The following is a 57,671-nucleotide window of genomic DNA, read 5'->3' on the forward strand; positions in this document are numbered from 1 at the left end:
TTCAGCGGCAGCCGAATGTCCTGTCCTTGCGCCGCTTGTTCGTAAGCTGACGCGATATCCTCAAAAAGGATGCGCCATGAAACTCCGTCGACGACCCAATGATGAATCGCGATCAACAAATGATCCCCGTCCGGGCACTGGAACAAGCCCAGTTTCAGGAGCGGACCGGCGGCCAGCGAGAAGCTGGCCTGCAGCTTGCCGGCCTCCGTCTCAACCCGCTGGCTCCATGTTTCTTCGCCACGGAAGTCAAATACGTCCAGACAATAGCTTTCGCCGTCTTCCACACTACGGTTCCAAGCGGCATAGCCGTCTTCCGTCTGCGTTACAATTATCCGCAGCGCGTCGTGATGCTTGGCAATGCGCTGCATCGTCAGGCGCAGCGCTCCAATGTCGAACCGGTCTTCCCGGTGCAGCATGACCGCGTGGTTGAAATGATGCAGATCCACGGGATCATGCTGCACGAACCAGCGCTGGATCGGCGTAAGTGGCACGGGACCATACACCTCTTCTTGTTCCGCGCGGCGAGTGACCGCCGTCATCTGGGAGCTAAGCTCGGCGACGACCGGATAGCGGAACAGATCTTTCATCTCGACCTTATATCCGGCTTGCAGCAGCCGTGAAGCGACTTGAATCGCTTTGATCGAATCGCCGCCAAGCTCGAAGAAATGATCGAAGATGCCAATCTTCTCTACGCCCAACACCGACTGCCAAACAGACACGAGCGCTTTTTCCTCGCCTGTGCGCGGGGCGACGTATTCCGTCCCCGCACTCATGCCTGCTTCCGGCGCCGGCAGTGCTTTGCGGTCCACTTTGCCGTTAGGCGTCAGCGGCATCTGCGCAAGCTGCACGAAGTACGACGGGATCATGTACCCTGGCAGTTTTTGCGCCAGAGGGTTTCGGAGTTCATCGGCCTCTAGATCACGTGTCGCTTTGATGTAGGCACACAGCGTTTTCCGGCCGGTTTCGTCCTCGCGGGCGATGATCACCGCTTCCTGAACGTCCGTTACACGAAGAAGCTGTGCTTCGATTTCTCCAAGCTCAATCCGGTAACCGCGGATTTTCACCTGATCGTCCATGCGACCTGCATACTCTATTGTTCCATCCGGCAGCCAGCGGGCCAAATCGCCTGTTCGGTACAACCGCTCGCCCGCCGCAAACGGATGCTCCACAAACTTCGCCGCTGTTAACTCCGGATTGTTCAAGTATTCGCGCGCTAGTCCGCTGCCGCCGGTATACAACTCTCCAATCACGCCAATAGGCAATATCTCTTGGGCTCTGCCCAGCACGTATACTTGCGTGTTGCTGATCGGACGGCCAATCGGAATCGACGCGCGCTCCACATCCGACATTCGGATTTCATGGCAGCACGTAAACGTCGTGTTTTCCGTCGGACCGTAACCGTTGATCAGCCGTATTTCGCTGAATCGCTCCAACACTTTTTTCGCATGCGGCCTTGAAACAACGTCACCGCCAACCAGCAGTTGCTTCACCCCGTACAAACCTTCTAACTGCTCCTCCACCATCACATGGAACAAGCCAGCCGTTAGCCACAAAATACTGACGTGATGCTGCTGAATCGCCTGCACCCAGTCCGTTAGCGACAATTTTCCGGGCGGCAAAATCGCCAGCGCCGCACCATTCAGCAAACTGCCCCATATCTCAAACGTCGCAGCATCAAAGGAAATCGTTGATCCCTGCAAAAATACGTCTTGTTCGCTAATGTCCACATAATTTGATGACGAAACAAGTCTGACAACCCCGCGATGCGTCACGCATACCCCTTTAGGCGTTCCTGTTGAGCCCGAGGTGTAGATGATGTACGCCAGATCATCGGCCATTGCTGCCACTGCCAAGTTCGCACTATTCGCGAAGTATTCTTCTGCAACGGACAACGGCTCCTCTTCCAGTTCCACCTTGACTCCCGCAAAAGAAGCCTTCTCCTTTAAATGCTTCTGAATCAGCAGCACCTGCGCCCCGGAATCCTCTAACATATAGGAGATGCGTTCCTGAGGATACTCGGGATCGATCGGCACATATGCTCCGCCGGCTTTTAGTATCGCCAGTATGCCTACGATCATCTCCAGCGAGCGTTCGGCCATGATGCCTACCAATTGCTCACGCTGCACCCCTCGCGCCTGCAATCTTCTCGCCAAGCGGTTAGCCCGCTCGTTCAACTCTCGGTACGTCAGCAGCCTATCTTCAAATACCACAGCTACCGCATCCGGGGTCCGTGCAGCCTGCCGTTCGAACAGCGCATGCACCGATGCTTCCGCCGGCAGCTCAACCGCCGTATCGTTGAATGTCACCAGCAGCTCTTCCCGCTCGTCGTCTGTCAGCATCTCGATGCTTCCCAGCATCGCCTGCGGATGACGGACCGCTTGGCGCAGCAGTTCGGTGAAGTGACCCGCCCAGCGCTCGATCGTCGTCCGTTCGAACAGTTTCGACGCATATTCCATTGTGCATCGCATCCCCTGCTCGTGCTCGCTGACCGACAGCGTCAAGTCGAATTTCGCTGCTCCGCTCTCCATCGGATACGGCGTCCATTGCAGGCCCGCCAGCTCTAAATCAGCCTGCTCGGTGTTTTGCAGCACCAGCATGGCATCGAACAACGGATTGCGGCTCATATCCCGCTGCTTCACCACCTGCTCCACCAGTTCCTCGAACGGGTAGTCCCCATGCTCCAAGGCCCCGAGCGCCGTCTGCTTCACTTCCTGCAAGTAAGCAGAGAACGGCTTTTCTCCGGACGGGTTCATCCGCAGCGCCAGCGTGTTCACAAACATCCCCAGCATCCCTTGCAGGTCCGCATGGGAACGCCCGGCGATCGATGTACCGACGATCAGTTCTTCTTGACCGCTTAACCGCCCCAGCAGGGCGCTGTACGCGGCCAGCAGCACCATGTATACGGTCGCGCCGTTTTCCCGGGCCATCTCTCTGACCGCTTCGGCCAGCACACTGTCCAGCTCGAAATCGACCCGATCCCCCTCGAAGCTGCGCACCGCCGGTCGCGGAGCATCCGTCGGCAGGCTCAGCACCGGCAGCTCGCCTGCAAACTGGCTCAGCCAGTAGCTTTCCATCTTCCGGTAGGCCGCACTTTGTCGGTACCCCTGCTGCCAGAGCGCATAATCTTTGTACTGCAGCCGCAGCGGTTCCAATTCTTCTCCCGCATACAGCTTCGTCAATTCCTGCACCAAAATGTTCATGGAGGTACCGTCGGACACGATATGATGCATGTCGAACAGCAGCACGTGATCCGCTTCGTCCAGCCGCACCACCGTCGTCCGCAGCAGCGGCGCAACGCCAAGGTCAAACGGACGGAGGAAGCTGCGAATGGACGCCTGCACATCGGCTCCTCTAGCCTCCTCGTACGCGACGGTGAAGCCGGGAGCCTCTATGATGCGCTGCATCGGCTCCCCGTCTATCGCCGCAAACGCTGTGCGCAGCGATTCATGACGGGCGATGAGCCCCTGTAAGGCGGCTTCCAGCCGCTGGCGATCCAGCGTTCCCGTCAGGCGCAGCGCCGCAGGCATGTTGTAGCTCAGTTCGGCGCCCTCCAACTGCTGCAGCACATACAGCCGTTTTTGCGCGGACGACAACGGATACGCCGCCTGCAGCGGAGCGGGCACAAGCGCTTCAAAGGTGCCGCCCTTCGTCGCCTCCAGTGCAGCCGCCAAGCCTTCTATCGTTGGTGAGAGGAATAATTGCCGCAGCGGCACCTCCGACTCCAGCGTCTGATGAATGCGCGATACAAGTGTCATCGCCCGGAGCGAATGGCCCCCGATGTCAAAGAAGTTATCGCGGATGCCGACGCGCTCCAGTCCCAGCACCTCTTGCCATAGCTGCGCCAGCTTCGCTTCCGTCGCCGTGCGCGGCGCTGCATACTCCGTTCCCGTTCGCAGCGACTCTTCTGGCGCTGGCAGCGCTTTGCGGTCGATTTTGCCGTTATTCGTCAGCGGCAGTTCTTCCAACTGCACGACATACGCCGGAATCATATAGTCCGGCAAGTTCAATCGCAAAGCTTCGCGCAGTTCGGCGAATGTAAATTCGCGTTCGCCTGCCACATACGCGCACAGCTCATGGCTGCCTCGCTCATCTGGCAGCGCGACTACAGCCGCCTCTCGAATTCCTTCCAACGCTAACAGTCTAGTTTCGATCTCGCCCGGTTCAATCCGGTAGCCGCGGATCTTCACCTGGTGGTCGATACGGCCCAAATACTCCAAGTTGCCGTCGGCCAACCAGCGGGCTTGATCCCCGGTTCGATACATCCGCTTTCCTTCCAGCCATGGGTTGGCCAGGAACTTCTCCTGCGTCCAGCCCGGCTGATGCAAGTACCCTCTGCCGACACAAGCGCCGCCAACATACAGTTCTCCCGCTACGCCGATCGGCTGCAACTGTCCAAACGCGTCCAAAATGTACACAGACGAATTGCTGATTGGCTTGCCGATCGGCGGCAGCGCCGTCATCGGCTCTTGCGGCCTGATCGTGTACGTGGTCGCTACATGTGTCTCCGAAGGGCCGTAATGATTGTGAAGCATAACGCCCTGCTCCTGCAAGTAGCGCTGCAGCTCCGGACCGACAATCAGCGCCTCTCCGGCCGTAATCAGATGCTGCACGCACGTTGGCCAACTCGCTTCGTAGGCCGGATCGTTCCAAACGAATTTGACGAACGACGACGGCAGCAGCAAGGTTGGAATGCCTCGTTCCTCTACATAACGGAATAACGCAGTCGGATTTTGACGCATGTCCTCCTCGACGACATGCAGGGTTCCGCCCGCCAGCAAGGTAGAAAAGATTTCTTGATAGCTCACATCAAAGCTGTACGACGCATACTGCAGCACCTGCTTGTCAAATGGAATGGACGTACACTCGTATTGGTGCATGATCAAGTTCACGAGGTTGCCATGCTCCAACATGACGCCTTTCGGCTTCCCGGTCGTACCTGACGTATAGATAACGTAGAGCAATCGGCTGCTTTCGTTATCCGGCTCGTAGGAGCTATCCGGGCTATTAGAGTTATTAGAGCTATCACGGCTCCACGCACTTTGCTCGCTTGCCGCAAGAAGCTCTTCGATGATGAACGTCTTACCGCCGTATCCAAGACCTTCTCTCGTTGAAGCGGAAGGGGCATCCGACAGCAGGCATGCCACTTTCGAATCGTCCAGCATGTACGCGATGCGTTCCGCCGGATAGGAAGGGTCGACCGGAAGGAAAGCCGCGCCTGCTTTCAAAATGCCCAGCAAACCAATCATCATGTGGGCGGAACGTCCCGTCATCAGCCCGACAATACGGCCGCTGCCAATCTGTTTCAGGCGCAAGGTAGCAGTCAGGCGATCCGACAACCGATCCAGTTCTTCGTACGTAAGCCTTGTATCGGCACATACGACCGCAACAGCTTCCGGTGTTGCCTTCGCCTGCTTGCGGAACAACTGATGCACCGAGGCATCCGGCATTTTCTGTACAGGTCCGTCCATCCAGCCTTGGAGCGTCATTCGGTCCTGTTCGTTTAGCAAGCTCGCTTTGCCAAGGGTGACATCCGGGTCAGCGGCCGTATGCCGCAGCAGCGTGATGAAATGATCTTTCCACCGTGAGATCGTATCCGCCTCGAAGAGCGCTGTCGCGTACTCCAGACTGCCGTGCAGTTCCTCTCCCCCCTCGTGGATAAATAACGACAAGTCGAATTTCGATGTCGGGTTTTCCAACTCGTAGGGTACGATGTCGACATCGGCCATCTGCAGTTCAGACCGGTTCATATTTTGCAACACAAACATCGCATCGAAAATCGGATTGCGGCTCACATCCCGCTGCCGTACGACATGCTCCACCAGTTCTTCAAACGGGTACTCCGCATGCTCAAACGCCGTTAAAGCCAGTTGTTTCATTTCTTCCAAATAGCTTCGGAATGTTTTGTCAGCAGAAGGCATCGAGCGGATGGCTAAGGTGTTGACGAACATGCCGAGCATGCCGGACAGGTCGGCATGCGGCCGGCCAGCAATCGGCGTTCCCACAATAATTTCGTCCTGACCTGCCAGTTTGCCCAAGAACATACTGTAAGCGGCGAGCAGCACCATGAATAACGTGGTCCCCGTGTCTTGCGCCAGCTGCTTGATGCTGGCAGTCAATTCCGCATCGATCGTGAAATCCAGTCGGCTGCCCGCAAAGCTTTGGATCGACGGACGGGCGAAATCGGATGGCAGCTGTAGAACCGGAAGCTCGCCGCCAAGCTGCTGCAGCCAGTACTCTTTTTGTTGAACATACGTATTCGAATGACGGTTTGCCGCCAGCCAGACGGCATAATCCTTATAATGAAGCGATACGGGCTCGAGACGATCGCCGGCATACAGCCGTGTCACCTCTTCAATCAAAATGCCCATGGAAGTTCCGTCGGAAATAATATGATGCATGTCAAACAGGAGCAGATGCTGCGTATCGGTCAGCTTGGTCAACTGAACGCGCAGCAGTGGTGCCTGGCTCAGATCGAAAGGACGAATAAACTCCCTAATGAGGTCTTCCGCTCTCCTGTCCCCCGCTTCCCGATAAAGCAAATCGAACGCAACCTCAGCGCTAATTCGTTGAACAGGCTCGCCGTCCACCACATCAAACCCGGTTCGCAGCACCTCGTGGCGAGCGATAAGTTCCCGGCAAGCCTGTTCCAATCGGGCAAAGTCCACACGTCCATTGAATAACAAGGCTGCAGGCATGCTATAGCTTAGTTCTGCACCTTCAAACTGCTGCAAAATGTACATCCGTTTCTGCGCCGAGGACACCGGGTAGTCATTCCTTGCTTCGGCCTGCGGAATGACGGCATATTCCAGCCGCTCCAGCTTAGAGATCGCCTGCGCCATCTCTTCGACTGTCGGATAAAAGAACACATTTCTTAGGGGCAGGCTCACGCTCATTTCCTTGTTTACTCTGCTTATAAGCGTCATTGCTCGGAGCGAATGACCCCCGATGTCAAAGAAGTTATCATGAATGCCGACACGTTCTAGCCCCAGCACCTCTTGCCATAGCTGCGCCAGCTTCGCTTCCGTCGTCGTGCGCGGCGCTGCATACTCCGTTCCCGTACTCAGCGCCCCTTCCGGCGCTGGCAGTGCCTTGCGGTTCAGCTTCCCGTTTGGCGTGAGCGGCATCTTCTCCAAGCGAATGAAGTGCGTGGGGATCATATAAGACGGAAGGCCCGCCGACAACTTGCTCCGCATCGCCTGCGCCGTGAGCTCACCGCTGCCCGTTACATAGGCGCACAGTTCCTGCGTTTCCCCGGCAGCAACGGTCACGACCGCTTCCTTGACGCCTTCAACTCGCAGCAGATGCGCTTCGATCTCGCCCGGTTCGATCCGGTACCCGCGGATCTTCACCTGATGATCGATCCGGCCCAAATGCTCCAATCGGCCATCCGGCAGCCAGCGGGCCAAATCGCCCGTCCGGTAGATCCGCTCCCCGGGGAGGTACGGATGATTGACAAACTTCTCCCTGGTCAGCTCTTCGCGCGCCCAGTATCCGCGGGCGACCCCGGCGCCTCCGAGGCACAGTTCGCCTACGGCTCCGATCGGCTGCAGCTGCAGCGCTGCGTTCAGCACGTACGCCTGCGTGTTCGCCAGCGGACGACCGATGCTGACTTTTTCTCCTTCGCTATCTTCTAGATGTTCAAACGTAGACCACACCGTCGTTTCCGTCGGGCCGTACATATTGTACAGCGACGCATTCGTTTGCTCCCGAAGCTGCTTCAGCAGCGCCGCGGGCAGCGGCTCGCCGCCGATCAACAGGGCTGGTATACGGCGCAGCTGCGCCGCGCTGTGCTCCTGCTCCAGCATCATTGACAGTCTCGAAGGCGTCGTCTGCATTAGCTGTACCGGATGCTCCGCCAGCAAATCGCCCAGCAGCGCAGGGTCCTGAAGCTCCGCTTCGCTCGCGAGAACGATCTGCATCCCGCAGCTGAGCGGTACCCAGCTCTCGGTCACGAAAATGTCGAAGGACACCGTGGTGACCGAGAGGATCGACGCAGATGGCGCAAACGGCAGCGAGCGCACCATCCCCGCGATAAAGTTCACGACGTTCCGGTGCTCCACCACCACGCCTTTCGGCTTGCCGGTGGTGCCCGACGTGTAGATCACATACGCGCTGTTCATCGGCGTTGTCGGTACATTCGACTGTACATCCGTTGATCCCGTGGATACCGGCGAATAGGCTTCCAATTCTTCCGCGGAGGCGAACCTCACCATGGCGGAACAATTTTCCTGCCCTTCGGCTTCCGTGGCGGCTAAGCGTTCCTTCTTCTCTTCGAAAACCGCAGCAGCTATTTCCGTAACAGCGGAACGTTCCTCATCCAAGCACAGGACATGCCGCAGCGGTGTTTCTTTCCAGTCCGTCACCGTTTCCGTCTGCGCCCCTTCGCTCAGCAGGATACGGATACCGGCATCCTGAATCATTCCCTCGATGCGCGCTGCCGGCAGCGCCGGATCTAGCGGCACATAGGCAGCGCCGGCTTTCAGCACGCCCAGCAGACCGGCAATTAGTTGCGGAGAACGGCTGAGCAGCACGCCGACGCGTTCTTCGCTTCTCACCCCGTGCGCATGCAGCCAGCCGGCGATGCGGTTGGCTCGCGCTTCCAGCTCGCCGTACGTCCATACTGCCTCTCCGCTTACGATCGCCGGTTGCTCCGGCATCCGCGCAGCCTGCTGTTCGAATAGCGCATGCACCGTTGCTTCCGCCGGCAGCTCAACCGCCGTATCGTTGAATGTCACCAGCAACTCTTCCCGCTCGTCGGCCGTCAGCACCTCGATGCTTCCCAGCATCGCCTGCGGATGACGAACCGCTTGGCGCAGCAGCTCGGTGAAGTGACCCGCCCAGCGCTCGATCGTCGTCCGTTCGAACAGTTTTGACGCATATTCCAATGTGCATCGCATCCCCTGCTCGTGCTCGCTGACCGACAGCGTCAAGTCGAATTTCGCTGCTCCGCTCTCTATCGGATACGGCGTCCATTGCAGGCCCGCCAGCTCCAATTCGGCCTGCTCGGTGTTTTGCAGCACCAGCATGGCATCGAACAAAGGATTGCGGCTCATATCCCGCTGCTTCACCACCTGCTCCACCAGTTCCTCGAACGGGTAGTCCCCATGCTCCAAGGCCCCGAGCGCCGTCTGCTTCACTTCCTGCAAGTAAGCAGAGAACGGCTTTTCTCCGGACGGGTTCATCCGCAGCGCCAGCGTGTTCACAAACATCCCCAGCATCCCTTGCAGGTCCGCATGGGAACGCCCGGCGATCGATGTACCGACGATCAGTTCTTCTTGACCGCTTAACCGCCCCAGCAGGGCGCTGTACGCGGCCAGCAGCACCATGTATACGGTCGCGCCGTTTTCCCGGGCCATCTCTCTGACCGCTTCGGCCAGCACACTGTCCAGCTCGAAATCGACCCGATCCCCCTCGAAGCTGCGCACCGCCGGTCGCGGAGCATCCGTCGGCAGGCTCAGCACCGGCAGCTCGCCTGCAAACTGGCTCAGCCAGTAGCTTTCCATCTTCCGGTAAGCCGCACTTTGCCGGTAACCTTGCTGCCAGAGCGCATAATCTTTATACTGCAAACGCAGCGGTGCCAGTTCTTCTCCGGCATACAGCTTCGTTAATTCCTGCACCAAAATGTTCATCGAGGTGCCGTCAGAAATGATATGGTGCATATCGAACAGCAGCACGTGATCCGTTTCGTCCAGCCGCACCACCGTCGTACGCAGCAGCGGCGCAACGCCAAGGTCAAACGGACGGAGGAAGCGGCGAATGAACGCCTGCGCCTCGGCTCCTCTTGCCTCCTCATACGCGATGGTAAAGTCCGGGGCCTCTATGATGCGCTGCATCGGCTCCCCGTCTATCGCCGCAAACGCTGTGCGCAGCGATTCATGACGCACGATGAGCCCCTGTAAGGCGGCTTCCAGCCGCTGGCGATCCAGCGTTCCCGTCAGGCGCAGCGCCGCAGGCATGTTGTAGCTCAGTTCGGCGCCCTCCAACTGCTGCAGCACATACAGCCGTTTTTGCGCGGACGACAACGGATACGCCGCCTGCAGCGGAGCGGGCACAAGCCCTTCAAAGGTGCTGCCCTTCGTCGCCTCCAGTGCAGCCGCCAAGCTTTCAATCGTTGGCGAGAGGAACAATTGCCGCAGCGGCACCTCCGCCTCCAGCGTCTGATGAATGCGCGATACGAGCGTCATCGCCCGGAGCGAATGGCCCCCGATGTCAAAGAAGTTATCGCGGATGCCGACGCGTTCCAGTCCCAGCACCTCTTGCCATAGCTGCGCCAGCTTCGCTTCCGTCGCTGTGCGCGGCGCTGCATACTCCGTTCCCGTTCGCAGCGACTCTTCTGGCGCCGGCAGCGCTTTGCGGTCGATTTTTCCGTTATTCGTCAGCGGCAGTTCTTCCAACTGCACGACATACGCCGGAATCATATAGTCTGGCAAGTTCAATCGCAAGGCTTCGCGCAGTTCGGCGAATGTAAATTCGCGTTCGCCTGCCACATACGCGCACAGCTCATGGCTGCCTCGCTCATCGGGCAGCGCGACTACGGCCGCCTCTCGAATTCCTTCCAACGCTAACAGTCTAGTTTCGATCTCGCCCGGTTCGATCCGGTATCCTCTTATTTTCACCTGATGATCGATACGGCCCAAATACTCGAGGTTGCCGTCGGCCAACCAGCGGGCCCGATCCCCGGTCCGATACATCCGCGTTCCTTCCAGCCATGGGTTGGCCAGGAACTTCTCCTGCGTCCAGCCCGGCTGATGCAAGTACCCTCTGCCGACACAAGCGCCGCCAATATACAGTTCTCCCGCTACGCCGATCGGCTGCAACTGTCCAAACGCGTCCAAAATGTACACAGACGAATTGCTGATCGGCTTGCCGATCGGCGGCAGCGCCGTCATCGGCTCTTGCGGCCTGATTGTGTACGTGGTCGCTACATGTGTCTCCGAAGGGCCGTAATGATTGTGAAGTGTAACGCCCTGCTCCTGCAAGTAGCGCTGCAGCTCCGGACCGACAATCAGCGCCTCTCCGGCCGTAATCAGATGCTGCACGCACGTTGGCCAACTCGCTTCGTAGGCCGGATCGTTCCAAACGAATTTGACGAACGACGACGGCAGCAGCAAGGTTGGAATGGCTCGTTCCTCCACATAGCGGAAGAGCGCAGTCGGATTTTGACGCATGTCCTCCTCGACGACATGCAGCGTTCCACCCGCCAGCAAGGTAGAAAAGATTTCCTGATAGCTCACATCAAAGCTGTACGACGCATACTGCAGCACCTGCTTGTCAAATGGAATGGATGTACGCTCGTATTGATGCATGATCAGGTTCACGAGGTTGCCATGCTCCAACATGACGCCTTTCGGCTTCCCGGTCGTACCTGACGTATAGATAACGTAGAGCAATCGGCTGCTTTCATTATCCGGCTCGTAGGAACTATCCGGGCTATCAGAGTTATTAGAGTTATTAGAGTTATTAGAGCTATTAGATCTATCAGAGTTATTAGAGCTATTAGAGCTATCACGGCTCCACGCACTTTGCTCGCTTGCCGCAAGAAGCTCTTCGATGATGAGCGTCTTACCGCCGTATCCAAGACCTTCTCTCGTTGAAGCGGAAGGGGCATCCGCCAGCAGGCAAGCCACTTTTGAGTCTTCCAGCATGTACGCGATGCGCTCCGTCGGATAGGAAGGGTCGACCGGAAGGAAAGCCGCGCCTGCTTTCAAAATGCCCAGCAAACCAATCATCATGTGGGCGGAACGTCCCGCCATCAGCCCGACAATACGGCCGCTGCCGATCTGTTCCAGGCGCAAGGCACCAGCCAGGCGATCCGACAACCGATCCAGTTCTTCGTACGTAAGCCTTGTATCGGCACATACGACCGCAACAGCTTCCGGTGTTGCCTTCGCCTGCTTGCGGAACAACTGATGCACCGAGGCATCCGGCGTATTCTGTACAGGTCCGTCCATCCAGCCTTGGAGCGTCATTCGGTCCTGTTCGTTTAGCAAGCTCGCTTTGCCAAGGGTGACATCCGGGTCAGCGGCCGTATGCCGCAGCAGCGTGATGAAATGATCTTTCCACCGTGAGATCGTATCCGCCTCGAAGAGCGCTGTCGCGTACTCCAGACTGCCGTGCAGCTCCTCTCCCGCCTCGTGGATAAATAGCGACAAGTCGAATTTCGATGTCGGGTTTTCCAACTCGTACGGTGTGATCTCGACATCGGCCATCTGCAGTTCGGATCGGTTCATATTTTGCAGCGCGAACATCGCATCGAAAATCGGATTGCGGCTCACATCCCGCTGCCGTACGACGTGCTCCACCAGTTCTTCAAACGGGTACTCCGCATGCTCAAACGCCGTTAAAGCCAGTTGTTTCATTTCTTCCAAATAGCTTCGGAATGTTTTGTCAGCAGAAGGCATCGAGCGGATGGCTAAGGTGTTGACGAACATGCCGAGCATGCCGGACAGGTCGGCATGCGGCCGGCCGGCAATCGGCGTTCCCACAATAATTTCGTCCTGACCTGCCAGTTTGCCTAGGAACATGCTGTAAGCTGCGAGCAGCACCATGAATAACGTAGTCCCCGTGTCTTGCGCCAGCTGCTTGATGCTGGCAGTCAATTCCGCATCGATCGTGAAATCCAGTTGGCTGCCCGCGAAGCTTTGGATCGACGGACGGGCGAAATCGACCGGCAGTTGAAGAACCGGAAGCTCGCCGCCAAGCTGCTGCAACCAGTACTCTTTTTGTTGAACATACGTATTCGAATGACGGTTTGCCGCCAGCCAGACGGCATAATCCTTATAATGAAGCGATACGGGCTCGAGACGATCGCCGGCATACAGCCGTGTCACCTCTTCTATCAAGATGCTCATGGAAGTTCCGTCGGAAATAATATGATGCATGTCAAACAGGAGCAGATGCTGCGTGTCGGTTAGCTTGGTCAACTGAACGCGCAGCAGCTGTGCCTGACTCAGATCGAAAGGACGAATAAACTCCCGTATGAGATCTTCCACTCTCCTATCCCCGGCTTCCCGATAAGGCAAATCGAACGCGACCTCAGCGTTAATTCGTTGAACAGGCTCGCCGTCTACCCTTTCAAACCCAGTTCGCAGCACCTCGTGGCGAGCGAGCAGCTCTCTGAAAGCCTGTTCCAATCGGGCAAAGTCCACGCGTCCATGGAATAACAGAGCCGCAGGCATGTTATAGCTTAGTTCCGCGCCTTCAAGCTGCTGCAGCACGAACAGCCTTCTTTGTGCGGATGACAGCGGATAATAATCGCATGGCTCGGCCGGCTGCAATCCCTTAAACAGATCCTTCGATTGCCGTTCGACAAGCGTAGCCAACGCTTCAATAGTTGCAAAGCGGAATATGTCACGAATCGAGATTTGTACATGCAACGCTTGATGGATGCGCGATGCCAACGTCATCGCCTTTAGCGAGTGGCCTCCCAATTCAAAGAAGCTGCTGCTTACTCCTACTTGCGAAATTTGCAGCACGTCTTCCCAAATTGCGGCTAGCTGAGCCTCCGTCCGTGTACGAGGGGCCATGTATGGTGCAACGGCTGCCGGTTCATAGGCAGGTACAGGCAATGCCGATCGATCCAGTTTTCCGTTTTTAGTAAGCGGCAGCTCCGCAAGGCGGATGTAATGCTCAGGTACCATATAAGCAGGCAGCGCCAGGCTCATTTCATGTCTTAATGCGGACAGATCTAACGCACTATCGCTGACATAATAAGCGCAGAGCACTGCATGTCCAGGCTTATCTTTTCGAATGACGACGGACGCTTGTCGAATATCGGCATTCAGCAGCAGACGGGCTTCAATTTCACCCGGTTCAATCCGGTATCCTCGAATTTTGACCTGCTGATCGATCCGTCCCATATATTCAAGATTGCCATCAGGCAGCCAGCGGGCCAGATCCCCCGTTGCATACATCGTTTTGCCTTCGTTAAAAGGATCGGGTTTGAATTTCTCTCGCGTAAGCTCAGGCTGATTCCAGTAGCCTTTGGCTACTCCAGCGCCGCCGAGATGCAATTCCCCAGGAACGCCAATAGGAAGCACCTGTCCTCCGTCGCCCAGCACATAGGCTGTCGTTCCGCCAATTGGACGGCCGATTGGGATACTTGTCATGCCATCCGTTTCGCTAACCGTGAACACGGTTGAAAACGTCGTATTCTCCGTAGGCCCGTATCCGTTCCATATCTTGATGGAAGGGCATGCTTGCTGAACGGCCCGAACATGCTTTGGCAGCAGCACTTCTCCCCCCATGATCAAATGCTGAATTCCAGTAAAAAGTTCACCATCCGCATCGGCCAAATGGTGGAAAAGAGATGTCGTCAAAAACATAACCGTAATGCCGTTGGTTGCGATAAACTGTCCCAAGCGGCTTGCGTTCAGCAGTACTTCTTTCTCCACAGGGTATAGTTGACCGCCATGAAGAATAGCGCCGAACATTTCAAAAGTCGCCGCATCGAAGCTGACCGAACCTGTCTGTGCGAAGCGATGTCCTTCATGAAACGGTACATATCCGCCGCCTGTCACCAGGTTGACCACATTGCCGTGTGTGACCAGCACGCCTTTCGGCCTTCCCGTTGTGCCGGAGGTATACATGATATAAGCGGGATCATCGGCGCCGACCGTACGCGATTGCACTTCTGCCACCGGATCCTCATGTAAAAGCCAATCGGCGTTGAGTTTGATGACTGCCCCCTCATACGATTCCGGCGGGCGCAAATTGCCGGCAACCAGCAAAAATTCCGCTCCGCAATCGTCCAGAATATACAGATGACGGTCCTCTGGAGCTTCAGGATCCAGCGGCACATAGGCGCCACCCGCCTTCAAAACTCCCATGACAGCTACAATAAATTCAATGGATCGATCAGCTAAAATCCCGACAGCCGCATGAAGCGGCAGTCCTTCTCTAAGAAGCTTGCCGGCCAGAATGCCTGACTGATGCTGTAGCGCTTCATAGGTAAGGTTACGTTCACCGCATACAACCGCCAATCGTTCCGGGTAATTGCGGACGACCTCTGCAAAACGATCCGTGATCGAGACATTCGGCATCGGGGAAACAGGTAATCCGCTATAAGTCATAAGCTGTTCAATCTGTTCTTCTTGATTAAGCATTCTTGCTTCAGCAAGCAGCGTATCCGGGTCCGTAATCACATCATGCAGCATGACTGTGAAGTAACGGCACCAACGCTCTACCGTTTCGCGAGCAAATAAAGCCGTAGAAAACTCCATAGAGCAGCGATAGCCATCCGGGTGTTCGTTAACCTGAAGCGTAAGATCAAACTTTGCCGTTGTATCTGCAAACGAATACGTGTCTACACTCAATTCAGGAAGCACAATCGGTAACGAATCGGTATTTTGCAGCACAAATACGGCATCGAATAACGGATTGCGGCCCATATCCCGCTCTCTGACAATTTGATCGACCAAATCTTCCAGCGGGTAATCCCCATGCTCTAAGGCATCCATCGTCGTTTGTTTGATTTCTTGTATAAAATGCAAAAATTTCTTTTGTCCCGAAGGAAACGTACGCAATGGCAATGTATTTACAAACATCCCCATCATGGACGACAAATCTGCATGGGAACGCCCGGCCACCGGGGAGCCGATGATAATCTCGTTTTGGCTGCACAATCGCGATAAAAACATGCTGTATGCCGCCAGCAATACCATGTACACGGTCGCCCCTTCATTCAGCGCCAACCTTTGCACGGACTCCGACAATGCCTTGTCAAGATGAAAATCAACACGTTCTCCGGCAAAACTGCGCAGCATCGGGCGGGAGTAATCGGTCGGGATATACAGCACAGGCAGCTCGCCACCCAGATGCTGCAGCCAGTAATCCTCATTCTTCTGATAAGCTGCACTATGAGCGTATTGCTGCTGCCATACGGCATAATCTTTGTATTGCAATCGAAGGGGGTCAAGTTGATGGCTGGCGTACAGTTTCGCAAATTCTTCTACAAAAATACTGATGGATACGCCATCGGAGATAATATGGTGCATATCAAGCAGCAAGTAATGCAGCTGTTCTCCCGCACTTAAAACCTCGACACGCAGCAAAGGCGCTTGCTCCAGATCGAATGGACGTACAAACTCCGCTATCCTTGCGTCAAGCTGCTGTTCCTCCGCTGCTCGGTAAACGACGGACGCTTGCACATGCTCGTGCACTTTCTGCATAGGCTGATTGTCGATGAATGTAAAAGATGTTCGCAGAACGTCATGACGCAGAATGATCTGTTGCAGGGCCGACTCGAATCGCGTGGGGTCCAGACTGCCTTCCATCCGGAGAACCGCCGGCATGTTGTAACTGACGTCTATGCCTTCCAACTGCTGCAGCACGTACATCCTTTTTTGGGCCGATGTCAGCGGATAATAATCCATCGGCGCCGCCGGCTCCAGCGTATCGATTGCTTTGACCGATCTGGAAGCGAGCGCCTCCGTCAATGCTTCAACAGTGGAATATTGGAACAGATCCCGGAGCGTCACGTCAGCCTGAAGCTCTTTTTGCATGCGGGAAACGAGTACCGTCGCTTTTAACGAATGGCCGCCTCGTTCAAAGAAATCATCCCTCACTCCGATCGGGCGAACGTCAAGCACTTCTTGCCACAATTCGGCCATTTGTTGTTCCGCATCGGATCTTGGTGCCAAATAACTTCCGCTTTCGGCTAGGTTGCTGCCCTCAGGATACGGCAGGGCACGGCGATCCAATTTTCCGTTGACCGTCAGAGGCATTTGCAGCATGGGAACAAAATAAGACGGGATCATGTAAGAAGGTAACGCAAAGCCAAGCCGTTGTCTCAGTTCCTTCGCCGTGTATTCCCGATCCGCGACAAAATAGGCGCACAGACTTGCACTTCCCTCCGATCCATTAATTACAGTCACAACTGCCTCGCTTATCCCAGGAAGCGTTAGCAGATGTGCTTCAATATCTCCGAGTTCGATCCGATTCCCGCGGATTTTCACCTGATGATCAATGCGTCCCAAGTACTCCAAAGTTCCATCCGGCAGCCACCGGGCCCAATCGCCAGTACGGTACATACGCTCTCCAGGTACGAAAGGATCGGAAACAAACTTCGCTGCCGTCAATTCCGGCTGGTTCGCATACCCTCTTGCCAAACCAAGACCGGCAATACAAAGCTCTCCCGGTACGCCGAATGGAGACAGCCTTCCCTGTGCGTTGACAATATAGACACGAGTATTGGGAATAGGGCGTCCGATGGAAACAGCAGTCTCTTCCGTTAATTCCACAGCCGTCGTTACGACCGTATTTTCGGTTGGGCCGTATTCGTTCATCAATTGCATTTCAGGATTCATTGCTTTCAAACGGCGAATTAAAGGCATGCCTACGGCCTCGCCTGCTACTACCGCACTGCGCACCGAACGCCAATCCTCGCGGCTCATGTTTTCCAGCATGGCGGAGTAAAAGCTCGGCGGGCTCTGCAAATGGGTGATTTGATGATGGATGATAGCTTCGCGAATGGCTGCAGCATCCTTGCTGTTCTGATCGCTCAGCATAACAACGGCAGCTCCTGAGACGATAGGCGCAAAAAAGTGAGTCACAAACGAATCGAATATAAAAGGATTCAGCATCAACGCCCTGTCGCTCGGGCCAAACTGGTAGTGGCGCTTTTTCCACTGTATGGTGTTCGCAAAGCTCCCGTGTTCGATAATAACGCCTTTGGATCTTCCTGTAGTGCCCGAAGTGTAGATGACGTAGGCCGAGTGCTTCGGATCAATCGAGCGTCCCTGCTCTTTCACGGGAACTTCTTCTTCTTGCAGCGGATTGTCTTCAAAATATAGAACGGAAACATCCTGACGAAGCTCGGCAATGAGCGGCTTATACTTGTTGAACGTAAGCAGCGCTTGCGGGCGGCTGTCCTCCAGCATAAATCGAATCCGATCCGCGGGAAATTCCGGATCAATCGGAAGGTAGGCTCCTCCTGCTTTCAAGACCCCAATTATACCTGCCGCCATTTCTAACGAACGGTGAGTCATGACGGCGGCGATCATATCCGTCCCTACGCCGCGCCTGCGGAGTTCGGCACCCAGTTGCTCCGCCCATTCGTTTAGTTGCCGGTAGCTCAGCTCCCCCTCTTCCCCAATAATCGCCGGGAGGTCGGGAGTTAGCGCCGCTTGCTGCTCGAACAATGTCAGTACAGATAATGCAGGATCATACGTTTCTTCTCTACCGGCGAACCGCTCAAGCAAATGTTTTTTATCTTGGGCGGTAACCAAGTCGTAAGCGCCAAGTTTGACGTCCTGGAAATGAACGGCCTGAAGGAGAAGCTCTTGGAAGCAGCCACTCCAGCGTACAATCGTATGTTGCGTAAACAAAGAAGAATCGTATTCCCAACTCAATAAGAAGCTGTCCTCTCGCTCGGTTACAGTGAGCGTCAAGTCAAACTTGGCTGCCGTGTAATCCAACGGATACGGAGTCAGATTGACATTTTCCAGTTTCAGCTCTTCATTTTCCCAATGCTGCAGAACGAGCATTGCGTCGAATAGTGGATTGCGGCTTAGATCGCGCTCCTGAACCATTCGCTGGACCAGTTCCTCAAACGGATATTTCTCATGCTCGAACGCAGATAACGCCGTCTGCTTCACTTCACGGAGATAGTCGGCAAACGTTTTTTCTCCTTCTGGGTACATGCGGAGCGCCAAGGTGTTTACAAACATCCCTAACATGCCTGACAAACCTGCAAGCTGGCGTCCCGCCACCGGCGTGCCGACAACGATCTCGTCTTGTCCGGCTATACGCGACAGAAATGCGCTGTATGCGGCTAGCAGTACCATGTACACGGTGGCGTCGCTCTTGCGAGCCAACTCGCGCACAGCCGTTACAAGCTCGCCGCGCAGCTCGGCGTCCACCCGGCCGCCTATAAAGCTGCGCACAGCAGGCCGCGGATTGTCGGTCGGCAGCCGGAGCGCCGGCACCTCCTCCGCAAACTGAGCCAGCCAATAGGCTTCCTCCTTGGCGTAATCCTCCGTATGACTATAGGCTTGCTGCCATACAGCATAGTCTTTATATTGCAGCTTTAGCGGCTCCAGCGTTTCACCGTCATAGGCCGCAGCCAGCTCTTCCGTCAAGATTTGCACAGAAATGCCGTCCGAGATGATATGATGCATGTCAAATAAGAGCAGATGCCGTTGATTCCCGAGATGTACGACTTTGGCCCGCAGCAGTGGTGCCGCGCCCAGGTCGAACGGTCGGATAAACGCCCGAATAGGCGCGTCTGCTTCCCCGTCCTCTGCCTCCTCTTCCGCGATAAAGAAATCAACTTGCTGCTGCACGCGTTGAATAGGTTCTCCATCTACAATAGCAAATGAAGTACGCAAAGCTTCGTGCCGAGCCAAAAGCGCATGGAACGCGGCTTCCAATCGTACCTTGTCCAGCGTTCCTTCCATTAGAAAGGCAGCCGGCATATTGTAGCTTAGCCCTGTTACATCCAATTGCTGCAACATAAATAACCGCTTCTGTGCGGACGATAGTGGGTAATAAAGCTGCTCAGGGGCGGATTCAAGCGACTCGTAATTACGTTTCGCCGCCGACCCAACCACCTCGGTTAATTCTTTTAGCACTGACGCCTGAAAGATGTCCCGCAAACCCAGTTCGATCTTGAACTCCTCATGAATGCGTGTCAACAGTGTCATCGCTTTCAGCGAATGGCCTCCAAGTTCAAAGAAATTATCTAGGAGTCCGATCTGCTCGTGATCCAGCACTTCTTGCCAAAGCTTTGCCATCCGTTGCTCAGCATCCGTTACCGGGAGCAGGTATGGTTTGGAGGAAATCCTTTCATCCAGCGCAGGCAAGGCTCTTCGGTCCACCTTCCCGTTTGTCGTCAAAGGAAGCTGATCCAGCTTCATAAAAGCGACAGGAATCATATAGTCCGGCAGCATCGAGGACAAGAATCCTCGCAGCTCATCTGTCTCAAGCTCCCTCTCGCCCGTGTAATAAGCGCAAAGCACCTGCTGACTTTGACGATCTGGCATGACGGCGACAACCGCCTCACGGATGGATGCGATTTGTGTCATGCATGATTCAATCTCGCCTGGCTCTACCCGATAGCCCCTTATACTGAGTTGGTCATCAAGACGCCCAAGAAATTGCAAGTTACCGTCCGGAAGCCAGTAAGCGCGATCTCCGGTGCGATACATGCGTCCATCCTTCACGAACGGATCTTGAGCGAATCGCTCTGCCGTCAATTCCGGCCTGTTCAGGTAACCCCGAGCTACCCCGGCTCCTCCGATGCACAACTCCCCCGGCACGCCAACGGGTTGCAATGTCCCGCCCTGACCAAGCACATACAGGTTGGCGTGCGGGAGCGGTCTGCCAATCGGCACGCTTCCTTCTTGAGGCTGTATACTGCCATTCATTGCCTCATAATAGGAAGCATCAATGCAAGCTTCCGTCACTCCATAACTGTTGAGAATACGCATGATAGAGCCGCAACGACCGTATACCCTCTGATAATCTTTCGCCGCAAAGCGGTCTGAGCCCATAATTAACAAACGTAAGTGTCCCGTACTTAAACCATTTTCGTAGATATAATCCATGAGCGGCACAAGCAATGCCGGCGTCGATTCCAGCAGTGTAATGCCTTGTTCGACGATGACCGCATGGAGACGAGGCAGGCTGAGACGAGTTTCGTTCGAACATATAACGAGCTGTCCTCCGCTCAGCCATGCTCTGGCCAAATCGCCGGCAAATACGTCAAAAGAAAAGCTGGCCATTTGCAGCAGTCGTACATCCATATCTCCGAGCCTGTATTCATGATGCCATGACCATGCGGTTGAAATCCAACTGCGATGCTCGATCATAACTCCCTTGGGCCTTCCCGTTGTTCCGGAGGTGTAGATAACATACGCAAGTCGCTCAGGTGAACAGCCGTGAAGTAAATTGGTCGAATCGTCGTCGTAGCTTGACGCAAGCCTCAAATCTACAACTCGGCAACCGTCAGGCACGGTCATCAAGTCATCGTCGGCAGTAAGCAGTACTTTGGCTTCGCTATCCCTTACCATATAAGCCAGGCGCTCGGCAGGCAATGAGTTGTCCAACGGAACAAAAGCGCCGCCTGCCTTTAATACGGCAAGAACGGCAGTTACGATAAGCGGAGAACGTTCCCCCAGAATGGCGACAGGTTCTCCGCTGCCTATGCCCTGGCTTCGAAGCGTCCGAGCGAGCCTGTTCGCTTGCTCATTTAATTGTCCATAGGTCAGCGATAATCCGCCCGGTTCCGCAACAGCGATTTGATCCGGCATATTTTCTGCATGGGTCTCAAAGATTTCGTGCATAGAACGGTCAAGTCGTTGCTCGATCCGTTGTCCGAAGCTGTAAGTGTGGAGTATATTCTTCTGTTCTTCAGGAGGCAGAATGTCCAATTTCCCTACCGACTGCAAGGGGTTCGACATCGCTTCCCGGATTACATGCAGCAATCTTTGGAACAGACAATCGATGTCTTGGCGCGCAAACAAATCTGTCAAATAATCGATTTGAATGGCCATTTCTCCGGTTCCTACATGTTCGCGGATGTGCACCGTCAATTCGTTATCCTGGTGCCCATTACCCAGAGGCAGTGTCTCGTATTGGAAAGGCGCATCGTCAGGCAGCGTGCCCCATTCCATGGGGTGATAATTGAAGAACACAGGCAGCAATGCCTCTGTAAAACCGAAACGGTTGCGAAGGTCCGGGACAATCCGGTTAAACGGGTACTTTTGATGCCGAATCAGCTCGCTTTGCTTGTTCTTTACTTGTTTAAGAAAGTCCGCGAACGACCAGGAAGCGTCAATGCGCATGCGAAAAGGCGTCGTACTGACGAGCATCGCAACCATCGACTTCTGTTCTCGAGATGTCCGGTTGGCGTACATCGTTCCAAGCAAAACTTCTTCTTCTCCGCAAATCCGCGACATATACAGGCAAAGGGCAGATACGAACAAGTTAAATGGAGAGACATGATGTGATTCGCAGAACATACGGATGTCGTTGCATGCAGATGCCGGAATTTCATATTGGGCATAATTCGCCAAGCTGCCGGCCGTCTGTATAGCGTTTTCGGAAGTGCCAAGCCGTGTGATGAAAGGCCGCGTAAGGAACTCGCCCTCCCAAAATGCCTTATCTTTCTGAAACCGGGAAGATTGTAAATACTCCTCCTCATTACGGAGCAGATCCGTGCAAGCAGGCGCCGCTTCTTGAGGCAGCTCTCTATTGCAAAGCAAAGCATGATAGCCCTCAACGAATTCATTACCCAACAAGTTGAGCGAATAGCCGTCGGCAATAATATGATGGATGCTCAAGAACAGTCTGGCTTCCGATTCACCAGTCCGAAACAGCGTAAATTTAAATAAATGAGAGTCAAAAAGGGGAAATGGTTGACATGACAGAAACTCAACTTCTTCTTTCCATGCCTCTGGTTCTCTATCGCATAAATTCACAATATCGATGTCAATTGGTGTAAAAGGAACAATATAACTTAGTGGCTCCTCACCTTCTCTCTGCTGCAATCGCATACGGAGAGCGTCGTGACGGAGAGCGAGGCTTTGCAGCACCTCTACGATTTTATCCTCTTGTATCGTGCCCTTGATAGTAAGCAAACTGTTAAGCGTGGCAACTGTCGTATGCGAATTCAAAAGTTCCATGTACCAAATTCGACGCTGCGCTTCTGTAAGCTCGTAATAAACTATTTCATTTTGTTGCAGATTGGCTTCGCTCATTGACATAAATACCCATCCTTCTCTTTGGAATCCTTGGAATGCTGGTATTGGCAGATGCTTTCCGCTGCGGGTAATTGTAACAAAGTAGCTTTCAATGTAGCTTTAAACTTCCTATAATTTCACCTTAATCTTGCTAATGAATTGAATAATTCTATGTCTGTCAGTTTTAATGAGAATTGTACGGTTCTGGTTGTAAGAAAGAATTTGTTTGAGGTTTTATAAATACAGAGGAGTATCCTTATTTGGGTATCGATCATGATTTCGTATGTTTTTATTGTTTAAGCGATACTAGTCTTCTTGGGCTCTCGTTTTCCTTAAAATTCTGATGTACTAAATTGTAGTCAGTAGTTGCTAATATTTTGCACTTTTCGACAGCAGAACTGGTGAATACATTCTCCTTTCCCACCTTTCTCTTTATTTATAACAATAGAGTGACCGTAACCGTCAGCCCCTCGGGGTGAACGGCTTCTCAGCTCTTTCGCGTAAGGACGAAGATCCAAGACGCTAAAAAAGATAGGCTATCAATCTTTTGTATACATTTTTTGCAGATCTTCAAAGAAAAGTAGACTTTCTTGGAAAACACACAAGGTGAATCCCTCCATTCTTGGGTATTTTTGGTTTGCTATCAAAAAAACTTCGCCAAGTTGGGGTGAAGTCCCTTTTTTATGACTGAAAATTCTTGCGTATTAAGGGCTCAGATTCATGCAAAATACTCAAATATAAAAGAGCCGCAAGAAAGTCGACCTTTCTTACAGCTCAAAAAAATAAAGCAAATCCAACCCTACGCAGAGTCAGATAAGGATATATTTTGAGTGAAAAGAATAAGGTAACTTTCTTGCCATTAAAGAATAAAACAGAACAAATAGAACTTGTTTTATTCTTTAAACACGTAAGCAAGAAATTTTACATTACCCTCTTCAACTCCTATCGAAAGTGTTAGCGCAATATTAACATACCAGATATTTCATTGCAATATCCCAATTGTTAAATAATAACTTTTTTCTGACTTGAATCGGGTTGGAGGCTACCCATTATTTTATTTGAGTAGACCATCCACACCACCATACGTACCGCTCGGTATTCAGCAGTTCCTAAGTTCACACAGTGACTTGACGCTCTACTTTTAGGTATGGAAAGAAGATTTTTCGCAGGCATTACCCAACCAATTGCTAAAGCTCTAATTAAACTTATTTTTTCATATCCATTATCTCTTGTATTTGTTTTCTATTAATTTTTATCCTCATACCCAACTACTACATTATCTATAGTATCTGTTATGTAGATCTGATTGGGATGTAAATCTATTTTTCTACTTACTTTTCCTAATCTATTGTCAGGATGATTTACTTAGGCTTTGTCATATTCTTCAGAAACCTTGGCATAAATTTTCTCATCCAAAGGTAGAAAATTACTACAAATACTCGCTATAAATCTCGTTCACCAATTAATGAAGTATAAAAGTCTAGATTCTACTGAATACCAAGTTGTTTTGCTTGGCAGGACCTGATATTCTCTAATATCTTGAAGCAAATAAGAAGTAACCAAGACGTCATAAGGCTCCCATTTATATCTGCATGCATCAGGACTGCTTTCTTTCTCTATACCTGACTGACACACAGTCCCATATGGGCAAGCACAAATATAAATATCAATACACTCCACTACATCAATATATATTGATGCGGTGGAGTGTATATCTGCTTATTTTATCGTTTTCTTTAATCCAATTTCATCATCATTTATTTACAAATGATCAACTTTCATGATTCATCACACACACTATACCAATCACATCTGCCCATTTATTCTTTACGAACAACGGCTGTATCCACAGTTCACACAGGTCTTGCATCCCTCCATACTAACAAGCGAAGCTGTACCGCAGGAAGGACATAAGTCTCTGGATTGTCCGCTCATCGGCTTGGATATATTTTTCCGAGCTTGTACGGAATCTTCTGCCGAAATTGTACTTGACGTCTGCCCACCCACATCCTGCTGGTCAGAATTGTTTTGCTGTTCATTACCTATTGCAGCTTGTTGACCGTTGTTGTGTGACTGATGTTCGTTGTTACTCGACTGTTGGCTATCATCATTTTTATAATGGTAAGACTGTTGGCCGTCATCCTTATTGTTATTGTTTCTAGACGGATTATTGTTATGGGCGTCCGATTGCTGGTTGTTATTTTTGCTTGGCTGCTGATCGCCTTTGCTTTCTTTACCAGTGTTCTGGTTCTGTTGTTCCTTGTGATCCGCTTGCTCCTGCATATGCGTCTCCAGTGCCTTCGCGACCGCATCCGCAATGGATTCTACTCGGTTGGCCCCGAAGCCGATAGCGCCTGATCCGCCGATACCCTTCAAATGTTTGATAAGCAGTTCCACCTTGTTCCCATGATCCCCATATCGCAGGAACAGGGAGCATACGCGACCCAATGCTTCTGCCATGGCAAATACATCTGAACCCGCTTTGCCAACATTCAAGAAAATCTCTGCCGGAATGTCATTCAGATCATTTATCGTAATGTATGCCATCCCAAATGGCGTATTAATCTTGTATGTGGCGCCACGCAATATTTGTGGTCGACGCTTATACACATTATTTGAGCTTGTTTCAGATTCCTCTGTACCTTCTTGGTTCGAAGCAGACGATACTGAGGCACTGTTATTTCCTTCCTGCTCATTGTTCTTCTTCTGCTGATTTTTATCTTCCTGACCCGAAGCGGCATCCGATGAAGCTTGATCATCTGAATCGGAGTCCCGACGATGAAGCTGCTGTTTATTTGCAGTTCCTTCGTTCTGCGTTGTCTCATCATTAGAGGAGGACTGACATTTTAACGTGCCGCCGTTCCCTAATTGATGACTTTCCTGATTGCTCGCATTGGAATCACCCTGCCCATACTGTTTCTGCTGCGAATCCGAATGGGAATCAGCTTGCCCCGACTCTGAATGACTACCCTCTTGCTGATTCTTCCCTTTATCCGTCGAAAGTACCTGCACGTCTCGGCTTCCATCTCGATAAATGGTTACCCCTTTGCAGCCGAGATCGAAGGCAAGCTCATATAATTGCTTCGTCTGCTCGATCGTGAAGTCATTCGGACAATTCGCGGTTTTGGATATCGAACTATCTACCCAACGCTGGATCGCTGCCTGTGTGCGGATATGATCCTCTGCGGAGAGATCCATTGCTGTCACGAAGTAATCTGGCAATTCCTCGTTCGGATGTGCGTCCTTCCATTGTTGGGCAATCGGTACGAACTGCTCATCATACCCAAGCCGGCTCTGACGATAATACTTGAAGGCAAAGTATGGCTCAATTCCGGTTGATGTGCCTACCATCGTACCTGTGCTGCCAGTTGGAGCTTGTGTTATGACGGTGACATTGCGGATTCCTTTCGCCCGAATCGCTGATCCAACTTCAGGATATACGCTGGTCATCTGCTGCATAAACCCACTCTGTAAATAAGGATCTGCTTGGAAAGCAGGGAATGATCCTTTCTCTGCCGCGATCTCTGCAGAGGCTAAATACGCCTCACGAGCAATGAAGCCAAACAGTTTGTCAAGGAACTCAAGCGATTCCGAGCTTCCATATCGGATTCCTAGCTTGATCATCAATTCTGCCAAGCCCATTGATCCAAGTCCGATACGACGTTCCTTTTGCTGATTGTTTTTATTTTCTTCAAAATGATAAGGTGTTTTGTCAATGACGTTATCGAGAAAACGAACCGCATAACGCGTTACCTTCGACAGTTCCTCCCAAGCAACGTCCCGCTTCTCTGCATCATAAAACTTGGACAGATTGAGCGCAGACAAATTACAGACGCCCCACGCTGGCAATCCCTGCTCCCCACAAGGATTCGTACATATAATCGGGTTAAAATACCAGCTGTTCGACATCTGATTATAATGCTCCATGAAGACAACGCCCGGCTCCGCCGACTTCCACGCCGACTCTATAATCGTATGCCAAATGTCGCGAGCCTTCACGGTTTGATATGGAATCACAGCCTTACCTGCCCGCTTCCATTTTACCAAATCCCCATCCCACTGCTCATCATAGTCCGGATCACTCGTATCCGGGAATACTAACTGCCAGTCCAAATCCTCCTTTACAGCCTTCATAAATCCATTACTTACACAGACGGACAAATTCGCATTTGTCACCTGCCCTGCAGTCTGCTTTACCGTAATAAAATCCATAATGTCCGGGTGCCAGTCATACATCATTAACATCAATGCACCGCGGCGGCTTCCGCCCTGCTCAATAAGCCCTGTAGTATAGCTGAACAGCCCACCCCATGAGACGGCTCCGCTGGAAGTCCCATTGACCCCTCGTACGATCGCTCGTCTCGGACGCAAAGAGGACAAATTGATACCAACTCCGCCCCCACGCGCCATAATCTCCGTCATTTCTGACAGCGTCTGCATAATCCCGCCGCGACTGTCCTTCGGTGATGGGATGACATAGCAGTTGAATAAGGTCAACTCTTCACTCGCCCCTGCTCCTGCAGCAATCCGTCCGCCAGGCACTAGCTTCCAGTCATCAAGGACATAGCGGAATTTATCTGTCCATTCGATTTGCTTTTCTGAAGTCGATTCCACAGAAGCAACGGCGGATGCAAGGCGATCCCACATTTCTTCTGGCGTCTTTTCCACAGCAAGGGTCAACTTTTCAATCGAGGTTTGCACGGCTTCACCCCTGCGCAATGCGACAGATACGTTTTGTCCGTCACGCGCAATTACCTCTCCTACTTCCTTTGTCGGAAACTTCGGATCATCCTTGGTTAGTACCAATACAACATCCCCAACCTTGGTATGGTTCGTATCCACCTCTTTTTTGGCATAACGATCCAAAAATATTTTCTCACTTAATCCTTCCAACCGCTTATTCGATATCTTATTCAAAGAGAACAACCTCCTGCTTACAATCAAATGATGACGCATCCGGGCTTATACTCAAGCTTCCTTCAACGAAACAAACACAATATGTAGTATTCATAATAGATTATAATATACTATATATAGAATTGATGTGATAAATGCCTCATCTAATCCTCATTGTTCCCGGCTCATGTGCAGTTATGAAATGAGGAGAAAGCGTCCATACTACTCGGTAATGATATGATTTGCTTTAGTTAGGGAGGGAGACAACATGTGTGCGTATCAGCCGCCAAAGGAAGAGCCTCGCAAGCCGAACGACACTTTGACAACAGTAGCATGCCCCGGAAACGGAGCTTCTATGGGTACAGCAGGCAGTGATGGTGCAGTGCACCTGTCTTCACCGAAAACTAGTGTTACAGCAATTGGTCGTATACCCGTTACGATTGATCATGGATGGACAGATGAGCTTCTTGGCCGAATAAACAAAAATAGCCCTTGGGATGACTGGACCATGTTCCGACTTGCATATGAGGCCAAACAAGCACAGCGGATTCACGCATTCGACGAGCTGCAATGCCTAAGTCATATATCGAATGTCGATCCATTACCACACCAGCTAGAAACAGCCCGCAAAGTGCTGCACGATATGCGTGGAAGAGCGATATTGGCCGACGAGGTTGGTCTTGGAAAGACAATCGAAGCTGGTCTTGTTCTCAAGGAATATATGATTCGAGGACTTGTGAAGCGAGCACTCATTCTAGTGCCCGCCTCTCTTGTGCTGCAATGGGTTCGTGAGCTGAACCACAAGTTCGGCATTCCTGCGATCGCACAAAAGAAAGGATTTCAGTGGCACAGCGATATTGTAGTCGCCTCCATGGATACCGCTAAACGCGACCCTCATAAGGAAGTTCTTATGGAGCAGGAATATGACATGCTTATCGTTGACGAAGCCCATAAACTGAAAAATCGCAAAACAACCAACTACCAATTCATTCAGCATTTGCGCAAAAAATATTGTCTGTTGCTCACAGCAACACCTGTGCAAAATGATATGAACGAGCTGTACAACCTAATTAATCTATTGAAGCCCGGTCAGCTTGGCGGTCAAGGTGAATTCAGCACGAACTTCGTCGCTGACAAGCGTGTGCCGAAAAATGAAGGCATGCTGCAAGAAGCGCTGTCTAAGGTAATGGTGCGCAATCGCAGGGGAGAAGGCAATGTGCATTTTACGAAGCGCATTGTCAAAAACGTCCCGCTTACCCTATCACCAGAAGAACAAGCACTCTATGATGGCGTCACACGATTTGTAAAGGAGCAATATAAAACAAACAGCGGCGATGCAGGCAGCATGTTCTCGCTGATTACCTTACAGCGTGAAGTATGCTCCAGCCGGGATGCTGTATTTTTAACATTGGTGAACTTATCGAAAAAACTCGCTGAGGATTCTCCGATTCGTAATTACATTTGGGATCTTGTTGATCTCATTAAGGGGATTCAGGCGAATACCAAGGCTGAGACTGCGATGAACATTATTCGTGACGTCAATGAAAAGGTTATTGTATTTACAGAATACAGAGCCACTCAGGAATATTTGCTGCAATACTTCCGTAATGCAGGGCTAGTAGCAGTTCCATACAGCGGTGGAATGAATCGGGGCAAAAAGGATTGGATGATGGATCTGTTCCGTGGACGCGCCCAGGTAATGATCGCAACAGAGGCTGGAGGCGAAGGAATCAACCTTCAATTCTGTCATCACATGATTAATTTCGATTTGCCATGGAATCCGATGCGTGTAGAGCAGCGAATTGGTCGTGTGCATCGGCTAGGACAAAACAATGATGTGAAAATATATAATTTATCCACAACAGGTACGATTGAGGAATATATTTTGAACCTTCTGCATGAAAAAATCAATATGTTCGAGATGGTTATCGGCAGTCTGGACATGATTCTGGAGCGCTTTGAGAAGCAGGATTCGTTCGAGAAAAGCCTATCTCGAATTTTGCTGGAAGCGGATTCGGAGGAACATATACGCAGTGAAGTAGAGCGGCTCGGCAATTCATTGAATGCCATTCGCGAGGAAATCAATATGGAAGAAGATACACAGGGCGCTGCGCTGCACCAGCTCCTGCAAGGAATGAGTGCTGAAGTAGAAGGCTAACGACAAGGAAAGGAGGCTGCAAAATGAATACGGAGCAAATTCGCAAATATGTGCTCGATTATTTGGAGGCAACAGAATGCCACATCATGGAGCTCTCTCCTGCAAGTGTAACGGTAAAGCTCTCAGAGCGAGCAGATCGCAAGCTGACGAATCGCCCCTATTATTGGGGCTTCGTTGATCGTACTGGGGCGGAACCCGAAACGATGCGCTTCACCTTCGTATTCGATCCATCTGCAATGCCTCCTGATCCGCCTCGCGGCCCATATGCGCCACCGCCAGCAGGAGTTGCACCCGCCGCAGGAGTTGCACCCGCCCCGCCAGCGGCAACAGTAAATGCTCCACAGATGGGGTCAGATGCCAATCCAAATGCCGGCGATTCTATTCTGGGCCGCTACTTCGGCGTAGCCCCTGCCTTTACAGGCGGTGGGGGAGGAATTGGACGAATTCCGCGCGAAGATGTCACCTTTGGCAGTCGGCGTTTGTCCAGCATTATGCAAGCAGCTCATGAAGAGGGTCGCTTCATTAGCTTATTCGCAGATCATGCAGGCAATCAAACCGCTGTTCGCTCACCACGGGGCACTAAACGTTCAACCGCTTATGAACCGTGGCTTCTGATGAACCTTAATGTGGAATTCGCCTGTGATTTGAAGCGAGAAGAGATTCACTCTTACGGCATTTCACTAGTATCCGGCCGCATTCGTAGCGATTTCATGGAGCAGTTACTCTCCATATCCTTGTCTCCTAAGCTTCCGTCTAACGTGCATGTCGCACCATGGTCTTTATCGATTGAGCAAGCTCGTGAGGCTGTTGAACAGCAGCTCATCAAACTCATTTCGACCTATGACCATACATGGGCGGTGGAAGCAGCCGAACGCTTGAATGAGGAACTGGTGCGATTGCAATCCTACTATGAGCCACAGCTTCAGCAATCCGGCGCTCAATCCGAAATAGATTCCGGCACATCTGCAAATAAAAAGCGGCAAGAAACGATACAGGCTGCTTCAAACCCAGAATCTGAAGATAGCAGCCAGCGCTCGAAGCAAGAGGTAATCAAGCAGCAGTATGACATGAGATGTCAAGAGATACGCTGGCAGTTCGAACCACGAATTACCGTACATTTGCTAAATGCAGGCTTGATTCATCTTCCTTCGACAATGGCATAAGCCATTCAATCATGAACGACAAGGAACCGCCACATTACGGCAAAAATAGAACGAACGATGGACAAGCTCCTAAACAATGGAACGACACCATTTTTAAAGCTTGTCCCTTACAATAAAGGATATCAACCAACAGCAAGCGATACAGACAGCGTGAAACAACGGAAATTAGAGGTGAATCAGATGAATAATGAACCTTGGTGGACGAAAATGGCTTATATCGCCGCTTCCGCTGCACTGACTTCTATTGTAGCCGGTAGTGTTACCATCGGCATCTTGCTTGCATCCAGTTCTACGAAGCCGCTTCTAGGCAGTGCTACAGAGACCATCGTGAGTGAAGCTCACGCTCCGCATTTACATAAAAATGCCTCCACAGAAATAGTAGAAGCTCAGTTGATCTCACCTGCAGCAAAAATGAACATTTCCCTACAAACGGTGTCATTTACTGCCCTACCGACCGAGAACCAGAGTAAGCAGATCGATGATTCCGTTTGTTACTATCTGAACCAGCTTGCAAAGGAAGCACCCTTCCAGCAATGGGCACATGCAGAAACGGAACGCTTCCCTCTTGGCCCTGGCATGCATGGATGGTTTATTCGAGTCATGGACAAGCAGAAGCAGATCGGCTATATGATTTTACAATCCGATGAAGAAGGATGGATTCGTCTGGCTGAATACGGGCTCGGGGAGCAGCAGCCCTTCGATGAGTCAACCTTAAAGCAGGCACTAAGCTCTAAACAGCAGTTGAATACGAATACGAATGGGCTTACGAAAAGCCCTCGTGTGACTAGCATTTATCCGTATCAGTTAGCGCCCCTGCTTACGGTATGGAGGGTAGAATGGGACAATCATTCAGTGGATTGGCTTGATGCACAAAGCGGGGAGTGGTTGCCTCTTCCCAAAAACTACGCACCGGCCCCCTCAGTGAAGGATATCAGCAACATCTCTTCATTACAAAGCCAAGCACCTGTTAATAAGTCAGATCGTTTGGGAAGCGGCGATGAACTTTATTCGTTTAGGCTTCTTTCATCGAACAGCTCCTCATCGCAAACCTATCGCGAAACAGCTTCTTCGAGCAATTATATCGCACCATTCAATCCGTATGAGAATCTGAAATGGATCATAAAATCTGCACCGGTTCAGACAGATCTCCCCCTCAATTATGAGGAGCAGAACTGGGTTTACGTACAGCGGATGAACAGCGGTCTTGTAAACCTGCCCTTTTCCTATATCGGGATTCAAAAATGGCTTCCGGCAGTTGCACAGGACGATAGTCCGAACTCATCAAGCAGCAATCACCCCCGCCCAGACAATGTATATGTAATCGTTGGCTCTCAGGACATGAAATCAATGCGCTGGCTCCCTTCTTCAGCTGCATTGCAGGCAGGTTCATTTATTCCGCAATCTTAAAGAAGAAACAGGATACGCTCATTCTTGAGCAGCAAATTAGGCACGTCTTCCAAAGACGTGCCTAATTGCTTGTTAAGGCTGAGAAGGAGTACTGGAGCCGGATGAAGGAGAGCTTGAAGATGATTTAACATGCTTGCGCAGCAAACGGAGCAATTTTAACTCACCTGCTTTTTTGAGCAAAGGTTTACTTGCATTTCCCCATTTACCGGCCCACATTTTAACCCCGAACGGCACCATTCCGAACCATTTTGTTTGCCACGGTTCTTTCACGCGATTTTTTCGCTCCAATTGACGCTCTCGACGCGCTTCGACTGGTGTATCCATATATGTAACAACGCGCTGCGTGATGTATTTAATCAAATCTTCTCCCTTAGCTGCCATAACGGTTCACATTCCTCTCGTCGTTGTATCTAGGCTGCTTCGCCCCGTTATTCCTAGGATACCCACATATAAGCCGCACCAACCCATGATTCTAATGAATTGCCAGGAATGAGGTTGACCATTGCGGTGCACGATAAAGATGGAATGTATTACGTTGACCAATTGACAGAAAGAAGGGCTTGATTCATGCTACAACAACCTTCAAGTGCAACCAGATTGCGCCGAATGGTCGCTGGCATTACAGCCATTTTCATCGGGTGTACCGTTTACCTAGGGAATGTGCAAGCCGAGGATGCTGCAGCTGCCTGTGGACAAGCCTCATCTCATGAATCGGTCTTGAATGTAATTCCGGAACCCTATCTCATTTCTATTTCCTCCAATTCATTGCCTATGGATTCCGTTCCAAGCCTACCCTTTACTAAGCTTGTCTTAATTGATGCAGGTCACGGAGGAATTGATGGCGGAACAAGTCATGGCGATATATTGGAGAAGGACATCAACCTAGCTATCGCTCAAAAACTGTACCTCATGCTGAAATCAAAGGGGATTCCGGTTATTGTCAACCGAACAGGAGATTACGCACTGAGTGATGATAATCGTTGGTCCGCGACCCGATCCAGGCATCGTAAAGATCTTGCTCAGCGACGACAGCTTAGCCAAGAGTTGTCGGTTTCAATGTTCATCAGCATTCATGTTAATTGGAGTAAAAACAAAGCTAATCGCGGTCCGATTGTGCTGCATCAGAACGAAGGAAGAAGCCGGATGCTTGCTTGGTTCATACAGCAATCGCTTAATCCAGTCTTTCGATCGAATAAGCACCCCGAGCTTGGCCCGACCTACTACTTGCTCAAACGAGTCGAGCAGCCAGCCGTCATTGTGGAAGCAGGATTTATTAGCAATGATCGAGATCGCCGCATGCTAACGGAAACACGTACACAGACATTGATCGCTTCCCGGATCTGCGATGCAATCGTACACTATCAGACCATGTTCTGACATAGGAAGCGCTCATTTCATCTTTCTAACGGAAGCAGGGAGATGATGGGCGCTGATTTTTTATAAGCTGAACTTTGTTAATAATAAATGTAGGGATGTTTTCAGTGGAGAATTGCCGCGTATACTTTAATAAGTTAATTGAATAAAGTGAGGAGGAATAAAATAAACCTCTTAAGTTTCGATTCTTAAGAGGCTGTTAACGTTCCGAAATCATATGCTCACCCAATCGTTTAAAATGAAATGCTAGATGGACGAAAACTGTCCGTGAGATGACAGTCGATCATTCAATCCTTCTTCGCATCGTACACAACCCAACATTACGCTGTGCGCTGTTGTACAAAGTTCATAATGACATAACCTTCAACTACACGATATTGAATCGCGCCGCATTTCTCCATTACCTGCAAGGCTGCAGTAAGAGCATCAATTGCTTCCGAGATGATACCAGGCTCAATACCACGTTGATTGTTCATATAGCGTGTGTTCAAAGCATCGCGATGCACAGCATCCAGCTTCGAGCAAGCAGCATGGAAAATCATTTCTTGTTCCTTCGCACGTGTAATCGCATGACGCAATTTATCTTGTTCACGGCGTACACCCGCCATGTTCATCTTCATGTCTTGAACATAAGACATCCGATAAGACAATCGACGCTCATTCAACGCACGGCTTGCACGGTAGTCACTCAAGTGGTTCAACCAATTGTTCACTAGTATTGTATTCATTTGTCATACCTCCAACTTCTTAAGAAAAAACCTCCTAGCTCTATTTTCGATGAGTCAGGCTTCTTAAAATTTCTTTCTTTCATTTATTTAAACGCATTACAACATGTTCAAACATCATTCCAACAATTGTGATAGATTACCTTACATCAAATAAGCATGCGAAATGATCAGCAATACTATCAAAGGCAACAGTAAAAACAACAACATCAAAATTACAACCAATAGGGAAAAAGCCGACTGTGAGTAACGAATTCACGGGAAGACACGGATTGGTAATTGGACGGTGAAATGACGGATGAGGGATTATCTTGCGCTATTAAATAATGATTATACACTCGATAATCAATCATGTCAACACTTTTTATGAAATTTAGATCAATTCCTATCCCGTACTCCTTTATCATAGCCAAAATTGAAGATCATTCAAGTTAATTAATTGTATACAACCGGGACAATCCACAATCAAATCAATACCTAACGAATAAGATATAGTAATGGTAATGGATTCTCACCGTCATACATATTATATTTTATTACTGTAAAGCAACTATGCACTTAAGCGAATAAGCGTTAAATGACAAAAGATTTTCACATTTACATGGCAGGATCGGGTACTTTCTTGTAGTAATATATAAATACGGGAGCAGCCAGAGGACGAAAATACCGGAAACTGACAGCCGTGAATACGCAATTTATGAAGGGAGCAAGTGAAGATGAACGAACAACACGTTGCACTGTGGTTGTACAACAAAATTAAAAGAGACATCGTCGTTAATTTGGCTGATGCTGTTCAAAGCATTGAAGAGAAATTTGGTAATCGCTACACTTACGCCATTGATCACGGCAACAAAGCAGTCACCAAAACAGTTGCTATGGAATTCGGGAAATTGAACAAAGACAAGAAAATTGAATGGATTCCTGCAGAATATAAATGGGTTTTTAAAAACTAAGCATCATTCATTCATAGAAAATGACGAGCCGCTGGCCATTAAGCCAAGCGGCTCTTTTGTATAATCATTCCGACGACACTCCAATTCTTGACAATAGAACCTCCGCTTGGGCATATCCAGCAGGCATACTGAGATATATGCCATAATCATAGTAGGAAGCATCATAGCTTTGAACCGATTTTATCGTTCCATCAGCCTTTACTCCCTTAATGCCTAAGATATGCGCATTCTTCTTGTTCCAGGTTGAATTCGGATAGAATACGTCAGCCGCATGATCTTTATTTAAATTGACGGTAATGGCTTGAGTGAGCGGGACATCATATCCGTGGACTTTCGCGTTCCCGCTGCTCGTTATTTGTACAAGATACTCCCAATTTTCGATCTGGGCAGATTTCCCTCCAGGCAATTTCATAACGACCACTTCTGCTTTGTCCATGTCCGCCTTGTTGGAATTCGAGTTGAACGAGCCATCAGCCTTATCATTGTAGTTGATTGGTGCTGCCAATCCATAGAAAAAAGCGCTCTGTTCCCCGATATCTTTGTTCCACAATCCATGTTGAACATTCCAGCAGGTTCCGTTGTAAGCAAACACATAGTCCTGAACGGGACGTTGCGGGACGTTGCTTCCACCGCTGAATTTGCCTAGTGAAAGCCTGCTGAGCGGAGATATGCCTGAACCGTCAATTTCAATGCCCGATCCTCCGATCGTTACTCCTCCATAAGAGTCACACATAAAAAGATTGTTCCACCCTAGCATAATTCCGAACTCACGCCAGCTTCCATCCGGCTGTAACGCTCCGATATCTTCTCCGGTTTGGTCACGCGCCGGATCCCCTACACTGTATGCCTTTTTCCCGTTAGCCTTCCATAAATTCATTCCCTGATTATCCAAATCTCCGATGTTCTCTTCACCCGGGTACGTGCCGCAAGCCTGCATTTGCCAACCAAAGCTGAAATTGTCGATATTGATCCGCTTAAATCGCTTGGCGGTCTCATCGTATCGCGCGTTGATAAGCAGCCACAACTCGTGCACTTCGACACCGTTGCGAATCGTATGGATCGTTGCTGTATTAAAAAATGGATCGTTCAATCACATCCCCTCCTATACCATAATATCGATCAAAACAGACGATGTTACGGATGCCGGATTTAAAGAATACAGAAGCAGGGATGTAGATGTACTATTGGGTAAAAAGCCATTTTGATTCGTATTATAGACGCGGCATAGGAGTGTGATGCAACCTTAAACAAAATGGTTTATCCTTTTTTGTTGGACATAATACCTCGTGATATTCACCTACATAGTATGTAGTAAGTTATACGCTATAATATAATGTTCTGAAAATTGGAGGGATTAAACAGTGAGACAATTAGCTCCACCACCATTTCAAATTAATCCATATGACGAAGTGGCTCCACAAGGTCAATTTCGTGACTTATTGACAATTGACAACATCTCTAATAATAGAAGCATCACAGCAGTATCGAGGATCCCGAACAGCATGGAAGTGTGGTGGATTGGCAGAAACGGCTCCATACAAGGTGCTTTTTGGTATGAAGGAAGCCAGTGGCAACGATATGAGTTAGCTCCGGCAGGCAGTGCCGCTCGGAACGGGAGTATTATCGCTTTATCGAGGATCCCAAACAGTATGGAAGTATGGTGGATTGGGGCAAACGGTTCTGTGCAAGGCGCATTTTGGTATGAAGGATCGCAGTGGCAAAGGTATGAATTAGCTCCGGCAGGCAGCGCTTCCACTGTTGGGAGTATCACGGCGGTATCGAGAATTCCTAATAGTATGGAAGTATGGTGGATTGGGCCAAACGGCTCTGTGCGAGGTGCATTTTGGTATGAAGGATCACAATGGCAAAGATATGAACTAGCCCCAGCAGGCAGCGCTTCAATCAATGGAAGTATCACAGTTGTATCGAGAATTCCTAACAGTATGGAATTATGGTGGTTAGGAGCAAATGGCTCCGTGCAAGGCGCATTTTGGTATGAAGGATCACAATGGCAAAGATATGAACTAGCCCCAGCAGGCAGCGCTTCTCCATTTGGAAGTATCACATCCGTATCGAGGATTCCAACCAGTATGGAAGTATGGTGGTTAGGACTAAACGGCTCCGTTCAAGGTGCATTTTGGTATGAAGGATCACAATGGCAAAGATATGAACTAGCCCCAATGGGCAGTTCCGCAATTAACGGAAGTATTACAGCTGTATCGAGAATTCCTAACAGTATGGAATTATGGTGGTTGGGAGGGAACCGTTCAATACAAGGTGCTTTTTGGTATGAAGGTGGACAATGGCAAAGGTATGAATTAGCGCAGCGGGTGGATTTACGATCAATGGGAGTATACCCTTATCCAGTGTACCAACCTTCATGGAATTATGGTTGATTAGACGTATAGAAGTGGGAGAGGAGCTGTCTTTGAGACAACTCCTCAGGTGTAGAGAAACCCTGTCCTACTTGATAGGTCACAGGCTTTCTCTGTTTTTAGCCACACTGTATGTAAGAAAGAGTGAGGGATTTCCCCAGGTTGAATCATGTCTGCACGTCTTCTTTTTTCCAGTCAGGGAGCAGCAAGAAACAAGAAACCTAGGTCCGCTTTTTAACAAGTCGACCTAGGTTTCTGTTCGTATGTTCGGGAATGACATCTCTTATTGGGTGTTTGCTGCATGAATGACGGGACGCTTATGACTCCATGGCCGGACGGATTCCATTTGAGCGGCAAGCCTCAGCAATCCGGCTTCGTCGGCGAAACGACCGGCAAACTGCATTCCAATCGGCAGGCCGTCCGCGCTCCAACCGAGCGGCAGCGAAATAGCAGGCTGACCCGTCGTATTAAAGAGACTTGTGAACGGAGCGTGAGTAAACATCTGTTCCGTCCAGCCTTTTATATCGATTTCCTGATTGTTCGCATTCAACAGACCCAGCGGAAACGGCAAAGACGCGATCGTTGGGGAAAGCAGCACATCATACTGTTCAAAAAAACGGCCTACAGAGCGGGATGCTTGCGCACTGATATCCAAGGCAGTCAGCAGATCATTGGCGGACAGAGCAGCGCCGCACTGGTACGTTTTCAGGATGGTTGCTTCCAGGTTATGTTCTGACGGTACCCGATTCAGCACCTTAGCAAGCCGTTCAATGCCATGATAAGTATTAGCCGCCCAAATGTTCATCGTCGCCATGAACAATGGCTCGTAATCCAACTCTGGCTGAGCCTCCACTAATTCATGCCCGAGCTCTTCACATAAGCTGACGGTTTCATGCAAGACACGCAAACATTCTGCATCAACAGCCGTGCCCGAATAAGGATTGCCCGTCCAAGCAATGCGCAGCCGCCCAGGAGCTGAAGAGACTTCTGCCAAGAAGGGACGACTCGGCCGCTCTGCCCAGGCATATGCTCCTGGGTCTGGCCCCGATACTGCATCCAGCAGCGCAGCCGCATCGCGCACGGTCTTGGTTACGGCAAACTGAACGCCAAATCCGCTCAGCGACTCTCCGTTGTCAGGCCCATTTGGCGTTCGTCCGCGTGTCGGCTTCAAGCCGACCAGTCCGCAGCAAGAGGCAGGAATACGAATAGAACCTCCACCGTCATTGGCATGGGCTACGGGCACAATCCCTGCCGCTACAGCTGCCGCCGAGCCGCCGCTTGAGCCTCCTGGACTCCTCTCCGGATCCCAAGGGTTTCTCGTCGGTCCATACAGAACTGCTTCTGTTGTTGCGTTGAAGCCAAATTCCGGCGCTGTGGCAGATCCCAGCGTCACGAGTCCCGCCTGACGGAACCGTTTCATCAACTCGGAATCGTACGGGTAAATCATTCCTTCCCCCAACCGGCTGCCGTTGTTGAGAGGCACTCCTGCGGCATGCAGTGTCGAATCCTTAATCAAAAATGGAACACCTGCAAACGGTCCATTCGGTAAAGCAGACATGCTCTCCTTTTCTGCTGACTCCTGCATCGAAACGGCCATCACATTTAGCCTAGGATTCAACAGCCGGATAGCTTCGCTAGCTAACGCAGTCAGTTCCTGTGGCGTAACCTCGCCGCGCTTGACCAGCTCGGCTAGCCCCAGACCGTCATAACTCGCATATTCGGATAACTTCATGGTACTCACCTCTTTCTTCGTTATGCGCTTTATCTTAAGAGAAGGTGCTTTCTTGAGATCAAGCATGCAATTATTCTTAATTCCCCCAAAATCAGGAGCCCCCAATTTCAGTTTATTATTATATAAAGGAAAATATAGAATCTTTCTACATGAAAATTCCTGATGCAATAGATAATCACCCCTTGATACGGGATGCAACCCAGGCTTCAATCAACAAGACGCCAAAATAAGAAGAGATTTGATCAAAGCCCGCTTCTTCAACAATTTCGGTACTTGTGTCGCTCTCCTTCTTTTTCACCGTCAGTCCCCATTTTGTTGTTTTTGTGCGATGTCGGGTTCCTTAATTTTCACACCCAACATCCCTGCCTCCCCTTCCCAATTCCGTGCACTTCCACTATAATGATTATCATTATCAATGATAGGGGGATTCAAAAGAACCCAATACATAGCGTTATAAATGTTTGGAGGATTTTATACATGTGGATTATTTATGCTTTTGGCGCAGCACTGTTTGCAGGATTAACATCTATTCTTGCTAAAATCGGAATTCAAAATACAGATTCCAATCTGGCTACCGCCCTTAGAACCGGGATTGTGGTCATTTTCGCATGGGTGATTGTATTTGCAGGAAACTTGCATCATGCTCTGTTTGACATCAGCTCGAAATCTCTTTTCTACCTCATTTTATCTGGGCTGACAACTGGCGCCTCTTGGATTTTCTATTTCCGAGCGCTTCAATTAGGTAATGTGAATGTTGTCGTTCCCATTGATAAATCAAGCACCATTATTACGATGCTGCTTGCAATCATCTTACTGGGAGAACCCGTCACGCTCTTAAAAATCATCTGTATGACGTTGATCGGGATTGGAACGTATATGATGATACAAAAACAATACGCAGCACAATCCGCAGACAGCAGCATGAAGTGGATTTGGTACGCAGGACTCTCTGCTTTTTTCGCAGCAATCACAGCAATTTTAGGAAAAGTGGGCATAGAGGGGGTTGATTCTAATTTAGGTACTGCCATACGAACGATTGTCGTGCTGATTATGGCTTGGCTGATTGTATTCATGACAAGAAAACAGGGCGACATCAAAAAAATCGACAAAAAGAGTTGGATTTTTATTACATTATCTGGTTTAGCTACCGGTATGTCCTGGCTGCTCTACTTCAAGGCCTTGCAAGAAGGACAGGCGAGCATCGTAGTGCCTATCGATAAATTGAGCATACTTGTGACGATTATTTTCGCTTATATCGTATTTAAGGAAAAATTATCATTGAAAGCTTTTATAGGTCTTATCTTGCTTATTAGTGGAACTCTATTGCTGTTGCTGTAACTGTTTTCTATCCTCCTATTTCGATAGAAGCGGCAATGCACAAAATTGTACATATAGACTCCGGAGAGGCTTAACCGGAGTCTTCGCTATAAGAATATCTTTAAGTCTATAAAAAATCTTGAAACAAAAAAGGTTCCTATTCTGCTGAAAACAGAATAGGAACCTGTAATTGAAAAGGTGGTGCGGTCAAGAGGACTCGAACCTCCACGTCATTGCTGACACTAGAACCTGAATCTAGCGCGTCTGCCAATTCCGCCATGACCGCATATCATAATATGTAACTACCAAATCCGTTAATTTGGAATCAGTAATCATTACTATACACGGTCAATCCAATTGTGTCAAGCGTAGGTAAAGTGGAAAATAAAAACACCCAGTCTGTCGAGAAGCTCGACGACAAGGCGCTTCCATTTGCAAGGATATAAAATAAAAAAGCCTCATAAAAATGAGGATTCGTTGATGAAAGTATGGTGCGGTCGAGAGGACTCGAACCTCCACGATATTGCTACCACTAGAACCTGAATCTAGCGCGTCTGCCAATTCCGCCACGACCGCATATTTAATTGCTTCCATTGAATCGCCAAACTGTTTTCCCAGCGACAAGAAATATAATATCATGGCACCAAGGCAAACGTCAAGGCTTTTTAAAATTTTTTTGAAATCTTGTTTTCCCGCCTAAGCTGCATGGCAGTTGGCAGGTTTCCCCTCCCCGCTGCCCATGCAGTATGTAATATAATCCGGTTCAAACTTCAGGGACGATACGCGGCTCATTAGCCGACTGAATCGCATAGGCACGGCTCAGCTTCACCACACGCCGATTCCGCTTGCGAATCATAACGGATTCATCATCCCAGGCTACCACGTAACCTCTGACGTCGTTGATTTCCAGCATGTCCCGAACGACTCTAACCAGGGTTCCTTCCTGCCGGTAGCTGTCAAGCACAGCTTCTTCCATCATGAAAACTTACACCTCCGATATGTACAACATGCAAGGCCTGCCATCGTCAGCAGGCCCTGCACACACTTATTCTCCATCTCAATAGCCCACATGTTCCTTCGTATCGTTCGTTTCGAACCAGTAGTCAAGCACCTTAGCAGACATTACACGCTTGTTAATATACGCAACCTGTTGTGCCGTAAACTTTCCTGTCCAGCCAACCTGCAGCTGATCGCACAGCTTCACGATCGTCAGCAGTTCTGACCAAGCGACATACCGTTTGTACCAGAAAAATTGAGGGTGTTCAATCATGTACGGGTACAAATCATCAAACTCCGTGTGTTTACAATCAAGTGCCCGTTCAAAATGGTTTTTAGCTTCCGTCACTTTTTCTTCCAAAAAGCGAGCTGTTGGTTCATCCACCATATGCGTCGCCCCCTCTCACCATCTTATACTTTATTATATGCCAAAGAGGTGAATGGAGAAAAGGAGAACAATTCTTTCAATTCGTTGCAACTAAATGGGGTTTTGAAGCGTCTAACTATTATATAAGGGTTATTATGGCTTGATCCATATTATTTACAGTTGATATCTAGTTCATAACGCCCAAATTGGCAAATGATTCATATTCCGACAATAGGGTAATATGTTCTAGGCCCGCCGCGTGGCGGTTAAGGAGGATTTACGATGCAGCGATCTACTTGGCAACGCAGTATTACGGTTGTACTGGCCGCAGTCATGATGACTTGGCTGCTTCAAGGATGTTCATCCCAGAAGCACAATGTCTCCCCAATTGAAACGGATACGCCTTATTCGCATCAGAAAGATACCCGTGTGAATTCTGGTGATCGTAAACCTGAAGGGAAGCAAAATGAAAAAACCGTAATTGCATCTCCTAAGAACCAATCAGCTAATCATAGTGATTCTACATATATTGAGCATGAATTTGACCGAACCCGCCCTCAATTGAAGGGCATCGCGCTCACTTCCAACGATGATGAAATAAAGGAGGTGTGGGGTGAGCCTTCTGATCACTATGTCATGGATGATATCGATCCGATTGATGTGTATCAGTATGATGGCTTCTCATTTGGCTGCAAGCAGGATGGGAGCGTCGTCTTTATCGAAGTATCGGGTGAGGATACCTCGACAGGCATTCAAGGCTTAACGATCGGCGACAATGATGATACTGCCTCGAAAGTGCTCGGTCGTCCTGATCATGATACCGATTATGTGTGGAGCTATGAATTGAAGAACTGCTTGCTGCGGCTCGATATGGATCCAAAAACAAACAAAATTCAGGCAGTAAAGCTATTCTCCCATCAGCGCGCATAAGTAATCACTGAATGATACAAATAAGAAACGCCTTGATTCCGCTTGGAGTCAAGGCGTTCTTTTCGTCCGCAACCGATAGCGGATTACAAAGTATACTATTGTACCACCCACCGCGAGTACCGCGATTCCACCGAATAGTATTGGATTCCCCTTTGAGTGAAGCCAGCGCACTGCCTCACGCCAATGGTTTCCGACGATATGGCCGAGCGTCAGGAAAGTGGTCACCCACACAAGAGCACCCGATCCAGCCGCAAAAAGATAGGTTGTCCACCTCATCCTGGACATACCGGCAAAATAACAAGTCAAATGACGCAGCCCTGGCACAAAATAACCAAAAACGATGCTCCAACCGCCGTATTTCTGAAACCATTCTTCTGTTCGCTCAATCCGCTGCGGCGTCAGCTTTAATTTCTTTCCGTATCGATCCAGCAAAGGCTTGCCCACCTTGCGTCCGACCATATAACTGATGAACATCCCTGTCATGCTCCCTGCTAAACAGACAGCAAAAGCAGGTATGTATTGGAATGGACCATTAACCGTTAAGCTGCCTACAAAAACCATCAGCGTTTCATCTGGTACAGGGATGCCGATGATGCCGAGCGCCAATAACATAAATAAGGCGATGTATCCGTAATGAGACAGCGCCCACATGACTGTATGCACCGTTAGCCCCCCTCCCGTAATTCGATATCTATTTTATCATATCCAGACAGTCATGTCCGGCCCTACTTGCTCATATTTTTATAGTAGAGCGTACAAGCTTGGTAGGCAAGGAGGCGTCTATTCATTGAAAAAATCAGTGTTAGTTATGCAAATTGCATTCACGTATATCGGAACCGTCGTGGGGGCAGGGTTTGCAACCGGACAGGAAATACTGCAATTTTTTACAGCTTACGGGTGGTGGGCTCCCTTTACCATTCTGTTAACAACAGCACTATTCATCTGGCTCGGCACCAAGCTAATGCTGTTGTCTCATGACATTAAGGCGCGTTCCTACGAGGATATTAATCGAATGCTATTCGGCGATCGAGTCGGCGGTATCATCAGTCTATTCACGATGGCTATTATCATTTGTGTGAACAGTGTCATGCTGGCTGGCGCAGGCTCCGTATTCGTAGAGCATCTTCACATGAATTATCAAATCGGACTGCTCATCACGCTACTTGGTTCCTACTGGTTCGTAAGCCGAGGCATGGACGCTATCCTGAAGCTCAACTCCATTGTCGCTCCTACTATGCTTACGTTTACCTTGTTCATTATCATTCATACACTGCAAATGCCCAATGCGTCCCAAGTGCTTGCCTTGAACACGGACAAGTCCTTCTATGCAGCTTGGAGCGCACCGCTCCTATACGGGGCCTTCAATTTGGCTATGGCACAAGCCGTTCTCGTTCCACTTGGAGCCTCGATGCCGAACAAAAGAGTCATTCAGCTTGGAGGTATTATTGGCGGTGTACTTATCGGCGTTCTGCTTCTCTCCGGACATTTCGCTTTGGCTGTACACATGCCAGGCATAACGCAGTTCGACATCCCCATGGGGCATATTGCTACCGGTCTCGGCGTGTTCATTCAACTGATTTATGTCATGCTTATTTTTTCAGAAATCTTTACAACCTACATCGCTGATGTATATGGGATTACACTGCAGCTTCAACAGCGTACCGGAATTCATCAGAAGCTCATTATTTTGATGATTATGTTGTTTTGTTATTTGTTCAGTCAATTCGGCTTCAAACCGCTTGTATCCTTCTTGTATCCGCTCTTTGGTCTATTTAGTCTAGCCTGGCTCTATCTGCTTATTCGATCATCTGGCCCGCCACTGAATGATAACAATCGGCCTCCATCCAATGCTGCTTATCCTACAATTATGCCCCTTCAACCAGTGAGCCGAAAAAGCAATTCGACTCCGCCAAAATCATAAATAATGCTGAAACTCAAGGCTGATAATTGCCACGCAAAAAAGGCGCATTACCCTTCACAGGGCAACTGCGCCTTTGCTTCTTTATCAACAGTACTCTAATCGTTCCAATTCAATTACATTGGCCGCTTCTGGTTCATGCTGGATCATTCGCGCAATATGAGGATGGCAGGTCGTCATGATGACATGGTGTGAACGAGACAGTTCAGTAAGTGCCTTAATTGCCAGTCCAGCCCGCTCCCGATCGAAATTGACCAAAATATCATCCAGTACGAACGGAACGGATGCTCGATGATCCAAAGCCTCAGCGAGTGCAAATCGGACAGAAAGATACGCTTGCTCCGCAGTTCCTCTGCTGAAATGATGGCTTCGCACCAGTTGACCATCTCGCCGTTCCAGCGTAATTGTTTTCTCACCGAACGGGATGAGTACCCGGGTATATCGTCCTGCGGTCATTTGCAGCATATAATGAGCAGCGCGTTTGAGTACAAGAGGCTGCTTTTCTTCCTCATACAATTTTCGAGTACGTTGGATTAGCGTTTTGGCGAGCGCGAGAACAGCATATCGTGAAGCCTGCTCGTCCAGTCTCGCTTCCTGCAGCGCAAACTCCTGATGGTGAGAAGCCCCTTCCACCTCTTGCTTCAGCCTCTCGCTTTCCTGCTCTAATCTCCCATTGCGACCTTCCAGCTCTCGAATGCGCTCGTCTACGAGCTCCAGTTCACATGTAAGCTCAGTGATCCGCTGCTCTAACTCCCGTCCGTCATAGTGGATTAACAGCTCTTCCATTGACTGAAATGCTGCTCGTTTACCACCGCGGTACAGCACTGCTTCCAAGTCTCGTATAAGTCGCTCCAGTTCGATCTTATGATTGTATGCATCAGCACTGCTCAGCAGTTCATAACCTGTATTTACCCTCGCTTCCAGAAGAAGCTTGTCCATCGCTCCCTGTGTCTGTAAAGCTTGAGCCTGCTGTTCCCTCCACTCTTCTTCCAAAGAGTTGCTGTGAAGCGTCAGCTGGCGATATTCCAGCTCCCGTTCCTGTTCACGCTCAATTCGTTCCAACAAACGGAATAATCCACCTATTGTAGAGCCGGTCAGCAGTCCTTCGTCTTCCACTCGAAGAGATGTCGCAGCATGTAAAGAAGCAACTGCTCCTCCTTCGTTCGAACCTGTCCGATTCTCTTGTTGCGAACGACTGGAAATAAGCAGCTGTGCTCTGTGCAGCAGACTGCTGCAATCCTGCTCGAACAGCTCCAGCTGCCCAAGCAGACGAGTACGCTTCTCTGCAGAACGGAGACGCTGCTGCTCCACTTCTTCGGCCTGTTCGAACCTTCTGACAAGTTCTTTCACTCCAGCCAGGCTGAGCTGTTCCGGGAGAGATTCCTGTCGCAGCCAGGCAACCCAATCGCGATAGCGCTCCTCCTCTTTCTTCTGAGCAGCACCGAGCTCTGCAGTAAGAAGCCGATAGCGCCGTTCTGCTGAGATTACCATCTCATGCAAGGAACGGCATGTCTCTTGCAAGCCTTTCCGTTCACGCTGCCACTCCGCAACATCTTGAGACGCCTTCCTGATATCAACAAGCTCGGCTGTATGCGAATTGCGTTTCAAGGAGGAGAAATAGGGCTGCAAAAGCTGACGAAGCGCTTCGGTATGAGCGTATACCGCATGCTCAAATCCGTGTGAAACATTTTCATTCGGATACGCTGTGTCAAAAGAATGCTGTGAGGATGGAGAATACGGAAATGACTGGGAAGATATATATACAAGAATAATTGTCGCGACCAAACCTACCAAAGCAATCACACCAGCCATAAGCCATTGCTGTCCGATCCATCCCAAGCCGGCAGCAAGCAGCATCACACCGAGCCCAAACCCATAAATCGCGCGCGTGTGCGAGACCTTATATGAACGCGATGCATTACGATTCATGCGTGAGTAAGAGGTCATCTGAGGCTGAGCGCGTTCCCCTGTGAGAACATGCAACCCACCGTCAGTTGAAGCGTTCCATACCCGTACAGCATCAGCCAGTGCCTGTTCTGTATGCGCAATATCAGTTGCGCATTCCTCAGATGGTGCAAAGCCGCTGCCATTCACGCCGTCAGTTTCATAGCGTTCGAGAAGCTTCTTTGCATCTTCGTATTCCTGAAGTGCGCTCTCGGCCTCACGGGCTGAACGCTCCATTCCAGCTTCCGATTGAGCAACCGCTAAACGGCACGCTTCAGCACGCAGCTCTGCCGCTTGTACCTGTTCCATATAAGAGAAAGCATTGCTGGAAAGCAACCTCTCTGGCGTCCACGATGCATCCGTCTGGCGTGCTAGCCGCCACAGTTCAGCTTCTGCCGCACTGTATTCCAGCTCTGCCTCGCCAGCGGCCTCTCTCCAATGCTGAACCGTATCGGTCAACTGCACAAGGCGTCTTGTCTCAGCCTCCATCTCCAGCAGTTGGCTGAACGGCTCTTGCCCCAGCAAATTCGCAACTGCCGCCTTACGCTTATCCTCGATTCCTCTGCAAGCCGCTTCAATGTCAGAGAGCTTCCGTTCGCATTCCTTCCATTGGGTCGCATGCTCAGGGAGCCTTGCAATCAAGTCTGCTGGCTGAGCCTCCAACTCCTGCTTGGCAGCTACATAACGAATCCATGTATCTGCCACTCCACTAGCACGCTCTGCCGTCGCCAGCTCCGCACGCAGCCGCGTCCGCTTCTCCACACACCGATTCAGTTCAAGCCGTACAAGGGTTACTTGCTCCGCAAGCTCCCCTAGCTTAGCCGCATGTCGGTGAGCTTCCCGCTGTCCCCGCTCCAGCTTGTCCATAGCATGCAGCGTCTGATTGATATGCTGATTGCGGCCTCTAGGCCTGTACAGCCCATCCATCGATTGCTGCAGCCATCGTTCTGCCTCGGTAATTCCTCTGCCTCCATATAGGCCAGCATCGTATAAATACGCCCCTACCTCATCATCCTGCAGCGTTTGCAACTCCTGCAGCTCATCGAGTGTTATGCCAAATAAGCGGCTATACAACCCCGAACTCAATCCCCCTAGCAATTCATTCTCCAATTGAGTTTGATCGGCTTCTGTCACAATCCCTGCTTCTGTCATCTTGCGAATGCTCGTGTGGGAGACACCCTCCTGCTCCCAGCGCTCTATCGACCATTCGGCGCCACTACGATCGAGAACATTCATACGTCCCCCATACATACTGCCCTCAGACGGCATAAATCGGGAAGGATTGCTTCGGCGCTTCGGAAATCCATACAGCATATCACGAATGAAAGAAGTAATGGTACTCTTACCTGCTTCATTTGGGCCATGAAGCAGCGTAATTCCTGCACCAGATCCCCGTTCGGCAAGCGGGATGACCGTATCACGGAATCCTCCATATCCTATCAAATGTATCCGCAATATTTTCATGAACGCTTCACCTCTCGCTGGAGCCATTCGACTGCCAGCATCATCGCTTCCTCGATCCACTCTTTCTGTATCTCCCCAGATTGGGAAGCAAGCCAATTCCGCATGCGAGGATGCTGCTGAAGCGTCTGCAGGGAATCCTGAATCAAGGCCTCGCTTGTATCCTCATGCTGCTGTGCCTGCCTCGCTATCCTGATCATATCTCCCGGGAAGCTATCGGAAGCTTCCCACTGTTCAACATCAATATCTGGCTTGCAGCTTATACGGAGTGCAACTGGCCACAGAAGGCCTGATGCCCCCTCAAATAAGGAGTCGTCAACTTCTTGTGCTTGCCATGCTTCCATCCACTGTGCAGCCAATGCTTCCTGCTGGAGGGATGCGTACAATACCGTTCGTCCGATTAATTCCAATCGAATGAGCGTCAGCCGCCCTTCCGTACCACTTTTCCAAGCCATCATTTTCTCATCAAGCAGCTGCATAATCGATTGCATGGAGCTGATGCCGTTCACATCGATTTGTTCTTGGCGCCATCGTACCGTGTCCAAAGGTTCGAACTGCAAGCTGACATTGCCATGCTCGCTTACATCCACCATGTAACAGCCTTTCGCGCCGATTTCTTTCACATGCCTGCCTTGTGTATTTCCAGGATACACAATATAAGGAGACTCGTTCAGTACTTCTCTCATATGGATATGACCAAGCGCCCAATAATCATAGTTTTTCTCTATTAGCTCTCGCTTCGAGCATGGCGCATAAGGATCGTGTCCAGCTCTTCCATCCACAGTTCCATGTAGCACACCAATTCGGAATAGCCTTGGACTTCCATCTCCCTGGTTCCTATGTAATCTCTTCATCTTGACGTTTACATTTCCATTTGCTTCTAGGGCACATTCATCATGACGAGCTGTATGATCGCTATGCACAGCAGCAGATTCCGGAGAGTCAGGATACATAGCTGCTAAATTCTCATATACTGCGGAATCACCGTAGGACATGCCGCACACTACCGCCACCATAGCTCCATCCTTATTGGGAACGAGAACAGCTTGCGGAGCATTTGTAGGGAATATAGTGACATTGTCCGGCCACTCCCACTTCACCTCGCGGTGAAGTGGATCATGATTGCCATGAATGAGGTATACTGGAATCCGCTGCTCGTAAAGCTGCTCCATTCCTCGTTGAAGCCGCCACTGAGCCTTAAGTGATCGCTCCTTGCCATCATATAAATCACCGCTAATGACCACGAAGTCCACCTTTTCACGAATCGCAAGACGAACTAAATTGTCCCAGGCAGCAAAGGTTGATTCCAGAACTTCCTCTTTTAATTTATCCGGCAAGGCCTGTAGGCCTCGGAAGGGACTGTCGACATGCATATCTGCTGCATGGATAAAACGAAACGGAATCAATGCTTCACCCCCGCTTCGGTTGATAATGTACATATTTACGTTTAAGCTCATTGACGATGCGTGTCAGCGAATAGATTTGCTTCGCCTTCGCCCACGCTGCCCGCGCAAGTTCATATCGGAACGATCCATCCATCATTGCCCGCTCCAGCGCATTACAGAGTGCAATTGGATCATCTGGCGGTACAAGCAGTCCATTGACTCCATCTTCGATCTGTTCTGCAATCCCGCCCACATTCGTTCCGATGAGCGATAACCAGCACAGTGCCGCCTCCGCAAACACAGAACCGAACGCTTCCGCCCGTGAAGGCAGTACAAAAATATCAAAAAACGGCATAAATTCCTCCGGATGAAGCATATAGCCGTAAAATATCGTGTCATCATAAATTGACAGCTCTTGTGCAAGCTGCTCAAGTTCCTTGCGAATCGGCCCATCACCAATAATATGAAGTACATAGGCATGGCCCCGCCGCTTTAATTCTGCACACGCATGAAGCAGTACATCGAGCCCCTTTGCAGGAACTAAGCGGCACATCGTAATCAGTTGAGGGACAACATTATCGTGTGCGATCGGCTTGAATCGCTTTTCATCAAAGCCATTCGGCAGTACCTCTATTCGCTCTGCATGACGGACATAAGGCTCCAAATAGGTTCTAAATGAATATGACACCGTCATCATTTCATCCACCTGATGCTCAAGTTCGCCATAAAGAGACGTAAGAAACTTGTGCTCCGGCCCATTCGGCTCAATCTTGCCGTTTAAAATGAGCTCCTGCTCAAAGCTGGAGTGAATCGTCACGATGACTGGCGTATCAGGGTACAACTGCTTCATAACAAGACCCGCAATCGGATGATGGGCATGGATCAGGTCGTAGTGCCTGGTCAGCCGCAGCTTCGTCCACCAGATATAGTCACGGTATGTCTGAATATACTTCTGTACGATTGGGCTTTCTCCGTACTGGTTCCAATCGAATGTTTGAAAATGGACTTCCTCCTGTCCCTTGCCCCGTAATCGCTTCGGCAGCGAAAAAATCTCCATCTCCCAATGAGGAGGCTGGAATCGATCCAGTATATATGGAACCATGGAGGATACTCCTCCCGGTTGTTCAGGCGGGAAAAACAAGGCTTGCAAAATATTCATGCGAGGCCTCCTTCTTGTTCGCGCTTTTCGCCGTTCAACCTTTATGATATATTAGAACATATGTTTCAGTAAAGAACCTTCCTAATGGAGCTGTCACTCATGACTCATTCGGCTAATTCCCTTTCTTACGTGAATAACGTGATCGGACTAGCATCTTCCTGTATCCTTTACATTACCTTCATCATGATTTTGATGGCCATTCGCCTCTATATCCGGCAGCGTTCTCCAGCATATATCTTATTAGTTGTATCTCTGCTCCTCATGGCTGCAGAACGGTTTACAGATGTGATCAGCCTGCCATGGCTGCAATGGAACCTCCAGGTCTATCAATGGTTTGTCGTCGGAACCACCTTGCAAGCGTTTTCCTTCATTCTCATGAATATGGCGATATATCGGCTCTATAAAAGGCCAACGCGTGGTTATCGAATCCGCTTCTATGGCATGCTGTTGATTATCCCAATTGCAGCAATGCTGTCCATCCCTTTTGATAGGAACATTACACCAACCATCGGAAGCGCATGGCCACTGCTTCTATATCTTATGATTGCGGCTTTATTTTGTTATGTGTGGGTAGCCCCAAGAATCGGACAGCGTATCACTTATATATGCAGCTTAGCGGCATACTTTGCCACCATATCACTAACAACTATAAATGCCTTACTGTTTGCGTACAATAACAAGCAGTTGTTCCTGCTGGAACGACTTCTCCCACTTGCTTATTACACCCTATTGTTCTTCATCCTGTTCGAGCGCGTGGTCGAGCTGTTGCACATGACCTATCGAACCTCCATTACAGACGGGCTGACCGGACTATTCAACCGTAGACATATCATGAAAGTGATGCAGCAATATATCCGTAATGAGTATAAAATTTCATTTATCTTTTGCGACATCGACAATTTCAAAAAGGTAAACGATACCTACGGTCATGATCAAGCGGACGAAATTTTGAAGCAGGTCTCTCTTATTATACGCGAGGAAGTAGAGGAATACGGTATACCTGGACGTTTCGGCGGCGAGGAATTAGTCGCTCTTCTTACGCACCGTAATGCCCGGGTAGAACAAATCGCAGAAAAGATTCGGCATCGCGTGGAACAAGAGACAACCGTAACGATTAGTATCGGGCATAGCACTCTTCGCAAATATATGACTTCAGACGATATTGTACGTGAAGCCGACCAGGCTATGTACTATTCTAAAACTCACGGTAAAAATCAGGTTACGAGTTATATGCACATCCAGAAAGCTTCAAGAGATATGTCGTAATAAATAAGTAACGCCTTCTCCTGCATCTTCATGTAAGGGAAGGCGTTACTGTTATTTCAAATATAAACTATTGCACATCTCTTTTGTTAAAAATGATGAGCGATGCGCCGAGAAGCACGATCATGTACACCGCATAGATCGTAACACTGAATCCGAAGCTCGCTTCCTTGAATGGAAGGTTATCCCCACCATTGAAGTATGGCTGCCAGTTCAAGTTCGGGAAAATTAAAAACTTGTACCAAGGCTTGCCGGCAAAGAAGTACATTCCTGCTCCAACGACAGACTTAATGACAATCGGAACGGTAATCGCCAGACCCAGGCTGCGTGTAAGCACAGCAGCTGTCATGGCAAGCACCGCGTAGAACAGGACATCTGGTATCCGGAATAGGATATCTTTCAATATTACCACTAATGTAACATCTGCGGACATGAAGCTGAAGAATATCATTCCGAATACTATACTGCAGATGACAGTAAATACATAGACCGACAACAAGATGAGGACAACAGTAACCATCTTAGATGCAAGCACCATAGTGCGGCTCGCTGGTCTAATTAACAGCTGCTTAATCGTTCCATCTCGATACTCATCGGTAACAATTTGCGCAGAGACGACCATAATAAAGATGCCAATGAGCGAACTGAACAAAAAGTTAATGTCACTTGCAAAGGCCATATACGGATATGGATCACTTTTAAAAATGAAGAACCGCATTGCGACAGCTACCATCAAAGTAATAACCGCAATAAACGCATAAAAATATGGAACCTGGCGCTTGCTGTTCGCCTTCATCCATTCATTTTGCACAAGGGATACAAAGTATCTCATTCAATGCGTCCCCCTTTCGTCATGGACAAGAACGTCTCTTCCAATGTCGGTGCAACTGCACGCACTTCATAAATGAGAACGCCCGCTTGAACGAGCTTCTGTACCGCTGCCGGAATCTCGTCATGTAGTAATTCAATCTTAATTGCGCTGTCTGCCTCTACAATTGTCTTCCATTCTGCAGATGCCAGTACTTCCGCTGCTTTAGCAGCATTGTCTACCTCAAAGCGGATCGCCACAGCAGCAGATTGTTGTCCTTCTTCATTCGGATCAAGTGATCGTTCTCCGACGAACTTGCCGTTCTGAATAATCAGGACACGATCACACATCAGTTCAATTTCCGACAGCAAGTGACTAGACACGAGAATCGAGATATTTTCCTTTTTGGCAAGATGGCGCAAATAATCCCGCAGCTCACGAATCCCGGCCGGATCAAGTCCATTCGTAGGCTCATCCAAAATCAATATCGAAGGATTATGAAGCAAAGCCTGCGCCACACCTAGACGCTGACGCATTCCAAGGGAATATGTCTTTACCTTCTTGTCCAGCGCATTCTCCAAATCAACAAGCTTGACGATCTCCTTGATGCGTTCCTCTGTAATCGGCTTGCCGCTCATCCGAACGAAATGCTGGAGATTTTTGCGCCCGGTCATAAATTTATAAAGCTCTGGATTCTCTACGATTGCTCCCACATGGGCCATAGCCTTGGAGCGATCTGTTCGTATATTATGCCCCTCAATCATAATATTTCCGGACGTCATGGACATCAGGCCGACCATCATCCGTATTGTTGTTGTCTTCCCCGCTCCATTCGGTCCAAGGAACCCGTACACTTCCCCGCGTCGTACGCTGAATGACAAATTATCGATAATGGTTTTTCCTTTTATCTTTTTCGTAACATTTTGTAGTTCTACAACGACATCATTCACCATTCATCCGCTCCTTTCTCCTATTGTACACGGCGCTCTCGCAGCCTGTCCCCTAACTTCTAGATCCCCTAGTCAAATTGTATCCATGAGTCGATCATACCAATCACCAATCCTGCCACCTACTCCATACGTACAAGCTTACATTAACGTTTCGCAAAAGAGTCTTACATTATTGTAACCTGATCCGAATATATCCATAAATGAATATCTGCCTAGTAAATGAGCGGTTGGCTGGACTACGTTTCCTGTCATTCATCGTTGCATCGAAGCCTAGCAGTCCGGTAAACTATACAATGCTGATTATTTTATACCCATTCAGAAAGGAGCTGTAACATGTCCCTAGATGCAACAACTTTGTCATTGCCACAAGCCTATATCGAACAAATGAAGCAAATGCTCCCAAAGGATGGGGATGCATTTTTGCTCAGTTATAAGGATCCGCGCACCTTCGGACTTCGTGCCAACCCCACAAAATGGATTACCCATGCTGATGCACGCTTGAATGCAGAGCAGCTATTTCATCTGCGGCCTGTCCCTTGGTGTGAAGAGGGATACTACTATGATGAAGCCTCTCGACCAGGGAAGCATCCGTATCATGCAGCAGGCTTTTATTATATTCAGGAACCATCGGCAATGTCGGCCGTCGCCCTGCTTGATCCTCGGCCAGGCGAATTCATTCTGGATCTTGCTGCTGCTCCTGGAGGAAAATCCACCCACATTGCAGGGCGTATGCGCGGCGAAGGCGTCCTGATCGCAAATGAGATCCATCCTCAACGCGCTAAAATATTGGCTGAAAATATTGAGCGAATGGGAATCGGCAACACAATTGTCACCCAGTCCGATCCGCACGCACTGGCGTCGAAATTCCCGCACGCATTCGATCGCATTATGCTCGATGCGCCTTGCTCTGGTGAGGGCATGTTCCGCAAGGATGAGGATGCAATACGCGAATGGTCGCCCGAGCATGTTGCAATGTGTGCAGCACGGCAGTGGGACATCATTCAGGCAGCGGTAGCCATGTTGAAGCCAGGCGGGACAATCGCCTATTCCACTTGCACCTTCAATCGCCAGGAAAATGAAGAGATTATTGATCATTGGCTCCGACACTTCGATCAGTTCAAGCTACTCCGCATGGAGCGCATTTGGCCGCATCAAGCGGAAGGAGAGGGTCATTTCGTCGCCGTATTACAGTGGCAAGCAGACCATTCTGCTTCTACGGAAGCATCCAACACCAACATGCGAAGCCGTAAGCAGGGACGTAAAAGCAGCGGCTCACGAGTCAGCGATCCCCAAGCTGCTTATTCACAGTTCGAAGCGTGGAAACGCGAGTACCTTCCTGGACTTCACCTGCCACAAGGCATACCGTTGCTGTTTGGTGAAGAATTGTATTGGCTACCGCAAGGCAATGTTTCCGCTGTACATGCACTGCAAGGCGGCGAAACGCTGCGAGGACTTCGCGTACCTCGTGCCGGTCTGCATCTGGCACATCTGCGCAAAAATCGCATCGAACCTGCCCATGCGCTGGCGTTGTATTGCCGCTCTGCGAAGGAGGCAGCTCAATCCATCTCATTCGCTGCAACAGATTCCGCTGCTGAGGCATACTTGCGTGGAGAAGCACTTCCGTTAGAAGGTGACAATGCCCAACTTAAGGGCTGGACACTCGTTTCTATTGACGGTCTGCCTATTGGCTTCGGCAAAGCATCAGGCGGTCAGCTAAAAAACCATTATCCGAAGGGATTGCGCACAACCGGATAGAAAGCAAAAGCTCCTGTATACGCAGGAAAAAGCCACTGATCTTGCACAATGAGATGCTTCAAGCTGAAGCTTCGATTGTGCAAGGACAGCGGCTTATTATTCATCGATCATGCTATTGCAATCGGATGGATGAAAGAGCCGGTAGCACCCCTTTACCTTGAACGGGGTTACGCCCCCCTATCTCCCAAAGACAGAACCAGCCACTAGCAATACTTCAGCAAGGTAGCAGCCACTCCATCCTCGTTGTTCGACAACGTGACTTCCTGTGCTGCAGCCTTCACCTCAAGCGGGGAATTATCCATGGCTACGCCCATGCCTGCAAATTGGATCATTGTCATATCGTTATAATAGTTGCCGATGGCGAGCACCTGTTCACGCGGTACGCCGCGCATCGCAGCAAGCTGCTTGAGCGCATTTCCCTTCGTTGCATCCTTATGCATAATATCGATAAAGTAGTCCCCTGAGCGAATAAAATTGTGCTCATGTGTCCATTCATTCAATTCATGCTCTACTTGATCTATCTCTTCCTTATGTCCGCTCATTGTCAGCTTCACAGGCGCATGCGGCAAGCCCGTCCAACCTGGAAACTGCTTCGGCTCAATTAGGAATTGGCGGTATAAATGCAGCATCTCCGGGGTCAGTTCATTCAGCTTGTCCACATATAATTCGAAAGCGGTATTAATATCAAAGTGAACCCCATTCTCACGACAGTATTGAATATAAGGCTCCAATCCTGCACTTGGAATATCGAAGCGATGAAGCAGTTTGCGTCCTTCTGAAGCGACGGTGGCAGCGCCATTGTGGGTAATTACCACACCATCAAGGCCAAGCTCTTCTAAGTATGGAAGTGTACTAATTGGGCTTCTTCCCGTGCACAATACAATCTCCACGCCTTGAGCAGCGACCTTGCGAATCGCCTCCGCATTCGCGTTGGACAGCGTATGATCATCATGCAGCAGTGTTCCATCCATATCTAACGCTACAATGCGATAATTCATCATTGATCTCTCCCTTTTCTCTCTAGCCTTTATATGTTGTCAGCCATATGAATTTTCAATCATTAAACCTTCCTTATTGCTGATGCTGCTGAAGTGCTTCTAGCTCTTCTGCTGTACACTCTCTCCATTCACCAAGCTTGAGTACGGGATCCAAATCTAGCGTTCCCATTCGGATACGTTTCAAATAAATTACTTGCTTCCCTACCGACTCGAACATTCGCTTCACTTGATGGAACTTCCCCTCCGTAATTGTCAGTTCGATAAAGGAATGCACCGTTCCATCTGCTTGCTCCTCATGACCGGAGATTACAAGATGCGCTGGCTTTGTCACATACCCATCATCAAGTTCGACACCTTGACGAAACGCCGCTCCATCATCATTGTCGACCCGTCCTCTAACGGTCGCTACATATGTTTTTGGAACATGCTTCTTCGGAGATAACAGATCATGTGCCAGCTTGCCGTCATTCGTAAGCAACAGCAAGCCTTCGGTATCCTTGTCCAGCCGTCCTACCGGGAAGGGTTCAAAATGACGAAGCTCATCTGGCAGCAGATCAATGACCGTACGCTCTCGCAAATCCTCCGTTGCTGAAATGACGCCCTGCGGCTTATTCAGCATAATGTACACAAATTCACGATATCGAATCTGTTCACCGTCAAGCATCACTTCATCTATATCAGGATCTACCTGTACACCGCTGTCCTTAATTAACCGCCCATTGACTTGAATCAAGCCGCTTTTTGCCCACTTTTTAATTTCTGAGCGACTGCCGCAGCCCATATGTCCTAATAGTTTGTCCAACCTCATTTTTTTTGCCACTGCATGCTCACCTCCATGCTGCACGGGTTGATGTGCTTCTTCGATCCAGGTTTTATGTCAAAATGTACACATGCCTTCTTAAGCCATGCCATTACAGCATACCATGCCGACATCGCGAATAACAACGAATCCTCA

28 protein-coding genes, 2 tRNA genes and 1 pseudogene are annotated in these 57,671 nt (G+C 49.8%); 11 read left to right on the top strand and 20 right to left on the bottom strand.

Annotated elements, in window-relative coordinates; genetic code table 11:
• The 3 genes and pseudogenes from NO352_RS14595 to NO352_RS14605 all read right to left on the bottom strand — a co-directional run.
• Positions 1 to 22,706, bottom strand: a 22,706-nt coding sequence (locus NO352_RS14595) for a non-ribosomal peptide synthetase (protein ID WP_289355988.1), incomplete at its 3' end; no start/stop codon positions are given.
• 431 nt (positions 22,707 to 23,137) lie between these two features.
• Positions 23,138 to 23,287: pseudogene (locus NO352_RS25300) on the bottom strand (transposase); the annotation flags it as partial.
• 1,222 nt (positions 23,288 to 24,509) lie between these two features.
• Positions 24,510 to 27,599 (bottom strand): adenosylcobalamin-dependent ribonucleoside-diphosphate reductase, encoded by a 3,090-nt coding sequence (locus NO352_RS14605; RefSeq protein WP_483311842.1) that lies wholly within the window; start codon positions 27,597 to 27,599, stop codon positions 24,510 to 24,512.
• A gap of 334 nt (positions 27,600 to 27,933) precedes the next feature.
• Here NO352_RS14605 and NO352_RS14610 point away from each other — a divergent pair, with 334 nt between their 5' ends.
• From NO352_RS14610 to NO352_RS14620, 3 genes are all read left to right on the top strand, one after another.
• Positions 27,934 to 29,736: a DEAD/DEAH box helicase gene (locus NO352_RS14610; protein ID WP_483311844.1), complete on the top strand. Its 1,803-nt coding sequence runs from the start codon at positions 27,934 to 27,936 to the stop codon at positions 29,734 to 29,736.
• Between the two features lie 23 nt (positions 29,737 to 29,759).
• Complete coding sequence (locus NO352_RS14615; RefSeq protein WP_289355991.1) at positions 29,760 to 30,899, top strand: YqhG family protein; 1,140 nt, start codon at positions 29,760 to 29,762, stop codon at positions 30,897 to 30,899.
• 180 nt (positions 30,900 to 31,079) lie between these two features.
• A complete protein-coding gene (locus NO352_RS14620; RefSeq protein ID WP_289355992.1) occupies positions 31,080 to 32,306 on the top strand; it encodes a hypothetical protein in 1,227 nt (408 codons plus the stop codon).
• 72 nt (positions 32,307 to 32,378) lie between these two features.
• Here the strand turns inward: NO352_RS14620 and NO352_RS14625 are convergent, their stop codons facing one another.
• Positions 32,379 to 32,687, bottom strand: a complete 309-nt coding sequence (locus NO352_RS14625) for a YqzE family protein (protein WP_005546164.1) — start codon at positions 32,685 to 32,687, stop codon at positions 32,379 to 32,381.
• 186 nt (positions 32,688 to 32,873) lie between these two features.
• Here NO352_RS14625 and NO352_RS14630 point away from each other — a divergent pair, with 186 nt between their 5' ends.
• Positions 32,874 to 33,683, top strand: coding sequence for an N-acetylmuramoyl-L-alanine amidase family protein (locus NO352_RS14630; RefSeq protein WP_244965984.1), 810 nt, complete (start codon positions 32,874 to 32,876; stop codon positions 33,681 to 33,683).
• A 317-nt stretch (positions 33,684 to 34,000) separates the two neighbouring features.
• On the opposite strand, the gene NO352_RS14635 is transcribed toward NO352_RS14630, so the two are convergent.
• Entirely contained in the window at positions 34,001 to 34,408 is a 408-nt protein-coding gene (locus NO352_RS14635; RefSeq protein ID WP_005546157.1) for a hypothetical protein, read from the bottom strand.
• A 713-nt stretch (positions 34,409 to 35,121) separates the two neighbouring features.
• On the opposite strand from NO352_RS14635, the gene NO352_RS14640 reads away from it, so the two are divergent.
• Positions 35,122 to 35,358 carry a DUF6953 family protein gene (locus NO352_RS14640; protein WP_005546156.1) on the top strand — a complete coding sequence of 79 codons (237 nt, stop codon included), beginning with the start codon at positions 35,122 to 35,124 and terminating at the stop codon, positions 35,356 to 35,358.
• 64 nt (positions 35,359 to 35,422) lie between these two features.
• Here NO352_RS14640 and NO352_RS14645 read toward each other — a convergent pair whose 3' ends face one another.
• Positions 35,423 to 36,448: a hypothetical protein gene (locus NO352_RS14645; RefSeq protein WP_289355993.1), complete on the bottom strand. Its 1,026-nt coding sequence runs from the start codon at positions 36,446 to 36,448 to the stop codon at positions 35,423 to 35,425.
• Between the two features lie 271 nt (positions 36,449 to 36,719).
• Here NO352_RS14645 and NO352_RS14650 point away from each other — a divergent pair, with 271 nt between their 5' ends.
• Complete coding sequence (locus tag NO352_RS14650) at positions 36,720 to 37,754, top strand: PLL family lectin (RefSeq protein ID WP_289355994.1); 1,035 nt, start codon at positions 36,720 to 36,722, stop codon at positions 37,752 to 37,754.
• A 262-nt stretch (positions 37,755 to 38,016) separates the two neighbouring features.
• Here the strand turns inward: NO352_RS14650 and NO352_RS14655 are convergent, their stop codons facing one another.
• A complete protein-coding gene (locus NO352_RS14655) occupies positions 38,017 to 39,465 on the bottom strand; it encodes an amidase (RefSeq protein WP_262866563.1) in 1,449 nt (482 codons plus the stop codon).
• Positions 39,466 to 39,640: 175 nt separating this feature from the next.
• Positions 39,641 to 39,763, bottom strand: a complete 123-nt coding sequence (locus tag NO352_RS14660) for a hypothetical protein (RefSeq protein ID WP_262866562.1) — start codon at positions 39,761 to 39,763, stop codon at positions 39,641 to 39,643.
• A 179-nt stretch (positions 39,764 to 39,942) separates the two neighbouring features.
• On the opposite strand from NO352_RS14660, the gene NO352_RS14665 reads away from it, so the two are divergent.
• Positions 39,943 to 40,803, top strand: coding sequence for an EamA family transporter (locus NO352_RS14665; RefSeq protein WP_289355995.1), 861 nt, complete (start codon positions 39,943 to 39,945; stop codon positions 40,801 to 40,803).
• 178 nt (positions 40,804 to 40,981) lie between these two features.
• On the opposite strand, the gene NO352_RS14670 is transcribed toward NO352_RS14665, so the two are convergent.
• The 4 genes from NO352_RS14670 to NO352_RS14685 form a co-directional block, all read right to left on the bottom strand.
• A tRNA-Leu gene (locus NO352_RS14670) sits at positions 40,982 to 41,068 on the bottom strand.
• Positions 41,069 to 41,271: 203 nt separating this feature from the next.
• A tRNA-Leu gene (locus NO352_RS14675) sits at positions 41,272 to 41,358 on the bottom strand.
• Positions 41,359 to 41,545: 187 nt separating this feature from the next.
• A complete protein-coding gene (locus NO352_RS14680) occupies positions 41,546 to 41,761 on the bottom strand; it encodes a hypothetical protein (RefSeq protein ID WP_005546148.1) in 216 nt (71 codons plus the stop codon).
• A gap of 78 nt (positions 41,762 to 41,839) precedes the next feature.
• Complete coding sequence (locus tag NO352_RS14685; RefSeq protein ID WP_005546146.1) at positions 41,840 to 42,166, bottom strand: hypothetical protein; 327 nt, start codon at positions 42,164 to 42,166, stop codon at positions 41,840 to 41,842.
• A 261-nt stretch (positions 42,167 to 42,427) separates the two neighbouring features.
• Here NO352_RS14685 and NO352_RS14690 point away from each other — a divergent pair, with 261 nt between their 5' ends.
• Positions 42,428 to 43,075, top strand: a complete 648-nt coding sequence (locus tag NO352_RS14690; RefSeq protein WP_268594390.1) for a DNA uptake lipoprotein — start codon at positions 42,428 to 42,430, stop codon at positions 43,073 to 43,075.
• A gap of 48 nt (positions 43,076 to 43,123) precedes the next feature.
• On the opposite strand, the gene NO352_RS14695 is transcribed toward NO352_RS14690, so the two are convergent.
• Positions 43,124 to 43,738 carry a DedA family protein gene (locus NO352_RS14695; RefSeq protein ID WP_005546143.1) on the bottom strand — a complete coding sequence of 205 codons (615 nt, stop codon included), beginning with the start codon at positions 43,736 to 43,738 and terminating at the stop codon, positions 43,124 to 43,126.
• Between the two features lie 124 nt (positions 43,739 to 43,862).
• Here NO352_RS14695 and NO352_RS14700 point away from each other — a divergent pair, with 124 nt between their 5' ends.
• On the top strand, positions 43,863 to 44,996 hold the full coding sequence (locus NO352_RS14700) for a YkvI family membrane protein (protein ID WP_289355996.1): 1,134 nt from the start codon (positions 43,863 to 43,865) through the stop codon (positions 44,994 to 44,996).
• Between the two features lie 84 nt (positions 44,997 to 45,080).
• On the opposite strand, the gene NO352_RS14705 is transcribed toward NO352_RS14700, so the two are convergent.
• From NO352_RS14705 to NO352_RS14715, 3 genes are read right to left on the bottom strand one after another with little or no spacing between them, the layout of a single operon-like run.
• Positions 45,081 to 48,461, bottom strand: coding sequence for an AAA family ATPase (locus NO352_RS14705; RefSeq protein ID WP_289355997.1), 3,381 nt, complete (start codon positions 48,459 to 48,461; stop codon positions 45,081 to 45,083).
• A complete protein-coding gene (locus NO352_RS14710) occupies positions 48,398 to 49,804 on the bottom strand; it encodes a metallophosphoesterase family protein (RefSeq protein WP_289355998.1) in 1,407 nt (468 codons plus the stop codon). Before NO352_RS14710 ends, NO352_RS14705 begins: the two co-directional genes overlap by 64 nt.
• Positions 49,805 to 49,808: 4 nt before the next feature.
• Positions 49,809 to 50,942 (bottom strand): glycosyltransferase family 4 protein, encoded by a 1,134-nt coding sequence (locus NO352_RS14715; RefSeq protein ID WP_289355999.1) that lies wholly within the window; start codon positions 50,940 to 50,942, stop codon positions 49,809 to 49,811.
• Between the two features lie 99 nt (positions 50,943 to 51,041).
• On the opposite strand from NO352_RS14715, the gene NO352_RS14720 reads away from it, so the two are divergent.
• Positions 51,042 to 52,208 carry a GGDEF domain-containing protein gene (locus NO352_RS14720; protein ID WP_268622311.1) on the top strand — a complete coding sequence of 389 codons (1,167 nt, stop codon included), beginning with the start codon at positions 51,042 to 51,044 and terminating at the stop codon, positions 52,206 to 52,208.
• A 67-nt stretch (positions 52,209 to 52,275) separates the two neighbouring features.
• Here NO352_RS14720 and NO352_RS14725 read toward each other — a convergent pair whose 3' ends face one another.
• Both NO352_RS14725 and NO352_RS14730 read right to left on the bottom strand, forming a co-directional pair.
• Positions 52,276 to 53,037 (bottom strand): ABC transporter permease, encoded by a 762-nt coding sequence (locus NO352_RS14725; RefSeq protein ID WP_005546137.1) that lies wholly within the window; start codon positions 53,035 to 53,037, stop codon positions 52,276 to 52,278.
• A complete protein-coding gene (locus NO352_RS14730) occupies positions 53,034 to 53,963 on the bottom strand; it encodes an ABC transporter ATP-binding protein (RefSeq protein WP_040735866.1) in 930 nt (309 codons plus the stop codon). The genes NO352_RS14725 and NO352_RS14730 overlap by 4 nt, the downstream gene beginning before the upstream one ends.
• Before the next feature lie 333 nt (positions 53,964 to 54,296).
• On the opposite strand from NO352_RS14730, the gene NO352_RS14735 reads away from it, so the two are divergent.
• Positions 54,297 to 55,718: an RsmF rRNA methyltransferase first C-terminal domain-containing protein gene (locus tag NO352_RS14735; RefSeq protein ID WP_289356000.1), complete on the top strand. Its 1,422-nt coding sequence runs from the start codon at positions 54,297 to 54,299 to the stop codon at positions 55,716 to 55,718.
• A 203-nt stretch (positions 55,719 to 55,921) separates the two neighbouring features.
• Here the strand turns inward: NO352_RS14735 and NO352_RS14740 are convergent, their stop codons facing one another.
• Positions 55,922 to 56,716 carry a Cof-type HAD-IIB family hydrolase gene (locus NO352_RS14740; RefSeq protein WP_040735804.1) on the bottom strand — a complete coding sequence of 265 codons (795 nt, stop codon included), beginning with the start codon at positions 56,714 to 56,716 and terminating at the stop codon, positions 55,922 to 55,924.
• A gap of 73 nt (positions 56,717 to 56,789) precedes the next feature.
• Positions 56,790 to 57,524, bottom strand: a complete 735-nt coding sequence (locus tag NO352_RS14745; protein WP_268598856.1) for a pseudouridine synthase — start codon at positions 57,522 to 57,524, stop codon at positions 56,790 to 56,792.
• Between the last annotated feature and the right edge of the window lie 147 nt (positions 57,525 to 57,671).

It is taken from the genome of Paenibacillus sp. S-12 (assembly GCF_030363895.1).
Lineage (GTDB): Bacteria > Bacillota > Bacilli > Paenibacillales > Paenibacillaceae > Paenibacillus_B > Paenibacillus_B alvei.

Excerpts from the sequence above, each read along its gene's own strand:
- NO352_RS14620 (WP_289355992.1), top strand. The coding sequence starts at position 31,080 with ATGAATAATGAACCTTGGTGGACGAAAATGGCTTATATCGCCGCTTCC.
- NO352_RS14630 (WP_244965984.1), top strand. The coding sequence starts at position 32,874 with ATGCTACAACAACCTTCAAGTGCAACCAGATTGCGCCGAATGGTCGCT.
- NO352_RS14610 (WP_483311844.1), top strand. The coding sequence starts at position 27,934 with ATGGGTACAGCAGGCAGTGATGGTGCAGTGCACCTGTCTTCACCGAAA.
- NO352_RS14685 (WP_005546146.1), bottom strand. The coding sequence starts at position 42,166 with ATGGTGGATGAACCAACAGCTCGCTTTTTGGAAGAAAAAGTGACGGAA.
- NO352_RS14720 (WP_268622311.1), top strand. The coding sequence starts at position 51,042 with ATGACTCATTCGGCTAATTCCCTTTCTTACGTGAATAACGTGATCGGA.
- NO352_RS14725 (WP_005546137.1), bottom strand. The coding sequence starts at position 53,037 with ATGAGATACTTTGTATCCCTTGTGCAAAATGAATGGATGAAGGCGAAC.
- NO352_RS14625 (WP_005546164.1), bottom strand. The coding sequence starts at position 32,687 with ATGGCAGCTAAGGGAGAAGATTTGATTAAATACATCACGCAGCGCGTT.
- NO352_RS14735 (WP_289356000.1), top strand. The coding sequence starts at position 54,297 with ATGTCCCTAGATGCAACAACTTTGTCATTGCCACAAGCCTATATCGAA.
- NO352_RS14655 (WP_262866563.1), bottom strand. The coding sequence starts at position 39,465 with ATGAAGTTATCCGAATATGCGAGTTATGACGGTCTGGGGCTAGCCGAG.
- NO352_RS14640 (WP_005546156.1), top strand. The coding sequence starts at position 35,122 with ATGAACGAACAACACGTTGCACTGTGGTTGTACAACAAAATTAAAAGA.
- NO352_RS14680 (WP_005546148.1), bottom strand. The coding sequence starts at position 41,761 with ATGATGGAAGAAGCTGTGCTTGACAGCTACCGGCAGGAAGGAACCCTG.
- NO352_RS14690 (WP_268594390.1), top strand. The coding sequence starts at position 42,428 with ATGCAGCGATCTACTTGGCAACGCAGTATTACGGTTGTACTGGCCGCA.
- NO352_RS14615 (WP_289355991.1), top strand. The coding sequence starts at position 29,760 with ATGAATACGGAGCAAATTCGCAAATATGTGCTCGATTATTTGGAGGCA.
- NO352_RS14635 (WP_005546157.1), bottom strand. The coding sequence starts at position 34,408 with ATGAATACAATACTAGTGAACAATTGGTTGAACCACTTGAGTGACTAC.
- NO352_RS14665 (WP_289355995.1), top strand. The coding sequence starts at position 39,943 with ATGTGGATTATTTATGCTTTTGGCGCAGCACTGTTTGCAGGATTAACA.
- NO352_RS14715 (WP_289355999.1), bottom strand. The coding sequence starts at position 50,942 with ATGAATATTTTGCAAGCCTTGTTTTTCCCGCCTGAACAACCGGGAGGA.
- NO352_RS14740 (WP_040735804.1), bottom strand. The coding sequence starts at position 56,716 with ATGAATTATCGCATTGTAGCGTTAGATATGGATGGAACACTGCTGCAT.
- NO352_RS14745 (WP_268598856.1), bottom strand. The coding sequence starts at position 57,524 with ATGAGGTTGGACAAACTATTAGGACATATGGGCTGCGGCAGTCGCTCA.